At 73.0% G+C, this 57,671-nt stretch carries 40 protein-coding genes (1 of these 40 running past the window's edge); 14 read left to right on the forward strand and 26 right to left on the reverse strand.

The window, feature by feature from the left end; all coding sequences use genetic code 11:
* Positions 1-89: 89 nt before the first annotated feature.
* Positions 90-887 (forward strand): peroxide stress protein YaaA, encoded by a 798-nt coding sequence (gene yaaA, locus ACFOVU_RS24700; RefSeq protein ID WP_378537402.1) that lies wholly within the window; start codon positions 90-92, stop codon positions 885-887.
* A gap of 344 nt (positions 888-1,231) precedes the next feature.
* On the opposite strand, the gene ACFOVU_RS24705 is transcribed toward yaaA, so the two are convergent.
* Both ACFOVU_RS24705 and ACFOVU_RS24710 read right to left on the reverse strand, forming a co-directional pair.
* Complete coding sequence (locus ACFOVU_RS24705) at positions 1,232-2,893, reverse strand: RNA polymerase sigma factor (protein WP_378538203.1); 1,662 nt, start codon at positions 2,891-2,893, stop codon at positions 1,232-1,234.
* Between the two features lie 354 nt (positions 2,894-3,247).
* Complete coding sequence (locus ACFOVU_RS24710; RefSeq protein ID WP_378537404.1) at positions 3,248-5,299, reverse strand: SpoIIE family protein phosphatase; 2,052 nt, start codon at positions 5,297-5,299, stop codon at positions 3,248-3,250.
* 753 nt (positions 5,300-6,052) lie between these two features.
* On the opposite strand from ACFOVU_RS24710, the gene ACFOVU_RS24715 reads away from it, so the two are divergent.
* The gene (locus ACFOVU_RS24715; RefSeq protein ID WP_378538204.1) at positions 6,053-7,672 is read left to right on the forward strand and encodes a hypothetical protein; all 1,620 of its coding nucleotides are present in this window, start codon (positions 6,053-6,055) and stop codon (positions 7,670-7,672) included.
* A gap of 46 nt (positions 7,673-7,718) precedes the next feature.
* Here ACFOVU_RS24715 and ACFOVU_RS24720 read toward each other — a convergent pair whose 3' ends face one another.
* The 3 genes from ACFOVU_RS24720 to ACFOVU_RS24730 all read right to left on the reverse strand — a co-directional run bounded on the left by ACFOVU_RS24720 (position 7,719) and on the right by ACFOVU_RS24730 (position 12,027).
* Positions 7,719-8,447, reverse strand: coding sequence for a nucleotidyltransferase family protein (locus ACFOVU_RS24720; RefSeq protein ID WP_378537405.1), 729 nt, complete (start codon positions 8,445-8,447; stop codon positions 7,719-7,721).
* Between the two features lie 207 nt (positions 8,448-8,654).
* Entirely contained in the window at positions 8,655-11,090 is a 2,436-nt protein-coding gene (locus ACFOVU_RS24725) for an AAA family ATPase (protein ID WP_378537406.1), read from the reverse strand.
* Positions 11,091-11,340: 250 nt separating this feature from the next.
* Positions 11,341-12,027: a ribonuclease HII gene (locus ACFOVU_RS24730; RefSeq protein ID WP_378537408.1), complete on the reverse strand. Its 687-nt coding sequence runs from the start codon at positions 12,025-12,027 to the stop codon at positions 11,341-11,343.
* 332 nt (positions 12,028-12,359) lie between these two features.
* Between ACFOVU_RS24730 and ACFOVU_RS24735 the strand changes: the two genes are divergently transcribed.
* The 3 genes from ACFOVU_RS24735 to ACFOVU_RS24745 all read left to right on the forward strand — a co-directional run bounded on the left by ACFOVU_RS24735 (position 12,360) and on the right by ACFOVU_RS24745 (position 13,910).
* Entirely contained in the window at positions 12,360-12,890 is a 531-nt protein-coding gene (locus tag ACFOVU_RS24735; protein WP_378537410.1) for a histidine kinase, read from the forward strand.
* A 72-nt stretch (positions 12,891-12,962) separates the two neighbouring features.
* The gene (locus tag ACFOVU_RS24740; protein ID WP_378537412.1) at positions 12,963-13,604 is read left to right on the forward strand and encodes a hypothetical protein; all 642 of its coding nucleotides are present in this window, start codon (positions 12,963-12,965) and stop codon (positions 13,602-13,604) included.
* A 114-nt stretch (positions 13,605-13,718) separates the two neighbouring features.
* Entirely contained in the window at positions 13,719-13,910 is a 192-nt protein-coding gene (locus ACFOVU_RS24745; protein ID WP_378537414.1) for a hypothetical protein, read from the forward strand.
* Between the two features lie 202 nt (positions 13,911-14,112).
* Here ACFOVU_RS24745 and ACFOVU_RS24750 read toward each other — a convergent pair whose 3' ends face one another.
* From ACFOVU_RS24750 to ACFOVU_RS24770, 5 genes are all read right to left on the reverse strand, one after another.
* Entirely contained in the window at positions 14,113-15,564 is a 1,452-nt protein-coding gene (locus tag ACFOVU_RS24750; protein WP_378537415.1) for an SPFH domain-containing protein, read from the reverse strand.
* Entirely contained in the window at positions 15,561-17,291 is a 1,731-nt protein-coding gene (locus tag ACFOVU_RS24755) for an SPFH domain-containing protein (protein WP_378537416.1), read from the reverse strand. Before ACFOVU_RS24755 ends, ACFOVU_RS24750 begins: the two co-directional genes overlap by 4 nt.
* Positions 17,292-17,875: 584 nt before the next feature.
* Entirely contained in the window at positions 17,876-20,749 is a 2,874-nt protein-coding gene (locus ACFOVU_RS24760; protein WP_378537418.1) for a vitamin B12-dependent ribonucleotide reductase, read from the reverse strand.
* A gap of 108 nt (positions 20,750-20,857) precedes the next feature.
* A complete protein-coding gene (gene nrdR / locus ACFOVU_RS24765) occupies positions 20,858-21,337 on the reverse strand; it encodes a transcriptional regulator NrdR (protein WP_378537420.1) in 480 nt (159 codons plus the stop codon).
* Positions 21,338-21,790: 453 nt separating this feature from the next.
* Positions 21,791-22,306 (reverse strand): LysM peptidoglycan-binding domain-containing protein, encoded by a 516-nt coding sequence (locus ACFOVU_RS24770; RefSeq protein WP_378537421.1) that lies wholly within the window; start codon positions 22,304-22,306, stop codon positions 21,791-21,793.
* A 262-nt stretch (positions 22,307-22,568) separates the two neighbouring features.
* On the opposite strand from ACFOVU_RS24770, the gene lexA reads away from it, so the two are divergent.
* Both lexA and ACFOVU_RS24780 read left to right on the forward strand, forming a co-directional pair.
* A complete protein-coding gene (gene lexA / locus ACFOVU_RS24775; protein ID WP_378537423.1) occupies positions 22,569-23,339 on the forward strand; it encodes a transcriptional repressor LexA in 771 nt (256 codons plus the stop codon).
* Positions 23,340-23,525: 186 nt separating this feature from the next.
* The gene (locus tag ACFOVU_RS24780) at positions 23,526-24,602 is read left to right on the forward strand and encodes an alpha/beta hydrolase (protein ID WP_378537425.1); all 1,077 of its coding nucleotides are present in this window, start codon (positions 23,526-23,528) and stop codon (positions 24,600-24,602) included.
* 44 nt (positions 24,603-24,646) lie between these two features.
* On the opposite strand, the gene ACFOVU_RS24785 is transcribed toward ACFOVU_RS24780, so the two are convergent.
* Positions 24,647-26,857: an MMPL family transporter gene (locus ACFOVU_RS24785; protein WP_378537426.1), complete on the reverse strand. Its 2,211-nt coding sequence runs from the start codon at positions 26,855-26,857 to the stop codon at positions 24,647-24,649.
* 253 nt (positions 26,858-27,110) lie between these two features.
* Here ACFOVU_RS24785 and ACFOVU_RS24790 point away from each other — a divergent pair, with 253 nt between their 5' ends.
* On the forward strand, positions 27,111-34,589 hold the full coding sequence (locus tag ACFOVU_RS24790) for an SDR family NAD(P)-dependent oxidoreductase (RefSeq protein WP_378537428.1): 7,479 nt from the start codon (positions 27,111-27,113) through the stop codon (positions 34,587-34,589).
* Between the two features lie 54 nt (positions 34,590-34,643).
* Here the strand turns inward: ACFOVU_RS24790 and ACFOVU_RS24795 are convergent, their stop codons facing one another.
* The 4 genes from ACFOVU_RS24795 to ACFOVU_RS24810 all read right to left on the reverse strand — a co-directional run bounded on the left by ACFOVU_RS24795 (position 34,644) and on the right by ACFOVU_RS24810 (position 39,209).
* Complete coding sequence (locus ACFOVU_RS24795) at positions 34,644-35,492, reverse strand: hypothetical protein (RefSeq protein ID WP_378537429.1); 849 nt, start codon at positions 35,490-35,492, stop codon at positions 34,644-34,646.
* A 131-nt stretch (positions 35,493-35,623) separates the two neighbouring features.
* Positions 35,624-36,271 carry a hypothetical protein gene (locus ACFOVU_RS24800; RefSeq protein WP_378537431.1) on the reverse strand — a complete coding sequence of 216 codons (648 nt, stop codon included), beginning with the start codon at positions 36,269-36,271 and terminating at the stop codon, positions 35,624-35,626.
* A gap of 3 nt (positions 36,272-36,274) precedes the next feature.
* On the reverse strand, positions 36,275-38,773 hold the full coding sequence (gene leuS, locus ACFOVU_RS24805; RefSeq protein ID WP_378537433.1) for a leucine--tRNA ligase: 2,499 nt from the start codon (positions 38,771-38,773) through the stop codon (positions 36,275-36,277).
* 154 nt (positions 38,774-38,927) lie between these two features.
* Positions 38,928-39,209, reverse strand: a complete 282-nt coding sequence (locus ACFOVU_RS24810) for a hypothetical protein (protein ID WP_378537434.1) — start codon at positions 39,207-39,209, stop codon at positions 38,928-38,930.
* 224 nt (positions 39,210-39,433) lie between these two features.
* Here ACFOVU_RS24810 and ACFOVU_RS24815 point away from each other — a divergent pair, with 224 nt between their 5' ends.
* Positions 39,434-39,856, forward strand: coding sequence for a DUF6406 domain-containing protein (locus tag ACFOVU_RS24815; RefSeq protein WP_378537436.1), 423 nt, complete (start codon positions 39,434-39,436; stop codon positions 39,854-39,856).
* Between the two features lie 85 nt (positions 39,857-39,941).
* Positions 39,942-41,489: a long-chain-fatty-acid--CoA ligase gene (locus ACFOVU_RS24820; RefSeq protein WP_378538206.1), complete on the forward strand. Its 1,548-nt coding sequence runs from the start codon at positions 39,942-39,944 to the stop codon at positions 41,487-41,489.
* Positions 41,490-41,525: 36 nt separating this feature from the next.
* On the opposite strand, the gene ACFOVU_RS24825 is transcribed toward ACFOVU_RS24820, so the two are convergent.
* The 9 genes from ACFOVU_RS24825 to ACFOVU_RS24865 all read right to left on the reverse strand — a co-directional run bounded on the left by ACFOVU_RS24825 (position 41,526) and on the right by ACFOVU_RS24865 (position 50,770).
* Positions 41,526-41,753, reverse strand: a complete 228-nt coding sequence (locus ACFOVU_RS24825; protein WP_378537438.1) for a hypothetical protein — start codon at positions 41,751-41,753, stop codon at positions 41,526-41,528.
* A gap of 68 nt (positions 41,754-41,821) precedes the next feature.
* Positions 41,822-42,859: a glycoside hydrolase family 3 N-terminal domain-containing protein gene (locus ACFOVU_RS24830; RefSeq protein WP_378537440.1), complete on the reverse strand. Its 1,038-nt coding sequence runs from the start codon at positions 42,857-42,859 to the stop codon at positions 41,822-41,824.
* Positions 42,856-43,752: a carbohydrate ABC transporter permease gene (locus ACFOVU_RS24835; RefSeq protein ID WP_378537441.1), complete on the reverse strand. Its 897-nt coding sequence runs from the start codon at positions 43,750-43,752 to the stop codon at positions 42,856-42,858. Before ACFOVU_RS24835 ends, ACFOVU_RS24830 begins: the two co-directional genes overlap by 4 nt.
* The gene (locus ACFOVU_RS24840; protein ID WP_378537443.1) at positions 43,749-44,723 is read right to left on the reverse strand and encodes a carbohydrate ABC transporter permease; all 975 of its coding nucleotides are present in this window, start codon (positions 44,721-44,723) and stop codon (positions 43,749-43,751) included. The genes ACFOVU_RS24835 and ACFOVU_RS24840 overlap by 4 nt, the downstream gene beginning before the upstream one ends.
* Positions 44,724-44,726: 3 nt before the next feature.
* Positions 44,727-45,995, reverse strand: a complete 1,269-nt coding sequence (locus ACFOVU_RS24845) for a sugar ABC transporter substrate-binding protein (RefSeq protein ID WP_378537445.1) — start codon at positions 45,993-45,995, stop codon at positions 44,727-44,729.
* A 149-nt stretch (positions 45,996-46,144) separates the two neighbouring features.
* Positions 46,145-47,416: a cytochrome P450 gene (locus ACFOVU_RS24850; protein ID WP_378537447.1), complete on the reverse strand. Its 1,272-nt coding sequence runs from the start codon at positions 47,414-47,416 to the stop codon at positions 46,145-46,147.
* Between the two features lie 104 nt (positions 47,417-47,520).
* Positions 47,521-47,970, reverse strand: coding sequence for a hypothetical protein (locus tag ACFOVU_RS24855; protein WP_378537449.1), 450 nt, complete (start codon positions 47,968-47,970; stop codon positions 47,521-47,523).
* Between the two features lie 64 nt (positions 47,971-48,034).
* Positions 48,035-49,294 (reverse strand): class I SAM-dependent methyltransferase, encoded by a 1,260-nt coding sequence (locus ACFOVU_RS24860; RefSeq protein ID WP_378537450.1) that lies wholly within the window; start codon positions 49,292-49,294, stop codon positions 48,035-48,037.
* A gap of 51 nt (positions 49,295-49,345) precedes the next feature.
* Entirely contained in the window at positions 49,346-50,770 is a 1,425-nt protein-coding gene (locus tag ACFOVU_RS24865; protein ID WP_378537452.1) for an FAD-binding oxidoreductase, read from the reverse strand.
* 247 nt (positions 50,771-51,017) lie between these two features.
* On the opposite strand from ACFOVU_RS24865, the gene ACFOVU_RS24870 reads away from it, so the two are divergent.
* Complete coding sequence (locus tag ACFOVU_RS24870) at positions 51,018-51,782, forward strand: glutamate racemase (protein ID WP_378537454.1); 765 nt, start codon at positions 51,018-51,020, stop codon at positions 51,780-51,782.
* Positions 51,783-51,819: 37 nt separating this feature from the next.
* Here the strand turns inward: ACFOVU_RS24870 and ACFOVU_RS24875 are convergent, their stop codons facing one another.
* A complete protein-coding gene (locus tag ACFOVU_RS24875) occupies positions 51,820-53,283 on the reverse strand; it encodes a hypothetical protein (protein WP_378537456.1) in 1,464 nt (487 codons plus the stop codon).
* 191 nt (positions 53,284-53,474) lie between these two features.
* On the opposite strand from ACFOVU_RS24875, the gene ACFOVU_RS24880 reads away from it, so the two are divergent.
* The 3 genes from ACFOVU_RS24880 to ACFOVU_RS24890 all read left to right on the forward strand — a co-directional run bounded on the left by ACFOVU_RS24880 (position 53,475) and on the right by ACFOVU_RS24890 (position 55,933).
* Entirely contained in the window at positions 53,475-53,822 is a 348-nt protein-coding gene (locus ACFOVU_RS24880; protein ID WP_378537458.1) for a hypothetical protein, read from the forward strand.
* A gap of 199 nt (positions 53,823-54,021) precedes the next feature.
* Positions 54,022-55,215, forward strand: a complete 1,194-nt coding sequence (locus ACFOVU_RS24885; protein ID WP_378537459.1) for an AI-2E family transporter — start codon at positions 54,022-54,024, stop codon at positions 55,213-55,215.
* A gap of 193 nt (positions 55,216-55,408) precedes the next feature.
* Positions 55,409-55,933: a DUF6315 family protein gene (locus tag ACFOVU_RS24890; RefSeq protein WP_378537461.1), complete on the forward strand. Its 525-nt coding sequence runs from the start codon at positions 55,409-55,411 to the stop codon at positions 55,931-55,933.
* 61 nt (positions 55,934-55,994) lie between these two features.
* Here ACFOVU_RS24890 and ACFOVU_RS24895 read toward each other — a convergent pair whose 3' ends face one another.
* On the reverse strand, positions 55,995-57,671 hold the 3' portion of the coding sequence (locus tag ACFOVU_RS24895) for an ATP-dependent DNA helicase (protein ID WP_378537463.1). The gene runs 360 nt beyond the window's last position; the window shows 1,677 of its 2,037 coding nt (coding positions 361-2,037); its start codon lies off the right edge, out of view; its stop codon occupies positions 55,995-55,997.

The following is a 57,671-nucleotide window of genomic DNA, read 5'->3' on the forward strand; positions in this document are numbered from 1 at the left end:
CATTCCTGGCCCGGCGTCCCGCGCGCCCGGGACGTCCGGTCCGTGTCCGTGGCCTTTGGTCCCCGCCCCTTGCTCCCGGGAGACGACCCATGCTGATCCTGCTGCCGCCCTCCGAAGGCAAGGCCTCCGGGGGCGACGGCCCGCCACTGGACCTCGGTGCGCTGTCCCTGCCCGAGGTCACATCGGCGCGCCAGGCGGTGCTCGACGCGCTGGACGCCCTGTGCTCCGGGCCCGACGAGGCGGCGCGCACCGTATTGGGGCTGTCGCCCGGCCAGCAGGACGCCGTTGAGCGCGACCGCGCCCTGCGGGACGCGCCCACCCTGCCCGCGGCCGGGCTCTACACCGGGGTCCTTTACGACCACTTGAGGCTGCCGGCGCTGCTGGACGGCGCCACGGCGGCGGCCGCGGCCTCGTCGGTGCTGATCTTCTCCGGGCTGTGGGGGGTCGTCGGCCCCACCGATCCGCTGCCGCCCTACCGGCTGTCCATGGGCGTGCGGCTACCGCCGCTGGGTCCGCTCGGCGCATTCTGGCGCGGCCACCTGACCGACCTGCTCAGCAAGCGCGCCGACGGCGAGCTCGTAGTGGACTGCCGCTCGGCGACCTACGCGGCGGCGTTCAAGCCCGCGGGCGCGGTGGCCGAACGCACGGTATCCGTCCGGGTCGTACGCGAGACCACCGACGGCGCAACGGTCCGGCGCACCGTGGTCAGCCACATGGCCAAGGCCACCCGGGGCGCAATGGCCCACACCCTGCTCGCCACGGGCGCCTCCCCCACGACCCCGGCAGAGCTGGCGGAAGCCCTCAAGGACCTCGGCCACCCGGCCGAACTCACGCCACCCACGGCGAGGAACCGGCCCTACACCCTGACCGTGGTCGAGCGCTCCTGAGCCACACGGCCGGAAGGGCGTGCGGGGCAGCCGATCGGGGGCCGGTCCCCAGCCCCGTTAAGCGGGCCGACCGGCATAACGGCCCGGTCTCAGTGTTTTATCTCGGTCATACACAGGGGGCGGCATCATCGGTCGTGTCGGATGAACGATGTACGGAGCGACACACCGCCGCGGTGGTCCGCACGGGCTTCGCCACACTCGTGGGGGCGGCCGCGGTCGGCCGGTGACGTTGAGATGGGCCGGGCCGGCCTCCCTGGCACGTCGGTGGGACATGCCGGGCGACCGGCCCGGAAGCTCCGGACCGTGCGCGGACGGCGCCGCGCCGGACCGGGTTGGTACGGGTGTCAGTCCAGGTAGTCCCGGAGCACCTGCGAGCGCGACGGGTGCCGGAGTTTCGACATCGTCTTGCTCTCTATCTGGCGGATCCGTTCGCGGGTCACACCGTAGACCTTGCCGATCTCGTCCAGGGTCTTCGGCTGGCCGTCGGTGAGGCCGAACCGCATCGACACCACACCGGCCTCGCGCTCCGACAACGTGTCGAGCACCGAGTGCAGCTGCTCCTGGAGCAGGGTGAAGCTGACCGCCTCGCCCGGCTGGATCGCCTCGGAGTCCTCGATGAGGTCGCCGAACTCGCTGTCGCCGTCCTCGCCCAGCGGGGTGTGCAGGGAGATCGGCTCGCGGCCGTACTTCTGCACCTCGACGACCTTCTCAGGGGTCATGTCGAGTTCGCGGGCCAGCTCCTCCGGGGTGGGCTCGCGGCCCAGGTCCTGGAGCATCTGCCGCTGGACCCGCGCGAGCTTGTTGATCACCTCGACCATGTGCACCGGGATGCGGATGGTCCGCGCCTGGTCGGCCATGGCCCGGGTGATCGCCTGCCGGATCCACCAGGTGGCGTAGGTCGAGAACTTGAAGCCCTTGGTGTAGTCGAACTTCTCCACGGCGCGGATCAGACCGAGGTTGCCCTCCTGGATGAGGTCCAGGAACAGCATGCCGCGGCCGGTGTAGCGCTTGGCCAGCGACACCACCAGGCGCAGGTTGGCTTCGAGCAGGTGCTTCTTGGCGCGCCCGCCGTCCTCGGCGATCCACTCCAGCTCGTCGCGGAACTCCAGGGTGAGGGTGTCGCCGTCGTCGGCCAGCTTCTCCTCGGCGAACAGGCCGGCCTCGATCCGCTTGGCGAGCTCGACCTCCTGCTCGGCGTTGAGCAGCGCGACGTTGCCGATCTGCTTGAGGTAGTCCTTGACCGGGTCGGCGGTGGCGCCGGCGGCGACGACCTGGGCGGCCGGGGCGTCGTCGTCATCGTCGTAGAGGACGAACGCCTCGTCCTCGGAGGTGTTGGCGGCGGCCTTCTCGGGGACCCCCACGACCTCGGGCTTGACGCCGGAGCCGGCGATGGGGCCCTCGGGGACCGACGGCTTTTCGTCGGTGTCCTCGACCAGCTCCAGCTCGACACCGGGGTCTTCGAGGTCGTCGGGCGCCTCGACGAGGTCAAGGTCGGGCTCGTCGGCGGCCTCAAGGGCGGGGCCGTCCTGGTCGGGCACCTTCTCGACGGCCTTGCCGGCCTTCTTCTTGGTGGTCGCGGCGGCCTTCTTGGCCGCCTTGCGGGGGGCGGCGGGCTCCGCATTCGCGGGCGCGTCGTCGGCGGCGCGCCGCTGGGCGGTGGCGCCGCGCTTCTTCGTGGCGCTCCCGGCGGCGGCCGGGGCGGAGGCGACGACCGCGGTCACGGTGTCGGGCTGCTCCTGGGCGGCCGCGGCGGCGCGCTTGACCCGGGTCGTGGTGGTGGTCGCGGCGGCGGCCTTCTTCGGGGCCGCCGTCTTGCGGCGCGCGGACTTGCGGCGCGCGGGAGCGGACTCCTCGGCCCCCACCACAAGGGTCACGCCTTCCTTGGTCAGGCTGCGGAGCACTGCCTGGGCCTGCGACATCGGGATGTCGGCCTCTTCGAAGGCACGGCGCACGTCCTCGGGCTCAAGGTACCCCTGGGACCGCCCACGCTCGATCAGCTGCTGGATGACAGGCTCTTGCAGCGACTCCGGCTGCTTAGAGCGGGTCGAACTGGCAGGTGACACAAACACCTCTCGAACGGACGTGTGGCGAGATTGCTGGACCCGGCGGCCCGAAGAGCCACGAGGGAGAGCACCGCGCTCCCCTCGCTCCTGCCCGGGGCCATCCCCACCTGGACGGGGAAGCCGTTTTTTATTCAGCGTATGCGCCCTCTCTAGCGTGTGGGCACATCCGCCCAGTAAGATTTTCTCCGCGGGCCGCGCGGATCCAACCCCACCGTCGGGTCCTCGAATCCACCCCCCGCGTGCGCGGGGTTGATGGCTCCTCCACCTTAGGCAAAGTGTCGGACTTCTTCGTACGGGCTACTGCTCCGGTGCGGCCTCGGTCACCGGAAGATGGACGGCGAGCAGTGTGACATCGTCATCCTGCTCATACCCCTTGAGCATGCTCCCAACAAGGTACTTGAGCATGTGCTGTGGATCGCCCACCACCTCCGGCGACGCCTGTGACGCTACGGTGACCAACTCGTCGAGCCCCGAGGCGACGGCGCGCTTCCGGTTCTCAACAAGTCCATCGGAATACAGCACGACGGTGTTACCGGGTTGCACGAAAAATTTGTGGTGGCCCCGCTCCGACCGCACGCCCAGGGGCGTGTCGGGGTCGGTCTCCAGCAGCCAGGGCGCCGCGTTCTCCGAGACCACCAGGGGCGGCAGGTGCCCGGCGTTGCTCAGGTCGACCTGCCCGGTCTCGGGGTCGAGCACGAAATAGACCAGGGTGGTCACCTGGTCGGCACCCTCGGTGGCGTCGAACATGCGGTCGAGGCCGGTGAGGACATCGGCGGGCTCGGGCATGCTGAACGCGAGGGCGCGCAGGGCATTGCGCACCCGGCTCATCCCAGTGGCGGCCTTGATGCCCTTGCCCATGACGTCGCCGAGAACCCCGGCCACGCGGCCGTCGGGCAGCGGGAACGCGTCGTACCAGTCGCCGCCCACCTGCACGTTCTGGGTGCCCGAACGGTAGAACGCGCGCATCCGGATGCCCTTGACCTCGGGCAGGTCCTCGGGGAGCAGGCTCTTCTGGAGCGATTCGGCGGTGCGGTGCTCGCGCTCGAACAGCTTGGCGCGTTCGAGGGCGAGCGCGCACTGGCCGGCGAGGGCCTCCAGGAAGACCTTCTCCTCGTCGGAGATGTCGCGCGGCGAGGCGAAGGAGAACCGCAGCGCGCCGATCGGCAGCCCGGCGCTCAGCAGCGGCAGCGCCACCCACGCCTGTTCGTCGGTGTGCTTGAGGAACGTGACGACCTGCGGATCGTCGTCGAGGAGGGCCCGCAGCTCGAACGGGCTGCCGGCGATGAACGGCTTGCGCTCGCGCACCGCCATGGACATGGAGCTGGGGAAGTCCAGCCCGGACTCGGCCGGCTGCGCGCCGGGGACGCCCGACCCGCCGTCGTCGCCGAGCATGCGCAGGCGCAGGCGCTCGCGGTCGAGCTCGCCCAGCGCGGTGCGGTCGGCCCCGACGGCGGACTGGCCGATCTCCCACATGGCCTGCACGACTTCGTCGACGGTCAGCGCCTCGGCGAGGTCGGAGGTGGCCTTCTGCAACCGCACGGTGCGCAGCGCGGCCTCGCCCAGCTGCTGGGTGAGGCGCTGGCGCATGTCGTCGGCCTCGTGCTGGGTGGTGACGTCGGTGTGCGCGCCGACCCATTCGACGAGCTCGTCGCCGCGCATGATCGGGACGGCGCGCGACCGGTAGTAGCGGAAGTCACCCGACTGGGTGCGCACGCGGAAGACCTCGTCGAAGGCCGTGCGGTCGGCGACGGCGTCGGTCCAGGAGCGGGTGACCAGCTCCTGGTCGTCGGGGTGGGCGGCGGCCAGCCAGCCCAGGCCCAGGTACTGCTCGGTGGTCTGGCCGGTGATGGCGCGCCATTCGGGGCAGTCCTCGGAGACCGAGCCGTCGGCGCCGGCCGCCCAGACGATCTGGTTGGTGGCTGCGAGCAGGGACCGGTAGCGCTCTTCACTGCGCCGCAACGCCACCTCCGCCGTGTGTCTGTCGCTCAGGTCGATCGCGATGAGGGCCACGCCGTCGGCTCCGTCGCCTCGCGCCGGGAACCATGAGACGACCCAGTGGGCCGACTGCGGGCAGGAGGTGGGCAGGCTGACCAGGCGGCCCCCGGAGACCACGGTCTCGCCCCCGAGGACGGCCGCGATCGCCGCCTCGTGCGCCGCGGCGTCGTCGCACCCCAGCAGTTCAGCGGGGGTGCGCCCCCGGCATTCGTCCTCGGTGCGCCCGTAGACCGCGGCCAGGGTGCGGTTGATGCGCTGGAAGCGCGAGTGGGAATCGAGGAACGCGAACCCGATCGGTGCTTCCTTGAGGAGGGCCTCCAGCAGTGCGGAGTCCATGGAACCGAGTCCGGACATGCGAGGGAGCGGAACGGACGTCTCGGTGCTCAACAATGACACCTCCGGGGTCCTTTCCCCCGTTCGAGGGGGCTCGCTCGCGCGAGCGCCAGAAGCTTAACCAACATGGACCAGGGGGAATGGGAACCAGGGGGTTCCCCTTCCTGGCCCACCGTCGGCGATCGCACCAGTCGACTCCCTCGTGCCCGCGACGTGCTCGCCGCGTTCGGAGCCGGCGGAGGGCCTATGTGGCAACGGGGTCGGCCGTCGCCACCGCATCAGCATAGGCCACAACCGATCGGTCACGCCGAGTCGGTCGCAGCAGAAAGTCAGCGGCCATAGCGGAAGGTAAATACTACGACTTCACCCGCCCCCGCGGGGATACCCGAGCGCATTTCGGGTGCCCCTTTACCAAGATGTTGGACATCCCTCCGCCGAAATCCCGCGGGGCAGGCAACGCCTGTGCGTTACGGCCAATGTCCGGAAATGCGAACGCGTGGATCGAGCGCCGCATTTCCGCTGTTCATAGAGGTACGGTGTGATTTTCCTGCGGAGTTCCGGTCACGCTCCGCGATCGCCGCCCCGGCCGGGGCGGCCCGCGGTGCCGTCGGCCCGTAGGCGGCACGGCGCCGTCCGGCCTGCGCCACGATGACCGGGATGGCCGCGATCCGCCCTGGTTCGGGGGGCGGGTGCCTTAGGCTCTGTCGGGTGTCGGAACCTCCCCTCCCCCGGCGGCCGGACCCCACAGCCCTGCCGGACGCCGTGTTCACCGAGATGCTCCGCGCCACCCGCGCGCTGCTCGCCACGCGCAATCCCCTCGACGCCGAGCTCGGCGTCAGCGAGATGCTGGGGTCGTGGTGGGGGCGGCGCATGCCGGGCATGGACATCGAGCAGCGCCTCGCCGAAGGCCTCATCGCCCGCGCCGCCGGCGCGGGAACCCCGGCCGGGCTGGCCCTCCTCGCCGGGATCCGGATTCTGGGCATCTCCGAACGCCAGCGCGCACTGGCCGAAACAGGGGTGCATGAGCTCACGGAACGGGGCGTCCGCCGCCCCGCCTGGGCCGACTCCCTGGGCAGGGTCCACCCGGTCGCCGCCTACGTCTCCGGCAGCGGGTTCGCCGACACCGACGACATCATCTGTGTCTTCCGCTACACCGGCGGCGAGGACGACGGGGAAGGCGAAGGAGAAGAGGACGAGGACGGCACCGAGCACGCCCTCATCGCGGTGGTCGACCACAACAGCGGCGGGATCCTGCGCGACGCCTGGGTGACCACCAAGGTCGACCGGCTGCTGGAGCACTGCCGCAGCGCGGCCGCGGGCGGCGACCCCATGGCCACCTTCACCCCCTTGCGCCCGGCGCGCGCCCGCGGGCTCCTGGAGGACGCGCTGCGCCGCACCGACCTGGCACTCGACGGGGCCGGGGAACGGCCCTCGGCCGCCGGGCCGGACAGCCCCGGCCTGATCAGCGGTTCCCTCGCCGCCCACCACGCCCTGCTGCGCGCCCGGGTGCGGGCCCTGCCGCGCCCCTCCACCCGCGCCCCGCTGCGCCCGGTGTGGCGCCGCGACCGCCGGGCCACGCTGGCCGCCAGGTTCCTGGCCTCCGACGCCGCCGCGGAGCTGTCGGACTCCTACGCCGCGAGCCGCTGCGTGGACCACATCATCGCCTACGGCTGCGACGTCGACGGCGGGCGCCCGATGCGGGTCAGCCCGCGCAAGGTCGAGGCGTTCCTGCTGACCTGGCTGCCGCGCCGGCTGATCCTGCTGCCCGAGGAGCAGGAGGCCATGCCGCACGTCCTGGCCGCCTGGATCCGCTGGGCCGGTCCCCGCACGGGGCTGCCGGAGGTCGCCGTGGGCGCCACGCTCGACGCGCTCTGGGAGGCGACGTCGGCGTTCACCACCTCCTACCTGGACCTCGCCGCGTCGTTCGGGCTGCGCCAGGAGGTGATCCGGCGGCTGCTGCCCGACGGCGACCTGTCGGCGCTGCCCCGGCGCATGTTCGCGTTCCCGCTGCTCACCAGCGACCTGCTGGAGGAGTCGGCCGCGGAGTTCGACCCCGGCACGCCCGAAGGCCGGCGCGCGCTGCTGCGGCTGGACCACTTCGGCGAGTACGACGCGCCCGTGACCCACCGCGGCAAGCACTCCGCACAGCAGGACGCCCCCGACGCCGACCCCGACGCCCGCGCCGACGACCCGGCCGCCGAAGAGGAGCTGGCCGCCCACGAGCGCCTGGCCGAGCGGCTGTGGCACGGCGACCCGCCCGCCCTGTGGAGCGCGGCCGAGCGGTTGCTCGACCGCGGCCACAGCCGCCCTGAGGTACTGCGGATCCTGCTCGACACCGTCGCCGCCGCCGAATCCGGCGGCGATGAGCCTGAGAAGCGCCTCGAAGGCCTGTGACCCCCGCGGCGGGGCCGGCCGGCCCCGCGCCCCCGCCCCCTGCGTCTCAGGCGGTGCGGGCGCGGGCGCGCAGGGCCGGGATCTGCTCGCTCGCCTCCTTGACGTCCTTGACCGTGTCGACCCCGCGCCAGAAGCCGTCGATCCGGTAGCCGAACAGCCGGCCCTCGGCGGCGAGGTCGGGGAAGGTGCTGGACTCGTGGTCGCCCTTGACCGGCAGCAGCTCGGTGGCGGCCCGTTCGAAGATGTAGACGCCCGCGTTGATCCAGAACGGGAGCATCGGGCTCTGCGTGAACCCCTCGATCGTGCCGTCGTCGGTGACGTCGACGATCCCCCAGCTGGTCTGGTACTGGGCCAGCGCGAGGGTGACCAGGCCGCCCTTCTCGCGGTGGTAGGCGGCGAACTCGTCCAGCGGGAACCAGGTGAGCACGTCGCCGTTGAGCGCGAAGTAGGGGTCGCCGGAGGGGCGCAGCCCCGATGCCGCGTAGCGCAGCGCGCCGCCCCGCCCCAGGGGCTCGTCCTCGACCAGCAGGGTGATCTCGGGCCCGTCGCCGCGCGCCGCGATGTGGTCGCGCAGTACCTCCGCCTTGTAGCCGCAGGAGACCACGACGTGGTCGACCCCGTGCCCGGCGAGCCATTCGAGCTGGTAGTCGATGATCGGCCGGTCGGCGACCTCGACCATCGCCTTGGGCCGGGTGTCGGTGTAGGGGCGCAGCCGGGTCGCCTGGCCTCCGGCCAGGATGACGGCCTGGCGGATGGGGGCGTTGGATCCACTCATGCGCCGGACATTAGCAGGGCGCGGCGGGAGCACGAAGGGGCGTGGCCGCGCCAGGGGGCGCGGGGGAACACGGCGCGGCGAGCCGACGAACGAGCGCAGGCGGCGCCGCCCCCGGCCGCAGGCCCTCACGCGGGGCCGTCGGAGCAGAGAGAGGAGGAGAGCGCGCCCAATGTCACAGCCCGTGTCGGCCGGGTTGGCCCGGGCCGCTCAGCGCTGGGTGACCTCGGAGTAGGCCTGGCGGACGTCGTCGCTGGTGACCACGGTCAGCTCGGCCGCTGTGGCGGCCTCGCCCAGCTCCTCGGCCACCCGCAGGTCGCGGTAGGAGCACGCCTTCTCGAAGAGCGACCGGGCGAAGCGGCCGTTGCCCAGCTCGTCGATCCAGCCCGCCTCGCACACGTAGCCGAAGATGCGGGTGAGGTCCTCGCGGGCGGTGGGGTCGAACGCGTCGCCCGTGCGCCCGGCCACCACCTCGGCGATCTCGGTCAGCTGGCCGGGCGTGTAGCTGGGGAACCCCACCCGGACGTTGAAGCGCGACGACAGGCCGGCGTTGCTCGACAGGAAGCGCTCCATCTCGGCGGGGTAGCCGGCGAGCACGATCACCAGCCGGGAGCGGTCGTCCTCGGCGCGCTTGAGCAGGGTCTGGATGGCCTCGGCGCCGAACGCGTCGCCGCCGCTGTAGCCCGGGTTGGCCAGGGCGTAGGCCTCGTCGATGAAGAGCACCCCGCCCAGGGCGCGGTCGACCAGCTTGCCGGTCTTGATCGCGGTCGCGCCCAGGTGTTCGCCCACGAGGTCCGAGCGCTGCGCCTCGACCACCTCGGACCGGTTGAGCAGCCCCAGGGCGGCGAAGACCCGGCCGAGGATCCGCGCCACCGACGTCTTGCCCGTGCCGGGCGGGCCGGAGAAGACGAAGTGGCGCATCGGGGGCTGATTGCGCAGCCCCTGCTCCTCGCGCAGCTTGGCCACCTGTAACTGGGCCACGATCGAGCGCACCTGGCGTTTGACGGGTTCCAGCCCGATCAGCGCGTCGAGCTCGGCCAGGGCCTCGTCGACATCGGGGGTCTCGCCGAAGCCGGGCAGGCGCGCGGTGAGCCCGTCGTAGGCGGTGGCGATGTCGGCGGTGCGGACCGTGATCAGGTCCTCGGCGCCGGGGGGCCGCCCCGCCTCGCCGGTGGTCACCACGCGCACGTCGCGGGACTCGGCGGCCTTCTCGACCAGCGAGCGCGCGAAGCGGCCGTTGCCCAGGTCGTCGATGACCCCCCGCTGCACGGCCTGGTCCAGGCGGCGGCGCAGCGCGGGCCGCGCCTCGGGGTCGAGGAGGTCGCCGCGCTGCTCGAAGAGCGATTCCGCGATGCGCAGCAGCTCGTCGGCGGTGTAACTGGGGAAGGTGACCCGGGTGGCGAACCGCGAGGCCAGGCCGGGGTTGGAGGCGAGGAAGCGGTCCATCTCGCCTTCGTAGCCGGCCAGGATGACCACCAGCCGGTCGCGGTCGTCCTCGGCGCGCTTGAGCAGGGTCTGCACGGCTTCGTTGCCGAAGCGGTCGGGCTGGCCGTCGCCCTCGTTGACCAGGGAGTACGCCTCGTCGATGAAGAGCACCCCGCCCAGGGCGCGGTCGACCAGCTCGTTGGTCTTGATCGCGGTCGCGCCCAGGTACTCGCCCACCAGGTCGGCGCGCTGGGCCTCGACCACGCGCGGGGTGGGCAGCAGGCCGAAGGAGTGGAAGATCGTCGCCAGGGTGCGGGCCACGCTGGTCTTGCCGGTCCCGGGCGGGCCGGAGAACACCAGGTGGCGCAGCGGCTTGTCGACCGAGTAGCCGGCGTCGGCGCGCAGCCGGGCCGCCTCGATCGACGCCGCGATGGCGCGGACCTGCTGCTTGACCGGGTCGAGCCCGATCATGTCCTCCAGGCCGGCCAGCGCTTCGTCGACGGGGATGGGCGGGGTGTCGTCGGTGTCGGCGGGCGCCGCCGGGCGCGGACCGGTGCCGCCCTCGGTGGCGCGCCGCCCGGCGCGCGCGGCTGCGGGGGCGGGGCGTCCGGAGTGGCCGGAGCGGCCGGGCGGGGGCGCCCCGATCTCCTGGAGGCTGCGGCGCAGCCGGTAGCCGGCCACATAGCGCCAGCCCAGCGCCGCTGCGGCGCCCAGCGCACAGCAGGTGATGCCCAGCGCGGGCGGGGCCGACCCGGTGAGCATCCCGGCGAGCGCGACGGCCAGGCCGACGATGAGCCCCACCAGCAGGGCGAGCAGGGTGGTGTGCCAGACGGGGAAGTCGGGGATGCGCGACGCGGCCAGCGCGACGAGCAGCGGCAGCAGGGGCAGGAACAGCAGGACGGAGAAGTCGGCGACCGCCAGCGGGATCTGGAAGAGGGTGTAGGCGAGGATCAGCCAGACGATGCCGACCAGGGTGGTGGCCACGGCGTCGGAGGAGCGCATGAGCGCGGCGAAGACCGCGAGAACGGCGACCGTGACGGCCACCGCGGGCAGGACCGGCGTGCCGGCGATCCACGCGGCCGCGGCCACGAGGGTGACGGCGCCGACCCCGGCCAGCAGGCGGCTACGCGCCGGCTGGGCGTGGTAGACGGCGCGTACCCGGGTGAGCGCCGGGGTGCCCTCAGGTCTGCCGGTGATCCGGGACCGGTCGTCGCGCGGCATCCCAGCCCCTTCCGTGTCGTCCCCAGTCGTCCGGCTCCGATGGTGGTGCGGCCACGATCGCCTGCACTCCTTTGTACCGCCGGGTGCCGCGACCTAAGCGGGCCGCGGCGGAGATCCCATGTTCCGCCGGGTGCCGCGACCCGAGCGGGCCGCGGCGGAGATCCTATATTGCCGCCAATCCGGCGGCTTTCCTACGCCGTTGTGCCCGCAATGGGCGCGCGTGTCGCCCGCCGGCGGGGCGGTCCGCGGCCTAGATCAGGGGCAGCTGGCCGCCCGGGTGCGGGCGCGGGCGCCGCAAATGCCGCCATTTGGGCAGGTCGTCCAGGTAGGACCAGGTCATCCGGTGGTGCGGGGTGGGCCCGTGCTGCGCGAGTGCCGCACGGTGCACGGGCGACGGGTAGCCGGCACCGGTGTCGAACCCGTATCCGGGGAACTCCGGGTCGAGTCCGGCCATGTAGGCGTCGCGGTGCACCTTCGCCAGCACCGACGCCGCGGCAACGGTCACACACGACAGGTCGGCCTGGACCTGGGTGCGCACCCGCCAGGGCCGGCCGAGGTAGTCGTGCTTGCCGTCGAGGATGACGGCGTCGGGGCGGGCGCTCAGCCCCGCCAGAGCGCGTCCGGCAGCCCGCCGCAGCGCCTCGGTCATGCCGTGCTCGTCGATCTCCGCGGGCCCGGCCTCGCCGAAGGCGTGGTCGCGCACCCAGGGGCGGAGCAGGTCGCCCATCGCCACGCGGCGCGTGGGGGTGAGCTTCTTGGAGTCGGTCAGGCCCTCGGGGGGTTCGGAGCCGTCGGTGACGGCGGCGCAGACCACGACGGGCCCGGCCCAGGCACCCCGGCCGACCTCGTCGACCCCTGCGATGAGGGACGCGCCGGCCGCGGACAGCTCGTGCTCCAGCTCGTAGCTGGGCGGTGTGATGGAGGGGGAGACGGCCACGCCCACAGCTTAGGGCGTCGCCGCCACGCGACCGGCTCCCGCCCGGCCAGCCGCACGGCGCCGGTCCGCGGAAACGCCGCCCCGGACCGCCCCACCAGGCCGTTTTCGGACGTCCGGACCGTGTTTTCCGACCGCTCCCCGTGTGGCACACCGCCCCGCCATGTCACATTCGGTAGTTTCCGCATGACTCCACGGCGCGGGTCGGCGGAGATCGGACCCCCGTCCGGCCGAAGCGGGGATTCCGGGCACACGCCGGCCTCACCGCTCGCCAGGGGTCCGGTTCCTCCCTGGCCGGACGGCCCGGGCATCTCGGATGGGAAAGGTGGTCACAGGTGAAGCGGCGCTGGGACACCGCTCGCGGAGGCCTGTACGACCTGGCGGCGCTCGCGGTGCGGCTCGGGGTGGGCTGGCTGTTCACCGAGCACGCCTGGCGGATCCTGCGCGGCGGGGCGCCCGCACCGCCCGCGGCGGGCCCCGTCACGCCCGAGGTCTGGGCCTGCGCCGAGGCGGCCGGGGCGGCGGCCTTCGCCCTCGGGTTCTTCGGCCCCGCAGCGGGGGCGCTGCTCGCGTTCATGGCCCTGGGCGGCGCCGGTCCGGCCGCGGCCGATGCCCCGGCGGCGCTCACCGGCGGCTCCCCCGCACTCCTCGCGGTGGTGGTCGCGGCGTGCCTCGCGGCCGCCGTGCGACCGGGCCGGCTGGCGCTGGACCGCGTGGTGCCGCACCGGCGCCCGGCCGCCCGGGGGGAGCGCGCCCGCATCCGGGTTCCGGAAAGGGCCGACACATCCCCGCGACGGCCCGAAGAAGCGCCGCCACTCCCCTATCCTGAAGGCCGGGCCGCGTTCGAGCGCCCGTCGCATACTTAACGCCGCCGCCAACGGACCTGGTTCCACCGCCGGCTGCGCCTTTCATCTCAATACAGTGGGGGAGACACTGGCATGTCCGCCGCCGAGGACAATTCGGTCGCGAAACTGATCGAGATCGCGCACCGGCCCACCATGGGGCAGCGGATGATCTCCTGGGCGTCGCGGCCACCCGGGCGCCTCTACATCCCGGCCTGCACGGTCGTGGGCCTGATCCTGCTCTATGAGGACAGCGTCCCAGGCGGCCACCTGCCGAGCCTGCTGCTGGGCGTGGGCGGCGGCGGGCTGCTGGCCGCCATGGGGGCGCTGCGGCTGGGGATCGCGCTGTCGATCGCCCGGCCCATGATCCGCTACTACTGGCTGCGCTGGGTCTCGGCGCCCCTCATCGCCCTCACCGCCATCGTGCTGTCGGTGGCCGACACCCCGCTCCAGACCCGGGTCGACGCTTCCACCGACGCCCTGCTGGAGGTCCGCGGCGCCGCGGCACGGTCCGCCACCGTCCGGATGGACGGCGCGTGGGCGGGGCTGTACCCGCTGGAGGCGGTGTCGGTGTCCGAGGGCATCACCCGCTACACGGTGCGGGGCGCGGGGCTGTTCAACCACTCGGGGCTGGCCTACAGCGCCGAACCGCTGCCCACCGACGAGTTCCTGGCCGGGCACGGCGGCGTGGTCTACGAGCACATCTCGGGCGACTGGTACTCCTGGAGCGAGTACTAGCCCGCCCGCCTTTCCCCCGAGGAACTTTCCCCTAACCCCGCCTTTATCCGGGGCGGGTAGACAGAGTGCGTGGCGGCATTCCACGACCTCTCCCTCGATGAACGGGAACCGGATATGAGTGAGTTCATGACCACGCTGCACCTGCGCATCTACGATGCCGTGCGCGCCCTGCGCCGCGCGCACGCGCGCGGCGACGAGGACCTCTGCCTGGTGCAGGCCGGGGAGATCGGGGACCTGGTCGAGATCGCCGCCCGGCACGGGGTCGACCTCGACAGCGGATACCGGGAGCTCGTGCACGCCGCGTGAGCGCGAACAGTCGCGCGGGGCACGGCGCGCGCCCTTGCCCCCTCCCCCGGATTTCCGGGCGGGACCGGGTCCGCTTTCCCACCCCGTGACCGATTCGGTCCGAGTCAGAACGAATCGGACGGGACGGCGGAAACACCAGCCGCACACCACGCAAAAGAAGGGGGAGGCCACCCGGCCTCCCCCTTCTCATTTCCGCGAAGCGTCAGCGACGCCCGTAGCCCTCGCCCTGCTGGAACTGGCGGCGCATCTCCTCCTGCTGCTCCTGTGCGAACTGCTCGGCCATCTGCTGCTGGCGCCCGGCCGCCGCGGCGACCGACCCCTGCGCCTGCTGGAACGCGCCGCCGACGGCCTCCGCCACCTGCTCGCCCGCCGCGACCGCGCCCAGTGGCGACCGGCCGCCCCCGGAGCGCCGCCCGATCTCGGGCAGCAGCTGGGCGAGCAGCAGCGTCGACAGCGCCGAGGAGTCGCCGCCGCCCTCGGTGCGCACGACCACCGGCTGCGGCGCGCGCTCGGCGAGCGTGGCGCCCACGTCCAGCCGCCTGCGGGCCAGCTCGTACTGGAGCACGGCCCGGTTGTCGCGGTAGGAGGTGGCCAGCCGGCGCTGCGCCTTGGCCTCGTTCTGCGCCGCCACCAGGTCGGCCCGGCCCCGGGTCTCGATCTCGTAGCGGACGCGCTGGGCCTCGGTCTCCTGCTCCTCCAGCATCTGCGCGACGTCCTTGCGGGCCTTGTTCAGCGCGGCGTTGACCTCAACGATCTTGGCGTCGCGGGTCTTCTTCGACCGCTCGATGTCCATGAGCAGCGTGTCGATGCGCCGCTTGCGGGTCAGCTCCCACTCCTGCTCGTAGGCGACGAGCTCCTTGGCGACGCGCTCGCGGGTGGCCAGGTGCTGCTGGTACTGGTTGGGCAGCTGGACGTCGGGGATGTTGCACCCCATGATCCGCACACCGTAGCGGCTGAGCTGGCGGTTGAGGAGGTCCTGCATGTCGGCCACATCGGATCCGCGCAGGTCATAGGCGCTCTCGGTGCGCACCCGCCGGCTGCGCTGGCGGATGGCGTCCTGCACCGCGTTGGACAGCACCAGGTCGAAGTTGCTGGCGCCGATCGTGCGGACGAACGCGATCGCGTCGGTGATCCGGAACTTCAGGAAGAACTCGATCGACTTCAGCGGCACGTTCTCGTGCGTGGGGCAGGCCAGGACGGGTGCGGTGTAGGGGATCTCGGTCGATATGTCGACGACGAAGTCCACCCGCGACCACGGGTGCCACAGGTAGTGGCGGCCGGGGTCGAGCTGGCCGACGACCGCCCCGTACTTGGTGAGCACCCCGACCGTGCCCTGCTCGATCTCCACGATGGAGGAGCGCCACCACCACAGCAGGCCCAGGAGCAGCGACACCAGCGCGAGGAGGAGGACGGGCAGAGCGGCCCAGCCCAGGTAGACGGCGTCTCCCGCGATGGCCAGGATCAGCGCGGTGGTGAGGCAGTAGACGGCGAACCAGACCGGGAAGGTCCACTTCAGGCCGCGGCTGTCGCGGGGGATGACCACGGGGACCAGGGCCCCCTGGTCGCCGCCGCGCAGCAGGCGCGCGATGTCGTTCCAGGAGGAGACCGCCTCCTTGATGCTGGACCCGTTGCGGCCCCGCTCGGGCGTGCTCACTGCTGACCTCCCTCATACGGAGCGGACGGGCCGGTGCCGCCGGGGGAACCCCAGGGCGGCGCCGGCGGCGCGGGCTGTGCGGGCGCGGGGGCCGGGGGCTCCTCTGCGGCGGAGGCCTCCAGGCGGTGGCCGACGGCCTCGTCGGCGACCGACCGGCGGATCTCCTCGACCCGGTCGGCGCCGGGGACCTCCTGGTCGGCGGGGTCCGGCGCCTCGACCGTGCTCTGCTCCTCGGTGAGCAGGTCGCTGATCTCGGCCTCGCGCTCGGCGATGCGGGCGGCGATGTCCTGGAGCCGGGTGCGGATGGCCGCCATGTCGTCGTCGGAGAACAGCACGGCTTCGGTCTCGCCGATGATGCCCTGCGCGATGCGCAGGAAGTTCACGCTGCTCTCGTCGGCGCCGCCGATGTGCAGCACCTGCGGCAGGCTCTCGGCCACGCCCTCCAGCTTGTCCAGCAGGTCCTGCTGGTAGCGGTAGTTGAGGATCTCGGGCGCCTCGGCCGCGCTGACAGCGCGGATGTCCAGGGCCTGGGCCTCCAGCAGCGCCGCGTTGGCGTTGGCGGTGCTCTCGGCCTCGACGAACCGCTGCCGGGCCAGGGCGCGGGCGCGGTTGGTCTCGCGCTCCAGTGCGGTGTCCATCTGGGCCTGGTACTGGGCGATATCGGCCTGGATCGCCGACAGCGTCTCGTTGAGCGAGGCGAGCTCCTTGTTCAGGTCGCCCTCGTTCTGCTCCTTGCGGAGCTGGAGCTCGTACTCGTAGGTGTAGGCCTCCTTGGCGACCCGCACCATCTCCGGCGCCGCCAGGTCCATCCGGTACTCCTGGCTGGAGGGCTCGGCGTGGGTGATGTTGGCGTTGGTCAGCCGCACCGCCGGCAGGAACTGCTGGTTGAGCTGCTCCAGCAGGCGGGCGGTGTTCTCGCCCACCATGTCGTAGATCTCCGACGCCTGCTGGTCGTAGATGAGGCTGCGGGTGGTCTCGCTGATGGCGTTGTTCAGCTTCTCCTGGAAGCCCTGGACGGCGCCGAGGACGAAGATGAACTGCTCCGGGTCCTCGATCTTGAACTGCACGAACAGGTCGATGGACGCCTTGACCCCGCTCTTGGTCGGCGCCTCGCGGATGGGCGCGTTGAACGGGTACTCGCGCTGGGTGTTGACGATGTAGGAGACCCGCTTCCAGGGGTTGAAGAGGGTGACCCGGCCGGGGCCGACGATCTGCTCCAGCTTGCCGAACTTGGTGATCAGGGCGGCGCAGCCGTCGGGCACCATCACCAGGCCCTGGCGCCACCACATGAACGCCGCGACGCCGATGACGATGATCCAGTAGTGCACGCCGAAGAACGGGTTGAGCAGCGCGCCGGTGAAGGCGGACAGCGGCAGGGTGACCAGCTGTCCGACCACGCCGAGGACCACGAGGGCGATCACCGGGAGCATGGCCCCGAACGTGCGCCCGCGGGGGATCACCATCGGGCAGATGACGTGGACCGGGCCGCTCTTGCTCCGCTCGAAGGAGCTGCTGTTCAGCGCCTCGCCCGCGTTGCTGAGCGACGACGTCTGCTGCTCGATGCGGGTACCGACCGAGGAGCCCTGGTCACGGGCGGCCAGGAAGTCGCCCGGATCGAGGCCGGCGCCTTCCACGGCCTCACCGAGCGCGTTGGACACGGCCTCCCGTGGATCGCCCCCTTGGGCGATCGAGCCGGCGGCCCCGCGCACCGTCTGCGCGAAGGACATAGGGAATCGACTCCTTGCTGGTCGCGGTGATCGCGGAATGCGAATACGACGCGAACGCGCCCCGCGCGGTTCCGTCGATCCTGGTCAGAAGTGGTCGCATCTTCCCACACCAGGACACATCAACCGGGAACAGGAGACGACCCCCACCCATCGATCCAGCGGCCGGACCACCACCCGGCCAGGGCGTGGCGGCACGACCCCCGACGTCTCGGATACCCGCGCTGAACTGCGAATCCACGCGCCACCGCGCGCACAGGCCAAGCCCGGCGCAGCCCCACCGGCCGTACCCGGCCAGAGGCCCGGGCAGGCCACTGGCCGGATCGTGCCACAGCACCGTCACCCATCGATGGGAGCCCCTCTTCCACGGGGTTTCACCGGAACACGGGGCGATCCGACGGCGCCGCCTGGGCGGCGCGGAAATGTCTGCCCCTCCGCATAGGTTGCGGACACGGTCGGTGGGCGGGTGATGGCGTAGGGCAGGGGGTGTGATCGTGTCGGGTGGGGCCGGGGCATGCGGAAAGGCGGTGGCTCCGCTCTTCGCGGGGCCACCGCCCTGCCTTCTCTCGCCGGGCCGCCCTACCGGCTCAGCTGCATCCGCTGGTGGCGCCGCAGCCCTCGCAGGCGTAGCAGCTGCCCGACGGGCGCATCTTGGTGCCGCAGGTGACGCAGAGCGGGGCGTCGGCGACGAAGCCCTGCTTCAGCTCCAGCAGCTCGGTCGTGGTGTGCGGCTGGGCCCGGCCGGTCTCCTCCCGCGCAGGGGCCTCGGCCTTCTCGGCCTTGGCCGCCGTCTCCGCCTTCTGCTCAGCGGGGGTCAGCGGGGCCGACTGGGCGTAGGACTCCACCTGGGCGGCGTAGTGCGCCGGGTCCTCCCCCGCGACCTGGGCGCGGCGCTCCTCCGCCGAGAGCACGCCGAGCGCGGCGCGCTCGTCGTAGGGCAGGTAGTCCAGGGCCAGGCGGCGGAAGATGTAGTCCACCACCGACTGCGCCATGCGGATGTCGGGGTCGTCGGTCATGCCGGCGGGCTCGAACCGCATGTTCGTGAACTTCTCGACGTAGGTCTCCAGCGGCACCCCGTACTGGAGCGCGATGGAGATCGCGATGGAGAAGGCGTCCATGACCCCGGCCAGGGTCGACCCCTGCTTGCCGAGCTTCATGAAGACCTCGCCCAGGCCGTCGTCCGGGTAGGAGCCGGCGGTGATGTAGCCCTCGGCGCCGCCGACCGAGAACGACACGGTCTGGCTGGGGCGCTTCTTAGGCAGCCGGCGCCGGATCGGCCGGTTGACCTCGATGACCTCGGGCTCGGGGGCCTCCTGGGCGGTGCTCGCGGCGGCGCCCTTGCCCTCGGACGCCGAGGTCGACAGCGGCTGGCCGACCTTGCAGTTGTCGCGGTAGACCGCGAGCGCCTTGAGGCCGAGCTTCCAGCCCTGGTAGTAGATGTGCTCGAAGTCCTCGACGGTGGCCTCCTCGGGCACGTTCACCGTCTTGGAGATCGCACCGGAGAGGAACGGCTGCACGGCCGCCATCATCTCCACGTGGCCCATGGGCTTGATGTAGCGCTTGCCCATGGCGCAGTCGAACACCTCGTAGTGCTCCGGGCGCAGCCCGGGTGCGTCCACGACGTGGCCGTTCTCGGCGATGTACTCGACGATCGCCTCGACCTGCTCCTCCTGGTAGCCGAGGTTGCGCAGGGCCCGCGGGATCGCCTGGTTGACGATCTGCATGGAGCCGCCGCCGACCAGCTTCTTGAACTTGACCAGCGAGAAGTCCGGCTCGATGCCGGTGGTGTCGCAGTCCATCATGAAGCCGATGGTGCCGGTGGGCGCCAGCAGGCTGGCCTGCGCGTTGCGCCAGCCGTTCTTGTCGCCGACCTTGAGGCACTCCTGCCAGGCCGCGGTGGCCGCGGAGGCGATCTCGGCGTCCATCGAGCCGATCGTGCGCAGGTCGTCGTTCGCGGCGGCGTGCTTGCGCATGACCCGCTTGTGGGCGTCGGCGTTCTTGGCGTAGCCGTCGTAGGGGCCGACGATCCCGGCCAGCTCGGCGCTGCGCTTGTAGGCGGTGCCGGTCATCAGCGAGGTGATCGCGCCGGCGACGGCGCGCCCGCCCGGGGAGTCGTAGGCGTGGCCGGTCGCCATGAGCAGGGCGCCCAGGTTGGCGTAGCCGATGCCGAGCTGGCGGAAGGCGCGGGTGGTCTCGCCGATCTTCTCGGTCGGGAAGTCGGCGAAGGTGATGGAGATGTCCATCGCCGTGATGATCAGCTCGGTGAGCCGGGCGAACCGCTCGACGTCGAAGGTGTCGTCCTCGCCCAGGAACTTCAGGAGGTTGATCGACGCCAGGTTGCAGGAGGAGTTGTCCAGGTGGACGTACTCCGAGCAGGGGTTGCTGGCGCTGATCCGGCCGCTCTCGGGCGCGGTGTGCCAGTCGTTGATGGTGTCGTCGTATTGCAGGCCGGGGTCGGCGCACTCCCAGGCGGCCTTGGCCATCTTGCGGAAGAGGTCCTGGGCGTCGACGGTGCCGATGACCTCGCCGGTGGTGCGCGAGGTCAGGCCGAAGGAGGAGCCGGTGTCGACCGCGCGCATGAAGGCGTCGGAGACCCGCACGGAGTTGTTGGCGTTCTGGTACTGGACGCTGACGATGTCGGAGCCGCCGAGGTCGACGTCGAAGCCGGCGTCGCGCAGCGCGCGGATCTTGTCCTCCTCGCGCGCCTTGGTCTGGACGAACTCCTCGATGTCGGGGTGGTCCACGTCGAGGACGACCATCTTGGCCGCGCGGCGGGTGGCGCCGCCGGACTTGATGGTGCCCGCCGAGGCGTCGGCGCCGCGCATGAAGGACACCGGGCCCGATGCGGTGCCGCCGGAGGAGAGCAGCTCCTTGCTGGAGCGGATGCGCGACAGGTTGACCCCCGCGCCGGATCCGCCCTTGAAGATGATCCCCTCCTCCTTGTACCAGTCGAGGATCGACTCCATGGTGTCGTCGACCGACAGGATGAAGCAGGCCGAGACCTGCTGGCGGGAGGTGGTGCCGACGTTGAACCAGACCGGGGAGTTGAAGCTGAAGAGCTGGTTGACCAGGGCGTGCTTCAGCTCGTGGTCGAAGATCTCGGCGTCCTCGTCGGAGGCGAAGTAGCCGTTGGCCCGGCCGGTCTCGGTGTACATGCCGGCCACGCGGTCGACGAGCTGCTTGAGGCTCCACTCGCGCCCGGGGGTGCCGTGCGCGCCGCGGAAGTACTTGCTGGCGACGATCTGGGTGGCGTTCATCGACCACGACGCGGGGAACTCGACGCCCCGCTGCTCGAAGTTGACCGAGCCGTCGCGCCAGTTCGTCATGACCACGTCGCGGCGCTCCCACTCGAGCGCGTCATACGGGTGCACGCCCGGAGTGGTGAAGATCCGCGCCACTTTCAGGCCCTTGCGCCGGCCCCTGCCCTTGCGCTGATCCGACGCCCCGGTTGTCTCCGTCATGTCGCTCCCCCTGTACTCGTCACATACCCAACACACGCCCCCGCTTTCACACGTAACGGGTGGCGGTTCATTCCTCATCGCGCCACGGGCCTCTCGACCGGCCCGGCGCTACCCCTGTGGAGCGTCCCCCTGGGCGACACCGGCCCGGTCGGCCCGGAGGGTGGCGATCTCGTTCTCGAAGTCCGCAAGCGACTCGAACCCGCGGTAGACCGAGGCGAAGTGGAGGTAGGCCACCTCGTCGAGGTCGCGCAGCGGCCCCAGGATCGCCAGCCCGATCTCATGGGCGGGGATCTCGGCCATCCCGCGGCACCGGATCTCCTCCTCGACCTGCTGGCCCAGCTTGGCGAGCGCGTCCTCGGTGACCGGGCGCCCCTGGCAGGCGCGCCGCACCCCGGCGACGATCTTGGTGCGGGAGAACGGCTCGGTCACGCCGGAGCGCTTGGCGACCATGAGCAGCACGGTCTCCTGGGTGGTGAACCGGCGTCCGCATTCGGCGCAGGTCCGGCGGCGGCGGATCGCGGCTCCGTCCTCGGTGGACCGGCTGTCGATGACGCGGGTGTCAGGATGACGGCAGAACGGACAGTGCATGTCGGCGCGCCCTCCCCAGGATCTGCATCTTCGGCATCGGTCGCCATCTCCGCGCAGCGGTCTCGGGCCTGCCCGTGGTCATCCGGGCAGCCCTGGTCATGTCCTCGCACCCCCACCGGACCGGTGGTACCGGGGGATCCGGAAGCACGGCAAGAACGGATACCTACTAAAGCACAAGTTCTGGGCCGCTTGTTCCGGGCGAGCACTAGATGTTGTGGTCAACTTATGACCGTCGCGATGGGGTGCGCAAGTCCCGCCACACGTGACACGGACCTCCACCCAGGTCACACGGGCCAAACCCGGATCAGGACCGGGCGTGTCGCGCACAGGCGGGCCGCCGACGCGAACGGGACCGCAGGCCCCCCGCCATGCGACACGCCGGGCGCGACGGATCGCGGTCCCGGCGTGGGCAGGTACGACCTGCGGGAATGTGCGCCTCGGCGCGGTGTGGGATCAGGGGAGGACGAGCTCCTGCCCGGGCTCCAGCTCTGGGCTCGACAGCTCGTTGATCCGCACGATCTCGTGCACGGTCCGACGGGGATCGTCACCGGGCCGGACCCGCTCGGCGATCCCCCACAGCGTATCGCCATCGCGGACGACGACGGTCGAGGACGAGGCGGGCAGGAAGGCGGATTGCGTGGGCGCGCCGGAGGCGGAGGCCCCGGCCGCGACGGCTGTCAGGAAGAAGACGGAGAGCACACCGGTTGCGGTGGCGGATGCGGTGGAGACGAGGACCACACGGCCGCGGCGGGTGAGGCGGGTCCACCCGCGTCTGACGACCGCGGGCAGGATCCCCGGCGCGACGGCGCAGTCGAGGTCGGGCAGATCGGGCGGGCCGGCCGCCATGCGCGCGCCGGCGGCCGCCGGACGGGCGGCGAACTTCACGGGTGCGGTGCGCCACTCGGGAATCTCCTGCGCCCAGTCGAACAGGACGGGACCCCGGGGCCGCAACACGGACGGTTCGGACATGACCCCCACTTTCGAACGCCGGTGCTTTCGAACCGGCGTTCGACTATTACCGCATCTCGGCGATTTTTTCATCACCGTCTCGAACGTTTGTTTGATATTGCCCAGCGTAGGCACTACCGTTGGACATGTTTCACTGCGGTATCGGCGACAGGCCGCTACCGCTGTCAGACGGGTCGACGGGGCGACCCCGCGGGCGCGGGGATCATCCTGACGATGCTCGAACACCCCACGCCCAGAACACCGACCGCCGAGGAGGCCGGCCGTGCCGGAGGAGAACCACGGAACGCAGGAACCTCACGCGGGCGGGACATCCGTCGCCGCGCTCCGGTCCGCCACCACGCAGTCTCCAGGTGCGGGGGATCCCGCGGCCGCTACGGACAATGGTGCGCCGAAATTGACGGCCCGTCAGCAGAGCGTGCTGAACTGCATCCACCGTTTCGTGCGGCAGCGGGGGTACCCACCGTCCATCCGGGAAATCGGCGACGCGGTGGGCCTGTCGAGCCCCTCCAGTGTCGCGCACCAACTGAAGGTGTTGCAACGCAAGGGCTATCTTCACCGCGATCCGAATCGCCCACGAGCGGTCGAAATTCGCATACCCGGACAGCCCACGGTGCGCTCCTGGGACCACCTCGACGACCAGCCCCGGGCCGACGGCACCCGCGCCACCGACGTCCCCGTCGTGGGCCGCATCGCAGCGGGCGGCCCGATCCTGGCCGAGGAGGCCATCGAGGACGTCCTGACCCTGCCCAAGCAGCTCGTCGGCGAGGGCCGGCTGTTCATGCTGAACGTGGTCGGCGACTCCATGATCGACGCCGCCATCACCGACGGTGACCTGGTCGTCGTCCGCCAGCAGCCCGAGGCCAACAACGGCGACATCGTCGCGGCCCTGCTCGACGACGAGGCCACCGTGAAGGCGTTCAAGCGCGACGGCGACCACGTGTGGCTGCTCCCGCGCAACGACGCCTACGAGCCCATCAACGGCGACGAAGCCACCATCCTGGGCAAAGTGGTCGCCGTTCTCCGGCGCATCTGAGGTCTAACGTCCTGCGCGATAACGACTTCACCACGCTTTGGAACGGGCCCGTGATCTTCATTGAAGATCACGGGCCTTTTCCCGTTTCGACGCCGAACGGTTATCGGTGATGACGACGCTCCGCTGAATGGGCTCCGCCTGAAAGTGTCCGGAGGCCTGGCCCGAATCACCCCCTACGGTAGGACCATGCCCTTCGCCCCCGCCGCTGTGCGCGCCGCCGCCCTGTCCGCCGCCGTGGTCCTGGCCGCCTCGGCGTGCTCCGGGCAGCGGCAGGAACCCGCCGGGCCTCCGGAGCGCCCGGGCGTCACCCCCGCAGAGCGCGACGTGAGCTTCGACAGCGGCCCCGACACCGTCCACGGGACCTTCGCCCTGCCGCCCGGAGCCCAGGGCCGGGTGCCCGGGGCCCTGATCATCTCCGGCAGCGGACCCACCGACCGCGACGGCGACAACCCCGCTCGCCCCGATGCCGGCACCAACGAGAACTTCGCCCGCCTGCTCGCCGACGCCGGCGTGGCCTCGCTGCGCTACGACAAGCTCGGCAGCGGCGAGACCGGCATGGGCGCGCGCGACGAGGACGACCCGGTGGGCTATGACGTCTTCGAGGCGGAGATGGCCGACGCCTACGCCCACCTCGCCGCGCAGCCGGAGGTGGACCCCGGCCGGCTGCTGGTGCTGGGCCACAGCGAGGGCGCGCTGTTCGCCCTGCGCGCCCCGGGCGCCGTCCGCGACCACCCCCCGGTGGCGCTGGTGCTCGCCGCCCCGCCCGGCGGCCGCTACCTCGACACGGTCGACCGCCAGCTGACCGACCAGATCCGGCTCCAGGAGGGCGCGGGCGCGCTGGAGGCGGCCGATGCCACCCGGGTGCTCTCCAATGCCCGGTCCGCGATCGCGCTGATCCGTGCGGGCGAGCGGCCCGATCAGGACCCCGTCCCCGAGCTGGGCGGCCTGTTCGACCCCTCCGTCGCCCCGTTCCTGCACCGGATCGACGCGATGGACCCGGTCGACCTGGCCGGAGACCTCCCCCGCGGCGTCGAGACGCTCGTCCTGTGGGGCACGGCCGACTCCCAGATCGCACGCGACGACGTGGACCGCCTCATGACCGGGCTGCCCGGCGCCGAGCGGGCCGACATCGAGGGCGCCGACCACGTGTTCCGCGCCTATGACGACGCCCCCGGAGCCGAGGTCCTGGACTCCCAGCGCGCGTTCTCCCCCGAGGTCGGGCCGGCCCTCTCCGCGTTCCTGGACTCCGCCGTGCGCCCCTAGCGCTCCCGGTCCCCGCGCCGTCCCGCCGCGCGGCGGGACGGCGCTCAGGCGGGCGTGGGGGTGCGCCCGGCCTCCTCGGCGGTGCGGGCGTCCTCCTCCGGGCCCGCCGAGGGCTCGACGACGTCGATCCGGCGGTGCAGAGCCGCGAGCGGGCCGGGCAGCCACCAGTTGGCGGTGCCCATGAGCCGCATGGCCGCCGGGACGAGCACGGCCCGCACCAGGGTGGCGTCGATGACGACGGCCGCCAGCAGGCCGATGCCCACGGTTGCGACCAGCAGCACGTCCGCGGTGGCCATGGCGCCCATGACCACCACCAGCAGCAGCGCCGCCCGGGTGATGAGGCCGGAGGTGCGCTGCATCCCCGCCGCGACGGCGGCCCGGTTGTCGCCCCGGCGCAGCCACTCCTCGCGGACCCGCCCCAGCAGGAACACCTCGTAGTCCATCGACAGCCCGAAGGCGATGGCCGCGATGAGGATCACCACAGCGGGGTCGGTCCCGGGCGGCGGGGTGAAACCCAGGACCCCGGCGAGGTTGCCGTCCTGGACGGCCCACACCACCACGCCGAAGCACGCCGTCAGCGACACCGCCCCGACCACCAGCGCCTTGAGGGGCAGCAGCACGGAGCCGAACGCGGCGAAGAGCAGGGCCAGGGTCACCGCGGCGACCACGCCGGCCATCACGGGCAGGTCGGCGCGCAGCGAGGCGAGGGTGTCGACGAGCTCGGCCGTCTGCCCGCCGACCAGGGTGCGGGTGCCGTCGGGCGGGGGCAGGGCGCGCAGCCGCTGGACGAGGTCGCGCGCCTCCTCGGACTTGGGCGCGGCGTCGGAGTCGACGACGATGGCGGCCTGGTGGCGGTCGCGCCCCAGCACCCCGGCCTCCGACACCCCCGGGACGTCGCCGACCCGGGCGGCGAAGTCCGCGGCGACGGTGTCCGCGGCCGGCCCGGGCTCCAGGCCGGTGACGACCACGGTCGCCAACGGGCGCTGCGCCCCGGGGAAGTCCCGGTCCAGGGACTCGGCGACCTGGCGCGCCTCGGCGTGCTCCGGCAGCACCTCCGGCCCCGAGGTGGTGAAGTGCACGTGCAGGAACGGCGCGCCGAGCAGGGCCAGCACAGCGGCGCTCGCGGTCAGGCAGCGCGCCGGGCGGGCCATGACGGCGCCGGCCAGCCGCGCCCACGGCCCGGTGGCCGTCGTCGCGGCGGCGCGCCCCCCGCGGCGCCCCACGGAGAAGCGGTCGACCCCTTTGCCGAGGACCGCCAGCAGCGCCGGCAGCACCGTCAGGGCGGCGGTCATGGCGAGGAAGGTGGCGGCGATGCCGCCGAGCCCGATCGAGCGCAGCGCACCGAGGTCGAAGACGAGCAGCCCGCTGAAGGAGATCCCGATGATGAGCCCGGAGACCGCGACGGTGCGGCCCGCTGTACGGAGGGTGGCGGCCAGGGCGGCGGGCCCGGCCCGGCCGGCGCCGAGTTCCTCGCGGAAGCGGCTCACCATGAACAGCGCGTAGTCGACCGCGAGGCCGAGCCCGATCATGGTGACCACGTTGAGCGCGAACGTGGACACCTCGGTGAACAGCGCCATCACGCGCAGCGCCGCGACGGAGCCGGCCACCGCGACCGCGCCGACGGCCAGCGGCAGCGCCGCCGCGGTGACGCTGCCGAACACCCACACCAGGACGGCCAGCAGCAGCGGGAAGGCGATGAGCTCGGCGCGCACCAGGTCGTGCATCGCCTGCTCCCGGAACTGCGCGCGCAGGGTGGTCTCGCCGCTGATGGCCACGTCCACCCCGGCCGCCGCCAGCTCCGGGACGTCTGCGGCGGCGGTGACGGCCTCCAGCGACGCCGACTTCTCGTCCTCGGTGGCGCCGCCGAGCCGCACGGGGACCAGGACGGCGTCGCGCTCCCGCGACACCAGCGCCTCGGCCGACTGCGGGTCGGCGGCGCTCCACGGGTCCATCGAGGTGCGCACGGCGTCCTCGGGCAGGGCCCGCAGGCTGGCCCGCACGGCGTCGTCGAAGGCGGGGTCGCCGTACCCGCCGCCGCCCCGGTAGAGCAGGACGACATCGCGCACCGCCGCCAGCTGCTGGGCGGTGAGGTCGGCCACCTGCGCGGACTCGGTCCCCGACGGGCTCAGGCCGCCGTCGGACAGCTCGCCGGCCACTCCGGCCCCCCACAGCCCGGCGGGCACCGCCACGGCGAGGGTGAGGGCGATGACGGCCCAGCGGAGGCGGTGGATCAGGGCGCTCCACGCGGTGAACATCAGACGGCCCTTCCTGTACGAGTGGTCTCGGCACGCGGCGGCACCACGGGGATGCGAACGGGGTCGCGCCCGGCGGCGGACGGCGCCGGGGCCGCCTCCTCCGCGCCCGATCGGTCCGGGGCCGCGGCGCCACGCCCGGCCGGAGGCGGACATGACCGGTCCGACGGCGCGACCCGCGAAAATGCGCCCCGCACCGCGCAGTCAATGCGTAACCTCATCATCACACAAAGTGATCCTATGGAGTGGGGCTGACATGGCAGCGGCGGTGAACGGGTTCGGCGACCGGGCGGTGGCGGTGGTCGGGGTGGGGTGCCGGCTGCCCGGCGGCATCGCCGACCTGGACGGGCTGTGGTCGGCGCTGGACGAGGGCCGCGACCTCGTGGGGGAGGTGCCGGCCGACCGGTTCGACCCGGAGCGGTTCGTCGACCGGACGCGGCCGCGTCCGGGCAAGAGCTACACCGCCGCCGGCGGCTTCCTCGACGACATCGCCTCCTTCGACGCCGACTACTTCGGCATCTCGCCGAAGGAGGCGGCGCAGATGGACCCGCAGCACCGGCTGCTGCTGGAGCTGACCGCCGAGGCACTCGACGACGCCGGCATCGACCCCGCGCGCCTGGCCGGCACGCCCGCCGGCGTGTTCGTCGGCATCTCCGACGCCTCCTACGGCGCGCTACAGATGATGTCGCCGACCGCCGTCAACGCCTACACCGCGTCGGGCGCGGCGTCCTCCATCGCCGCCAACCGCCTCTCGCACGCCTTCGACCTGCGCGGCCCCAGCGTGGCCATGGACACCGCCTGCTCATCGTCGCTGGTGGCCCTGGAACGCGCCTGCGAGCAGGTCGCCGCCCACGGCGGGGTGATGCTGGCGGGCGGGGCGAACGTGCTGGTCGGCCCCTACGTCTACATCGCGTTCTCCCAGGCGTCGATGCTGTCGGCAGCGGGGCGGTGCGCGGCGTTCTCCGCCGGGGCCGACGGCTTCGTCCGGGCCGAGGGCGGCGGCATGGTGGTCCTCAAGCGGCTGGCCGACGCCGTGGCCGACGGCGACCGGATCCACGGCGTCCTCGCCGGGTGGGGGTCCAACAGCGACGGGCGCACCGCCGGCCTGGCCCTGCCCAGCGCCGCCGCCCAGGAGGGGCTGCTGCGCGAGGTCTACGCCGCGGCCGGGGCGGACCCCGACGAACTGGTGTACGTGGAGGCGCACGGCACCGGCACCCCGGTGGGCGACCCCGCGGAGTGCACCGCCATCGGCCGCGCCCTGGCGCAGCGGCGGTCCCGGCCGCTGCCGTTGGGGTCGGTGAAGTCCAACCTGGGCCACCTGGAGCCCGCCTCCGGGATGGCCGGGCTGTTCAAGGCGCTCCTGGTGCTGCGCCACGGCCGCATCCCCGTCTCCCTGCACGCGGCCCCGCTGAACCCGCGCATCGACTTCGACGGCCTGAACCTCACGCCGGCCGTCGCCCCCGCCGCCGTCGAGCCGCCCGCCCGGGGGCGGCGGCTGGCGGGGGTGAACTCCTTCGGATTCGGCGGCACGAACGCCCACGTCATCGTGGCCGCCCCGCCCGAACCCTCCCCCGCTGCCGCCGCCCCGGCGGCCGCACCCGCCGCCCTCCCGGTGGTGGTGTCCGCGCGCACGCCCGAGGCCCTGGAGTCGGCCGCCGCGCGCCTCGCCCACCGGCTGGCCGGCGCCGATCCCGCGGAGTTCCGCGACCTCGCGTTCACCTCCTGCGCGCGCCGCGGAGCCCACCCCCTCCGCCGCGCGGTGCTGGCCGCCGACCCGCAGAACGCCGCCCGGCAGCTGGCACAGCCGCCCCTGGAGCCGATCGCCCCCGCCGCATCGGACGGCCGGGTCGCGTTCGTCTACTGCGGCAACGGATCACAGTGGGCCGGGATGGGCGCCGACCTGCTGGCCGGCGACCCGGTGTTCGCGGGGGCGGTGGCCGAGGCCGACGCCGCCCTCGAACCGCACCTGGGCTGGTCGGTGGTGCAGGAGATGGCGCAGCCGCCGGCGCAGTGGCGCCTGGAACGCACCGAGGTCGCCCAGCCGCTGCTGTTCGCCGTGCAGGTCGGCGTGACCCGGATGCTCCAGGCCCGCGGCATCACCCCGGCCGCGGTGGCCGGGCACAGCGTGGGCGAGGCCGCGGCGGCGTGGGCGGCCGGCATGGTCTCGCTGGACCAGGCCGCACGCATCGTGGCCGCCCGCGGCAGCGCCCAGGCCCCCACGGCCGGCAGCGGGCGGATGGCCGCCGCTGCGATCTCCCCCGATGAGGCCGAGAAGCTGCTGGCGCGCCACCCCGGGGTCGAGATCGCCGGGATCAACAGCGACCACGACGTCACCCTCGCCGGCTCCCAGCTCCAGCTGGAGGCGATCGCCGAGGAGCTGGGCCAGCGCGGCGTGTTCTTCCGGTTCCTCGGCCTCGACTACGCCTTCCACAGCTCGGCGATGGACCCCGTCCGCGGCCCCCTGCTCCGGGCGCTGGAGGGCCTCGCCCCCACACCCGGGCGCATCCCGCTGGCGTCCACCGCCACCGGCGGCCTCGTCGACGGTGAGCGGCTCGATGCCGAGCACTGGTGGCAGGGCATCCGCCGCCCCGTCCTGTTCGCCCCGGCCATCGCGGCGCTACGCGATTCCGGCATCGGGGTCTTCGCCGAGATCGGCCCGCACCCGGTCCTGCGCACCTACCTACGACGCATCCTGGCGGCCGCCCCCGAGCGCCGCTGCATCACCACCGCGACCCTGCGCCGCGACACCGGCGGGCGCGCGGCGATGGCCGCCGCGGTCACGTCGCTGATCGGCGCGGGCGCCGACATCGACTGGACGGCGTCCTTCCCCGAGGCCGGGCGGGTGGCCTCGCTGCCCGCCTACCCTTGGCAGCGCGAACACCACTGGCAGGGGCACCCCGACGACTGGGCGCGCTCGGCGGCGGGGCCTGTCGTCCACCCGCTGCTCGGGGAGCGCCTGCCCACCGCCACCCCGTCCTGGCAGGGTGCCGTCGAACCGGCCATGGCACCGTGGCTGGCCGAGCACCGGCTGGCCGGCTCGGTGGTGTTCCCCGCGGCCGGGTACGTGGAGATGGGCCTCGCGGCCGCTCGCGAGGTCGTGGAGGGGCCGGTGGAGACCACCGGCTGGGAGTTCGTCCGCCCCCTCGTCATCCCCTGGGAGGACGCGGGCGGCGTGCACATCCAGGCGTCGCTCTCGCCCCGCGACGGCGTCCTCGACATCACCGGCACCGACCGTCCGAGCGCCCGGCCCCGCCCCCACGCACGGGGCCGCGTCCGTCGCCTCCTCGGCACGGCTCCCGCGCCACTGGACCCGGCCGTGGTGCGGGAGCGCTGCCCGCGCCACATGGGCCGCGCGCAGTGCTACGACCTGTTCGACCGCGCAGGGCTGGGGTACGGGCCCGCCTTCCGGCAGATCCGCGACCTGTGGGCCGGCGACGGCGAGGCCCTGGCCGCCTACCGCAGCGACGCCGTCGACGACCGCCTCCATGTGCACCCCGCGCTGCTGGACGGCGCGCTCCAGACCGGTCTGCCCCTCGTTCCGGGCTTCGTCGCCGGGGAGCAGGCCTACCTTCCGGCCGCGATCGGGTCGGTGAAGGTCTGGCGCGCCCCCGCGGCGACGGGCTGGTTCCACGTGCGCGACCGCTCCCGCCTGTCCGGCGAGCTGTGCTGGGACGTCACGGTCACCGATGACGAGGGCGGCGTCTGCATCGAGCTGCACGGGGTCCGGATGCGGCGGCTGGCGGGGCAGGAGAAGGGGCCCGTCGAACTCCGGCACACCGTGCTGCGCGCGGCCCCTCTCCCTGAATCGCCCGCAGGCCCGTCCCCGCTGCCGGCACCGGAACAGATCGCCGCACGGGCCGCCGGCCGGATCGGACGGGTGCGGGAGGCGGTGCGCAGCCGCGACTACGAGCGGTTCGCGCGGCGGCTGCGCCGGATCACCGCCCACTACGTGGCCGCGGCGATCGCCGGCACCCTGCCGCACGCCGCCACGCGCTTCACCCTGGAGGACCTGGAGGGCCTCGGCGGCCCCGGCCACCACACGCGGACGGCCGCGCTGCTGCTCCCGTGGTGCGAGGCCGAGGGCCTGGTGCAGCCCGTGCCCGGAGGTGGGCTGCGGCTGACCACCACCGACTTCCGCGGCCCCGAACTGGTGCGGGGCATGCTGCACACCCTGCCCGCCTACGGCAACGACGTGACACTGCTCAACTACCTGGCGCGGCGCCTGCCCGCGTTCCTGCGCGGCGAGGCCGTCCCGCAGGAACTGATCACCGACGACGGCCCGGCCGAACTGCTGCGCTGCTTCTATGCCGCCTCACCGCAGCTGCGCCCGTGCTACCGGGTGGCGCAGGCGTTCTTGGCGGAGATGGTCGACGAATGGCCGCAGGACCGCCCGCTGCGCGTCCTGGAGGTGGGGGCCGGCACCGCCGGGCTCACCCGGGCGCTGCTGCCGCTGCTGCCGGCAGATCGGACCCACTACACCTTCACCGACATCTCGCCCTTCTTCCTCACATGGGCGCAGAAGCGCCTGGCCGACACCGATTTCCTCGAGTACCGCACCCTCGACCTGGACGCCGCCCCCGAGGGCCAGGGCTTCCCGGTCGGCGGATACGACCTGGTCGTGGCCGCGAACGCGCTGCACACCGCGGCGGACCTGGAGGCCGCGCTGCGCCGCGTCTCCGGGCTACTCGCGCCGGGTGGCCGGCTCCTCGCGGTCGAAACCCACAATGCCCGCGCCGCGGCGTCGGCGTTCGGGACGCTGGACGACTTCTGGGCGCCCACCGACACCGGGCTGCGGCCCGACGGCGCCTTCCTGGGCCGTGAGCAGTGGCCGCCGCTGCTGCGCCGCAGCGGGTTCGAGCACGTGGTGCAGACCGGCGGCGACCGCGCGCCGCACGCCGACGACTTCTCGGTCCTCCTGGCGGCCACGCCGGCCGAAGCGGACCGGGCCGCCCCGGCCCTCACCGCCGAGGCCGCGGCCGCCCAGGTCACCGGGGCCGGCGTCCACCACCTCGTCATCGCCGAGACCTCACGGGAGGTGCCGCTGGCCGACGCCACGGCCGCAGCGGCCGGCGGGGCCTCCGCCCGCGCCGCCATAGCCCCGCACGACGCAGCGGCCTGGGCGGGCCTGCTCGCCGGGCTGCCGTCCGGCGAGGACGACCACGTGGCGATCACGCTCATCCTCGCCGAACCGGAGGAGGAGCACCCCGACCCCGTGGGGCTCACCACCCGGCGGGCCGCGCTGCTGCGCGGCCTCGCCGCGGCCTGCCCCGGCCGCGGCGACGGCGGCCCCTCGCGGTCGCTGACGCTGGTCACCCGGCCCACCGGGATCCTGCCCGCACCGGAGAAACCCGAAGCGCCCGCCGACGCCGCCGTGTGGGGGCTGGCCCGGACCCTGGCCAACGAGCGCCCCGACCTGCCCATCACCCGCATCAGCCTGGAACGCGGCCCCGCCATCGCGGCCGACGCCGAGCGGATCGCCGCCGAGCTGCGCGCCCACTCCCCCGAGGACGAAATCGTCCTCACCCCGGGCGGCCGGTTCGTCCCGCGCGAGGTCCCCCACACCCCCACGGTCACCGCCGCCGACGTCGCCGCCTTCACCCTGCGGCCGGAGTCTCCGGGGCTCAACTACCGGCTGCGCTGGGCCGAGACCGACACACCGGAACCGGGACCCGGCACGGTCTCCATCGCCGTCCGGGCGGCGGCGCTGAACTACCGCGACGTCATGCAGGTCACGGGGCTGCTCCCGGCCGAAGCCATCGAGGGATCGCTCAGCGAGAACGGCCTGGGGCTGGAGTGCTCCGGCGTCATCGACGCCGTCGGCCCCGGCGTGACCGACCTGCGGGTCGGCGACCGGGTCTTCGCCCTGGCGCCCGCCTGCCTGGCCTCCCACGCGGTCACCGGCGCCCAGGCGGTCGGCCTCATCCCCGACTCCATGGGCTTCGCCGAAGCCGCCACCCTCCCCGTGGTCTTCGCCACCGTGCAGTACGCCCTAGGGCATCTGGCCCGCCTGGGCGCCGGCGAGACCGTGCTCGTGCACGGCGGCGCCGGCGGCGTCGGGCTGGCCGCGCTCCAGTACGCGCGGTCGTGCGGGGCGCGGGTGATCGCCACCGCCGGCAGCGAGGTCAAGCGCGACCTGCTGCGCACGCTGGGCGTGCACGACGTCCTGGACTCCCGCAGCCTGGACTTCGCCCCGCAGGTCATGGAGGCCACCGGCGGGCGCGGGGTGGACGTCGTCCTCAACTCCCTGGCCGGCGAGGCCATCGGCCGCGGGCTGGAGCTGCTCCGCCCCGGCGGCCGGTTCGTGGAACTGGGCAAGCGCGACATCATGGAGGACAACCCGCTGCCGCTGCGGCCCTTCCACAACAACATCGGGTTCTTCAGCGTCGACCTCAACGTCCTGCTGGACCGCCCTGAAGAGGCCGCCGACATCTGGCGCCGCGTCACCGAGCGCGTCCACGCCGGCGACTACCGCCCCCTGCCGCACACCCTCTTCCCCGCGGCCCGCGTGCAGGACGCCTTCGAGCTGCTCCAGCACTCCCGCCACATCGGCAAGGTGGTGGTCGCCTTCGACGACCTCGACGAACCCGTCCCCGTCCACCCGCGGCCCGCCCCGCTGCGCCTGGACCCCGACGGCACCTACCTGGTCACCGGAGGGCTCGGCGGGTTCGGCGCCGCCACCGCCCGCCACCTCGCCGACAACGGGGCCCGCCACCTCGCCCTGGCCTCGCGCCGCGGCGCCGACGCCCCCGAGGCGGCGGCCCTGCTGGCCGACCTCGCCACGAAGGGGGTGCGGGCCACCGCCCACGCCGTCGACTGCGCCGACGCCGACGCCCTGGCCGGGCTGGTCCGCGACATCGACGCGGGCGGGCACCGGCTGTGCGGCGTGGTGCACGCGGCCGCGCTCTTCGACGATGCCGACCTCGCCGAGCTCACCGACGAGCGCTTCGCCGCCGTCCTGGCCCCCAAGATGGGCGGGCTGCACCACCTCGACCGCCTCACCCGCGGCCGCGACCTGTCACTGTTCTGCACCTACTCGTCCATCACGGCCGCCTTCGGCAACCTGCGCCAGGCCAACTACGTGGCGGCCAACGCCTACACCGAGGCCCTCATCCGGCGGCGCCGCCGCGACGGGGACACCGGGCTGGCGGTCGCGTGGGGCCACATCGGCGACGTCGGCTACGTCGCCCGCAACGGCCTGGCCTCGTTCGTCACGGCGTCCGGCTTCGCACCCATGACCCCCGGCGAGGCCTTCGCCGCCGTGGGGCGGCTCCACCCGGGCGGCGGCACCGGCGTGGTCGGCGTGACCCGGTCCGGCCTGGCGCGCAGCGGGCATGCCCTGCCCGCCAGCGCCGCATCCCCGCGCCTGCGGCTGCTCTTCGGCGATCTGCCGGCCGACGACGCGGCCGAGCGCGGCGACCTGATCGCCAGGATCACCGCGCTGCCGTGGGACCAGGCGCGGGAGGCGCTGGCCGGCCACCTCACGAACGTGCTGGCCGGGATCCTGCACACGGACCCGGAACGGCTGGACACCCACCGGCGCCTGGAGGAGTTCGGCGTGGACTCGCTGATGGGCGCGGAGCTCCTCATGGCCGTCAACCGCAATTACGGCCTCGACATGCCGCCGATGGAGCTGATGCGCGGGGGCGGAACCATCGCCGACGTGTCCCAGACCATCCTGCTGCGCCTGGGGCTGCGGCCCGCCGCCGACCGCGCCGAGGGGCACGCCAGCGTCTGACGGGGAGTCGGGGATCGGGGGCGGCGGTGCCGCGCCCCGGTCCCCGAGGGGCGGCTAGTAGTCGCCGTCCTCGATCGCGGCCACGGTCTCGCGGGCCAGTTCCTCGGCGGCGGTCAGCGCCTCGTCCTCGGGGATGGCGCCGCTGACCTGGTAGTCGATGGAGGCCGTGTAGCAGGAGACGGTGGCCAGGTTGGCCAGCCGCACGCCGACGCACCCCCAGGGGAAGCCCTGGCTGGACTCGTTCCAGGAGATGGCCTCGTCGCCGAGGTCGGCGACCTCTTCGACGTCGTTCTCGCGGGCCGAGGCGCGCAGCGCCTCGCCGGCGCCCTGCTCGCCGTCGGTGGCGCCCCGGTCGCCGAAGCGGACCAGGATCAGGCGGGCGGTCGCGGGCACCGCCACGGCGTCGGAGGGCGTGCCCCACCGGCACTCGTAGCCGTCGCGCCAGCTGTCCTCCATGCCCTGGAGGGGCTGGGCGACCTCTTCCCGGTAGCCGGGGACCTTCTCCTCGAGCGCGGCGGTCTCGCCGACCGCGCAGTCGGGCGCGCTCTGGTAGTCGCCGCCGCCCCCGGCGAGCGACACGATCGCCCAGACGCCGAGGACGACGAGGACCAGCGCGATCACCGCCAGGACGGAGATCGCGGCGACGGCGCACCCGCGGCTCTGCTGCGGCGCCGCCTGCACCGGCGGGGCCTCGGGCCCGGGGCCCTGCGGCGGCCCCTGCGGCGGTCCTTGCGGAGGTCCCTGCTGGAAGCCCTGGGTCGCGCCGGGATGGCCCCCCGGGGCGGGCCGCGCCGGTTCCGGCGGCCGCGGGGCGCCCTGCCCGTGGGGCGGCTGCGCGGACGGCGACCCGCCGAACGGTCCGGACGGCCCTTCGCCGGGGCCGCCGGAAGGTGGCTGGGTCATTGACGCCTCCCCGTGGTCAGGTGTGTCCGTCGCGCCATCGGCGATCGCCTAACGCTACCGGTCTCCGACAGCGGGGCGGTCCCGCCGCCGGAGCGGGCGGGCGGCCGCAGGCACGGCCGGAGGCGGCCGCCTCACAGCGAGTCCGCCACCTGCTCCCCCAGCGCCACGGCGCCGTCGCGGGCGTCCTCGTAGGACAGCGGGGTGCCCCCGGTCCCTTCGTCGCCGCCGTAGGCCAGCCGCACCACCAGGTTGTCGCGGCGGAACGCGACCTCGGCCCCGGTCCCCCCGGAGTCGCCCGGCCACACCAGCGCCCCGCCGCCCAGAGCGGGCACCGGCGCGGCGCCTTCGAGGTCGGCGACCGGGGAGAGCCCTTCGAGCTGCCCGGCCGCGGCCTGGGACCCGCTGGGCTCACCCGACCTGTCGGTGTAGTACGCGGTGAGGTCGACGTGCAGGAACCGCGGCGCGGCGTCTCCCGCGGCGACCGACGTCCACACGCAGGTGGCGCTGTCGGCGCCGTCGAGCCGGCCGTGCTCGGCGGTCTCCAGCTCGGCCCCGTCGAGCAGCGATTCGACCGCTTCGGGATCGACGTGGTCGCACCCCGGAGCGGTCGCGTAGGTGTCGTCCCCTCCGGCCTGGACCGCCGGGCCCTCGGCGCCCAGCACGAGCCCGGTGGCGATCGCGACGCCCGCGATCACCACGACCCCGCCGGCGGCCAGCGCCCACCGGCGGGCGGGGGTCGCGGTCGCCTCACTGATCAGCCGTTCGACGCGGGCGTCCACGGCTCAGCCCACCACGATGTTGACGAGCTTGGGGGCGCGCACCACGACCCGGCGGATCTGCTTGCCGCCGATGAAGCCCTGGACCTTCTCGGAGGCCAGGGCCAGGCGTTCCAGCTCCTCCTCGGAGATGTCGGGGGCCACGTCGAGCTTGTCGCGGACCTTGCTGGCGACCTGGACCACGCACGTGACGGACTCGGTGACCAGCAGCTCGGGGTCGGCGGTGCGCCAGTTTCCGACGGCCACCGAACCCGTGTGCCCCAGCAGCTCCCAGCCCTCCTCGGCGAGGTAGGGCGCGACCAGCGACAGCGTGACGGCGATGGTCTCGGCGGCCTCGCGCACCGCGGGGTCGGCCGCCCCCGGCCCGGAGTCGATGGTCCGCCGCGTGGCGCTCACCAGCTCCATGACCCGGGCGATGGCGACGTTGAAGCGGTGCGCCTCGACGGCCGCGGTCACCTTGTCGATGGTCCGGTGGGTGGCCTTGCGCAGCTCGGGGTCGCCGCCCGCGGGGTCGGTCCCGGGGACCGACGCGGCGCCGGCCTGCGCCATGACGCGGTACGCGCGGTTCAGGAACTTCAGCGACGCCGCCGGGGAGACGTCGGCCCAGTCGATGTCGTCCTCGGGCGGCCCGGCGAAGATCATGGTGAGCCGGACGGCGTCGACGCCGTAGCGGTCGATCTCGGCCCCGAGGTCGACGCCGTTGCCCAGCGACTTCGACATCGCCTTGCCGCCGTTGATGACCTGGCCCTGGTTGAGCAGGCGGGAGAACGGCTCGGTGAAGCCGACCATGCCCATGTCGTAAAGAACCTTGGTGACGAACCGGGAGTAGAGCAGGTGGAGGGTGGCGTGCTCCTTGCCGCCGATGTACTGGTCGACCGGGCCCCACATGGCGACCTTGTCGGGGTCGAACGGCGCGGAGTCGAAGTGCGGCGAGCAGTAGCGCAGGAAGTACCACGAGGAGTCGACGAAGGTGTCCATCGTGTCGGTGTCGCGGGTGGCGGGCCCGCCGCACTTCGGGCAGTCGACGTTCACCCATTCGGTGGCCGCCGCCAGCGGGGAGACCCCCTTGGGCGCGAGGTCGGCGCCCTTCATGTCGTCGGGCAGCCGCACCGGCAGCTGGTCGTCGGGGACGGCGACCTCGCCGCACTCGGGGCAGTGGATGATGGGGATCGGCGTGCCCCAGAAGCGCTGGCGGGACAGCAGCCAGTCGCGCAGGCGGTAGTTGACCGTGCCCTCGCCGGTGCCGCGCCCGGCCAGGATCTCGATGATCCGGGGGATCGCGTCGCCCTTGGTCAGGCCGTCGAGGGGCCCGGAGTTGACCAGGACGCCCTCGCCCGCGGTGGCCACCCCGCTCTGGGCCGGGTCGGCCTCGCCGGTCTCGACGACCACCCGCACCGGCAGCCCGAACGCGCGGGCGAAGTCCAGGTCGCGCTGGTCGTGGGCGGGCACAGCCATGATCGCGCCGTGGCCGTAGTCGGCCAGGACGTAGTCGGCCGCCCACACCGGGATGCGCTCGCCGTTGACCGGGTTGATCGCGTGGCGGCCCAGGAAGACGCCGGTCTTGGGCCGCTCGGTGGACTGCCGCTCGATGTCGCTGAGCTTGGCGACCTCCGACCGGTAGGCCTCGAACTCCGCCCGCTGCTCCGGCGCGCACAGCTCGTCGGCCAGCACGGCGTCGGCCGCGACCACGAAGAACGTGGCGCCGTAGAGGGTGTCGGGGCGGGTGGTGAAGACGGTGACGGGTTCGTCGCGGCCCTCGATGGCGAACCGGACGTCGGCGCCCTGGGAGCGGCCGATCCAGTTGCGCTGCATGGTCAGGATCTCGTCGGGCCAGCGGCCGCCGTCGATCTGCGCCATGTCGTCGAGCAGCCGCTCGGCGTAGTCGGTGATCCGGAAGTACCACTGGTTGAGGGTCCGGCGCACGACCTCGGTGTGGCAGCGCTCACACCGGCCCTGGACCACCTGCTCGTTGGCGAGCACGGTCTGGTCCTTGGGGCACCAGTTGACCAGGCCGTCCTTGCGGTAGGCCAGGCCGCGGTCGAAGAAGCGCAGGAACAGCCACTGGTTCCAGCGGTAGTACTCGGGGTCGCTGGTGTGCAGCCGACGCGACCAGTCGACCGAGATGCCATAGCGCCGGAACGACTCCGCCTGGGTCTCGATGTTGGCGTAGGTCCAGGCGGCGGGGTGGCTGTCGTTGCGGATGGCGGCGTTCTCGGCGGGGAGCCCGAAGGAGTCCCAGCCGATGGGGTGCAGGACGTTGTCGCCCTGCTGGAAGCGGTAGCGCGCGATGACGTCGCCGATGGCGTAGACCTCGGCGTGGCCCATGTGGAGGTCGCCGGAGGGGTAGGCGAACATGTCGACGACGTAGCTGCGCGCACGGCCGTCGGCCGGGTCCTCGCTCGCGACGAAGGGGTTCTCCTTCGCCCACCGCGCCTGCCACTTCTCCTGGAGGGCGCGGGCGTCATAGGACTCGCTCGTCGCCTGGTCTCCATCTACCGCTGTCATCGCTGGGTCGTCCTCTACCGGGTCGCACAAGGGCACATTGCGGCTGGGAGTGCTGGTGGCCGCTACCCCTGCGCGAACGGCACGGGGTGCGGCGGCTCCGGCAGCCGGGTGTCTGGGCTTCCAGGTTAGCGCGGACCCCGCTCGCGACGGACGTTCATTTCCTCCGGTAGGAGGAGCGTTTCACCGCCCTCGCCGCGTCCTTCCGGCGCGCCGAGCCGTCGCGGTCGCGCTTGGGGCGGCGCCGGTAGCGCACCTGATACCCCTCGACCAAGGGGGTGCGCTGTGCCCTGTCCTTGAGCTCGGGATCGGCGTCAGGGCCGGCGAGGCCGTCCCGGAAGTAGGTCGGCGGCTTCTCGGTCAGGCGCACCAAGCGCCAGATGATGAAGAGGCCCACGGCCAGGATGAGTACGGCTCCGGCCCAGATCCACCACGGCATGGACGGCCTCCTTGTGTCGGGGGGTGCGGCCCGTCCGGTGCGCCCGGGCGGGCCCGTCGGTGTCGTCATTCCCACCCGGCGGGCATCCACGCGGGCGCGGGCGCCCCGGTGCATGCGGGACTCGGGCGGGTGCGCCGGTGGGACAATGCAGCGGGGCGCGCGCCGCCTGTGCGCGGTGCTGTGCCCCTCCCCCCTACCCCCCTGTGATGGAGATTCGCTCACACATGACGACGTTCGATGGTGCCCGCCGTATCGCCCGGGTGGTGTCCCTCGCCACCCTGGGGCTCGTCCTCGCGTTCGGCTCCGCCGCGTGCGGCGGCGGGACGGAGCCCGACGCCGCGCAGAGCGCCGCGCCGGCACCGGTACTGGGGCCCGACGACGACCGCCTCCAGCTGACCGAGGGGGTCCCGGTCGAGGTGGGCGCCGGCACGGACCATGCCACGACCCTGCGGATGGCGGGCCACCAGGACGGCGACGACCCGGCCGTGGTCATCAGCGTCGGCGAGGGGGGCGGCGGCACCGAGCACACCCTCAGCCTGGGCGAGACCCTCGACATCGCCGGGGAGCCCTGGCGCGTCTCCGAGATCGGCATCAGCGACTCCGCGTCCCGGCCCGGCAGCGTCACCCTGACTCGCGGCGACGGGTAGCCCGGCGGCCCACCCCGTTCCCGCCCGGTTGTTACCGTGCGGTAGAACAGTGACCTGGACCACTGCCACCGCCGCGGGAGGCGCGATGCTGAACCTGTCCGTTCTGCTGGAGGACGGCGCCCGGACCACCCCCGAGCGCGACTGCCTCGTCTTCGGGGACCTGCGCCTCAGCTACGCGCTGACCGACATGATCGCGAACCAGGTCGCCAACCTGCTGGTGGAGCGCGGCGTGCGCCCGGGCGACCGGGTCGCGCTGGCCAGCCCGAACGTGCCCTACTTCCCGTTCGTGTACTTCGGCGCCCTCAAGGCGGGCGCGGTCGTGGTGCCCCTGAACATCCTGCTGACCGCGCGCGAGATCGCCTTCCACCTGGAGGACTCCGGGGCGACCGCGCTGTTCGCGTTCACCGGCACCCCCGACCTCCCCCTGGGCGAGCGCGCCCACGCCGCCTTCACACAGGTCGACTCCTGCCGGACCTACATCGACCTGCCCGCCACAGCGGGCGCAACCGAGTCGGCGATCGAGGGCGCCGAGACCCTGTGGGCGGCGCTCGACGGCCTGCCCGGCGCCTTCTCCCCGGTGCGCACCGAGGCCGACGACACCGCGGTCGTCATCTACACCAGCGGCACCACCGGCACCCCCAAGGGCGCCGAGCTGAGCCACAACAACCTGCTGTTCAACGCCGTCGCCTGCGACACCCTCTTCGACCGCTCCCCCGCCGGCCACGACGTGTTCCTCAACGTCCTGCCCCTGTTCCACATCTTCGGCCAGACCACGATGATGAACCTCGGCCTGTACCGCCACGCGACCCTCGTCCTGCAACCGCGCTTCGACGCCGACGAGACGCTGCGGCTCATGGAGCAGGAGCACGTGACCCTCTTCGCCGGGGTCCCCACCATGTACTGGGGGCTGCTCGGCGCCAAGGGCGCGCACGACATCGACGCCATCACCGCCCACCTGGTCACCGCGGTCTCCGGCGGCTCGGCTCTGCCCGCGGAGCTGGCCCGCAACGTCCACGAGCGGTTCGGCGTGGAGATCCTGGAGGGCTACGGGCTCTCCGAGACCTCGCCGGTGGTGGCCTTCAACAACCCCAAGGTCAAGGCCAAGACCGGCTCGATCGGCGGGCCGATCTGGGGGGTCGAGATGAAGCTCGTCGACGCCGACTTCACCGACATCGAGGGCGAGGGCCCGGGCGAGATCGCGGTGCGCGGCCACTGCGTGATGAAGGGCTACCACGGCCGCCCCGACGCCACGGCGCAGGTGATCCGCGACGGCTGGTTCCGCACCGGCGACATCGCCCGGCGCGACGACGAGGGCTTCTACTTCATCGTCGACCGCTCCAAGGACCTGATCATCCGCGGCGGCTACAACGTGTACCCGCGGGAGCTGGAGGAGGTGCTGATGACCCACCCCGATGTCAGCCTGGCGGCCGTGGTGGGCGTCCCGCACGACACCCACGGCGAGGAGATCACGGCCTTCGTCATCCGGGAGGAGGGCTCCTCGCTCACCGAGGAGGAGCTCGTGGCCTGGGGCAAGGAGCGGCTGGCCGCCTACAAGTACCCGCGCCGGGTGGAGTTCCGCGACGCGCTGCCGATGACCGCGACCGGCAAGATCCTCAAGCGCGAGCTGCGCTGACCAGGGGCCGGCGGCGGGCGGCCCGCCCGCCGCCGGTCACGACAGCGGGCGCCACTGGGAGTCGCAGGCGGTGCACCGGAACTCGATCCGCTTGCCGCAGGTCTTGCAGTGCGGGCCGGGGCTGTAGTCGTCGAGGTGGTCGGCGTGCCGGTCGGCGAAGAACCGCAGGTCCATGCAGGCGTTGCAGCGGATGGCGACGGTGGTCGGGCTCCGCGGCCAGGGGGCGTCGGGCTCGATGGGGTGCTCTTCGGACTCCGGCGTCATCTCGCCCCTCCCCCGGTCGGTGCGGGCGTCGGCTCGCGGGGCCACCCTCCCCGTCCCGGGGCCGGCGGTCAAGTCCGGGTGCGCGCCGCGAGCAGCCGCTCGACCCGGGCTGCCGCCTCGGCGAGGCGCGCCACGGGGACCGAGCCCTTTTCCACCCCTTCGAGCACCCGGTCGCGCACGGCGGTGAACATCGCCTCGTCGTCCACGGCCGCCGTATAGGGGTTGCCCAGGCACAGCAGGTCGGCGCCTGCCGCGAGCGCGGCCACCGCCCCCCGCGCGGCGCCCTCGATCACGGTGGCGGCCCCGGTGTGGCGGGCCAGCCCGCGCATGTCCAGGGCGTCGGTGAGGGCCACCCCGCCGAAGCCCAGCTCGTCGCGGAGCAGCGCGTAGGCGCGCGGGGACACGCTGGCCGGCGCGGAGTCGAGCGCGGGGATGCGGATGTGGCCGGCCATCACCATGTCGACGCCGGCGTCGACGGCCGCGGCGAAGGGCACCAGCTCGCGTGCGCGCAGGGTCGCGGTGCCGATGTCGATGACGGGCAGGTCGATGTGGGAGTCGGTGCGGGTGTCGCCGTGCCCGGGGAAGTGCTTGGCGGCCGAGGCCACGCCCGCCGCGCGCAGGCCGGCGATGAAGGCGGCGCCGTGGGCGGCGACGTCCGCGGGCACGGCGCCGAAGGCCCGCGGCCCGATCACCGGGTTGGCGGGGTCGACGTTGACGTCCACGACCGGCGCGATGGCGGCGTCGATGCCCGCCGCCCGCAGGTCGCGGCCCATGGCCTCGGCGGTGTCGCGGGTGCGCGCGAGGTCGCCGGCCGCCCCCAGTTCGCCGTGCGCGGGGTAGGGCGAGCCGGTGGCGGCGTGCAGCCGGGTGACGCGGCCGCCCTCTTCGTCGGAGGCCACGAGCAGGTCCGGGCGCAGAGCGTGCAGCCGCGCGGAGAGCCCCGCCGGGTCGTCGGCGAGGTTGGGGGCGAAGTACAGCACCGAGCCCAGGCCGTCGTCGGCGATGGCGCGCTCCAGCCACGGCGGGACGCCGGTCCCGCGGAAGCCGGGCATGAGCACGGTGTGCGCCATGCGCCGGACGGCGGGGTCGCGCCGCGCCGCGCTCACCCCTTCACCGCCCCGTGGACCAGCCCCGAGACCAGCCCGCGCTGCACGAGCAGGAAGAACACCATGACCGGCAGGGTGATGATCGTGGACGCCGCCATGACCGAGGGCCAGTCGGTGGTGTACTGGCCGTAGAACTGGCGCAGGCCCACCGCCACGGTGTACTTCTCGCCCTCGTTCAGGAAGGTCAGGGCGAGGATGAACTCGTTCCACGCCGTGATGAACGAGAAGATGCCGGTGGCCACCAGGCCCGGCGCCGTCAGCGGCAGCAGCACCGACCAGAACATCCGCGGCCAGGACGCGCCGTCGATGTAGGCGGCCTCCTCGACCTCCTGGGGGATGGCCGCGACGAACCCGCGCAGCATCCACACGGCGAACGGCAGCGCCAGCGCGATGTAGACGATGCTCAGGCCCAGCAGCGTGTTGAGCATCTGGAGGTCGCGCACCTGGAGGAACAGCGGGATGACCAGCGCCTCCAGCGGGACCATCTGCACGATGAGCAGCATCACCAGCATCGTGGTGCGCAGCCGGAACCGGAACCGGGCCACCGCCACCGCCGCGAGCAGCGCCACCAGGCTGCTGCCCACCACGGTCACCAGCGCCACCACCAGCGAATTGCCCAGGTAGGTGAGGAACCCGGCCTCGACCAGGACGTAGCGGAAGTTCTCCAGGGTCACCGACGCGGGCAGCAGCGACTCGCTGCCGGTGGTGGTCTCGCCGGAGAACGCGGTGACGAGCATGAAGTAGGCGGGGAACAGCGTGAACACGAGCACCCCGGCGACCGCCGCCGCCCGGGCCAGCGCCGCCGGGCGCCACCGGCGCCCCCCGCCCCGTCGCGGAGCGGCCGGGGACGGGGCCGCGGCCGGGGCCCGCTCGGTCGCCGGCGTCGCGCTCACTTGAGCTCCTCATCGCGGAACAGGGCCCGCAGGTAGACGATGGTGATGGCGATGAGCATGAGGGTCAGCAGGACCGCGATGGCCGACCCCATCCCGTACTCCTGGCGCCCGAAGGAGCGCACGTAGGACCACACGCCGAAGTTGAGCAGGTCCGGGTTGGACCCCGACCCGCCGGGCATCAGGTAGACCTGCGCGAACACCTTGAAGTCCCAGATGGTCGACAGGATGGTGACCACGGCGAACACCGGGCGCAGGGTCGGCACCGTGACGTTCCAGAACCGGTGCCAGGCGCCCGCGCCGTCGATCATCGCGGCCTCGTAGAGTTCCCGGGGCACCGTGAGCAGCCCCGCGAGGACCGTCACGGTCACGAAGGGGAACCCGTGGTGGATGACGTTGAGCGCCACGATCCCGTAGAACGGCAGCCGCTCGGTGAACCAGTTGAACCCCTCGGGCCCGATCGCACCGAGGGCCTGGAGCCCCTCGCGGACGATGCCGCGGTCGACGTCGAAGATCCACACCCACACGTAGGTCCCGGTGACGGCGGGCATCGCCCAGGCGACCAGGATGCACCCGGCCACCGCGGCCCGCGTCAGCGGCCGGAGCGTGCGCAGCAGCAGCGCGACCAGCGTGCCGAACACGACCGTGCCGCCGACCGCCACGACCGCGAAGAACACGGTGTTGGGCAGCGCGACCCGCCACAGGTAGCCGTCGGCGAACAGCCGGGCATAGTTGTCGAGCCCCGTGTAGTTCGATTCGCCGGAGACGACGTTGCGCAGCCCGTAGTCCTGGAACGACAGCAGGACGACCCGCAACAGCGGGTACAGCAGCAGGACGCCGATGACCAGCAGCGCCGGGGCCAGCAGCACCCACGGAAGCAGCCGGCGGCGCCCGGCCGCGGTGAGGCGGCGACGGCGGGTGGGCGGGCGGCCGGCCACCGGAGTGGCCGGCCGCGTGAGAACGGAACCGCTCACGTGCTAGGTGTCCTCGTTCAGGATCGACTCGATGTCCTCGGCCGCGGTCGTGGTGGCGTCGTCGACCGAGGCCCTTTCGTTCAGGATGGCCTGCACCATGGTCTGCACCACCATCTCGCCCTGGACGCGGCCGTAGTTCTGGCTGGCCGGGACGCCCTTGCCGGCCTCGCTCATCTGCACCGCGAACGGCTGCACCAGCGGGTCGTCGGACTCGGTATAGGGCTGGATCTGCTCCTGGCGGCCGGGGAAGTAGGTGGTCTCCTCCGACCAGCGGGCGGCGTTCTCGGTGCTGGTGAGGGTCTCCAGGTAGCTCCACGCGAGGTCTTCGTCCGGGGTCCCGGTGAACACCGCCAGGTGCGAGCCGCCGAGGAACGAGGGGCTGTAGCCGCCGTCGGGCCCGGGGATCGGGACGGCGGCGATGTTGCCCTCAAGGTCCGGCGCCTCCTCGAGGATCGCCTTGGGGGTCCAGCTCCCGGCGATCGTCATGGCGACGTTGCCGGCGATGAACTCCTCTTGGAGGTTGGTCTCCTTCCAGGTGGTCGCGCCCGTCGAGGAGACGTCGTCCTCCAGCGCGAGGTCGGTGTAGAAGGAGATGCCCTCGCGCGCCTCGGCGCTGTCGAGCCCGGAGGTCCAGGTGCCGTCGGCGCCCTGCTCGGCGATCTCGCCGCCGGCGCCCCACACGAACGGCAGCACCGAGTACTCGGCGTCGCCCGCCACGGGGAACGCGATCAGGTCGTCGCGCTCCTCGGAGATGGTGACGGCCGCGTCGCGCAGCTCCTCCCAGGTGGTGGGCGGTTCGAGGCCGAGCTCCTCGAACACGTCGGTGCGGTAGAGGATCGACCGCACCCCGGCGTACCAGGGCAGGCCGTACAGGGCGCCGTCGACGGTGCCGGCCTCGGCGAGCCCGGCGGCGTAGGCCTCGGTGTCGCCCACGCGCTCGGTGAGGTCGACCAGCCCGCCGGCGTCGGCGAACTCCGGCGTCCAGGTGGTGCCGACTTCGGCGACGTCGGGCGCGGTGCCGCCGGCCATGGCGGTCACGAACCGCTCATGGGCGTCGGCCCACGGCACGAACTCGACGTTGACGTCCACCCCGGTCTCCTGGGTGAACTGCTCGCCGATGTCGTCGAAGTACGCCGTGGCGTCGGGGTTGGTGCCCTCCATGATCCAGACTTCGAGGGCGTCGCCCTCGCCGGCGCCGCTGCCACAGGAGGTGGCGACCAGAGTAAGGGTCGCGACCAGCGCGGCGACGGGCAGGGGCTGCGTGCGTGCCATCGGCGTTCTCCCGTCCATTCACGATCCCCGGGGGGTAGGTAAGAAACTTACGCAAAAACCGGTTGACTGTGAAGTAAACCGCAGCAGTGTCCTGCGGATCGCCGCGATTCCGCCGCCGACCGTCACGCTACCGATGCGCGAGGTCGCCGTCAGAAGGCACACGGCATCGATTTGATTCCGTTCACAAAGTTCGAGAGCAGGCGCTCGGGCGAGGCCGTGGAGCGGATCCCGGGCACCCGCCGGTGGAGCTCGCGGAACATCACCCGGATCTCGCGGCGGGCCAGGTGCGCGCCCAGGCAGAAGTGCGGGCCGGGCCCGCCGAACCCCAGGTGCGGGTTGGGGCTGCGGGTGATGTCGAAGGCGCCGGGATCGGCGAAGACGGCTTCGTCGCGGTTGGCGGAGGCGTAGTACAGCACGGCCTTGTCCCCGGCGCGGTAGTGGTGGCCGTTCATCACGTGGTCGCGGGTGAGGGTGCGCCGCATCCAGATCACCGGCGAGGAGTGGCGGACGATCTCCTCGACCGCGGTGCCGGCGTGCGCCTCGAAGTCCGACCACCATAGGTCGCGCTGTTCGGGGTGGCGGGTCAGCAGCTCCAGGCCGTGGCTGATGGCGTTGCGCGTGGTCTCGCTCCCGGCGACCGTCAGCAGGATGAAGAACGACCCCAGTTCGCGGTCGGTGAGCGACTCGCCGTCGAGGTCGGCGGCGACCAGCGCGGAGGTGAGGTCGGCGGTGGGGGCCGCCCGCCGCTCAGCGGCGAGCTCGCCCAGCAGCGCGGCGAGGTCGCCGCCCGCCGTGAGCAGCCGGGTGAGCGCGGCGTCGATGTCGTGGCCGAGGTAGTCGGGGTCGCTGCCGGCCAGGATCACCGACGCGTTCTCGAAGACCATGGCGCGCCGGTCGGCGGGGACGCCCATCATCTCGCAGATGACGTCGAGCGGGAGCCGGGCCGCGACCTCGGCGACGAAGTCGCAGGGCCCGGTGCGCACGAGGTCGTCGACGATCTGCTCGGCCAGCCGCTGGACGTCGTCTTCGAGCTTGGCCAGCATGCGGGGGGTGAAGCCGCGGGACACGATCCGGCGCAGCCGCGCGTGGCGGGGGTCGTCGAGCCCGATCATCGAGCCGAAGAACTCGCCGAACTCCTCGGGCATGTCGGGGATGGAGATCGCGGTGGGGCGGGAGGAGAACACCTGCGGGGTGCGGCTGGCCTCCACCACGTCGGCGTGGCGGACCAGGGCGTGGAAGCCCGGGCCCGCGGGGATCGGGCCGATGTCGGCCTCGGCGAAGAACACCGGCGGTCGGCGGCGCAGCCGGGCGAAGGCCGCGTGACGCTCCTGGGGCGGCCGGGCCCAGAACGCGGTGTCGGCGAGGTCGATGCCGGCGAGGTCATCGGCGTCGCCGGCGCCGGCGGGTGTGGAGGCGGCCATGAGGGGAGCCCCTTCCGTCGCGTGGGTGCTGCCCCTCCACTCTTTACAGGTACGTCGGACAGGTCAAGGAAGCGGTCACGGTCTGTGGATACGGCGTCACGTTCTCAGTCGGCCAGCCCCGTGGCGATGCGCAGCGTGACGATCAGCTCCGCCGGCTTGTAGACCGCCGTGCCGATGGCGGCGCAGAACGCCGCGAGCATGTGCACCCGGACCATGGGGTCGCCGTTGGTGTAGTGCTCGGCGATCTCCTCCTCGCCCACGGAGTACGCCTCCCACGCCGTGACCACCGCGAACTCCACCTCCGGCGGGAGCAGGTCGGCGACCGCGGCGGCCACGGCCTCGCGGGAGTCGGCGGGCTTCCACACCACCCCGGTCTCCTGCACGCGGCGGGTCAGGAAGGAGGCGAAGACCTTCAGCTCGGAGGCGACCGGGTCGATGTCGCCGCCGATCGCGTCGGCCTCATGGGCGAGGGCGTCGGCGTCCTTGCGCACATAGGCGTCGACGAGCGAGATGGCGCGCTGCTTGACGTGCTCGTTGTCTGCGGTTCCAGGCATGCCCCCATCATGCCCGGGGTGGGGCGCGACCGGCGATCGGATTGCGGCCGCGCCCCGGGTCGATTCAGCCGAAGTCGGGGCGCAGGGGCATATGGGAGTCGGTGCCGTCGAGCTTGACCCCGAGGATCTGGTGGAGCTGGACGACGTTCATCTCGAACCCGAGCACGCAGCCGGCCATGTAGAGCCGCCACACGCGGGCGGTCCCCTCGCCGACCTCGGCGACCGCGGCGTCCCAGTTGGCGTCGAGGTTGGCGCACCAGTGCCGGAGGGTCAGCGCGTAGTGCTCGCGCAGGTTCTCCTGGTGGCGGATCTCGAAGCCCGCGTCGTTCATCTCGGTCTGGATGCGGCCGGGGCCCTCCAGCTCGCCGTCGGGGAAGACGTAGCGGTAGATGACCCCGCGCGGGTTGAGCGGCGGCAGGTCGTTGCGCGGCCGGGTGATGCAGTGGTTGAGGAGTCTGCCGCCCGGCTTGAGCTTGGCGTGCAGCCCGCTGAAGTAGCCGGCCAGGTTGCGCGCCCCGATGTGCTCTGTCAGCCCGATGGAGCTGATCCGGTCGTAGATGCCGTCGGGGACGTCGCGGTAGTCCATGTGCCGGACCTCGGCGAGGCCGGTCAGCCCCTCCTGGGCGATGCGCTTGCTCGCCCATTCCGCCTGCTCCTTGGAGAGCGTGACCCCGAGGGCCTTGACGCCGTACTCGCGTGCGGCGTGGCGGACCATCCCGCCCCACCCGCAGCCGACGTCCAGCAGCCGCATGCCCGGGCGCAGGTCGAGCTTGCGGGCGATCAGGTCGTACTTGTCGGCCTGGGCCTGCTCCAGGTCGGTGTCCTGCTCGGCGAAGACCGCGCAGGTGTAGGTCATCGACGGCCCCAGGACCATCTCGTAGAAGGCGTTGGAGACGTCGTAGTGGTGGTGGATCGCCTCGGCGTCGCGCCCCTTGGAGTGGCGTGTTCCCAGGCCCAGCATCCGGCCGCGGCGCACCTCCTGCGGGGGCGGCGGGACGCGGTTGACGAACTTCACCCAGCCGATGCCCTTGGCGATGCGGGCGAGGTCCAGGGCGGAGGGCCGCACCCTGTCGCCCAGGGCGAACTGCGACATCGCCTTGAGCGCGGTGTACATGTCGCCTTCGAGGTCGATGTGCCCGGAGACGTAGGCCCGGGTCAGCCCCATCTCGTTGGGCGACTGGGCCAAATAGTTGAGCGCCACGGGGGTCCGGACGACGATCGTGGTGTCGCTGCCCGGATCCCCTGCGGTGCTCCCGTCATAGGCGCGGAACCGAACGGGGGCGTCGCTGCCGACGACGCGTTCGAAGATCTCCGCTAGCCGCATGGTCGTTCCCTTCTCGCCGCACGTCGCCCACTGCCCCGGTGGGCCGGCGTGTCACCTGTTGCCAACGCATTTGGCGTAAAGGTCGAGGAGCCGCCCCTGGGGGTCGTAGGCGTGCTTGAGCCGCCGGTAGCCCTCGCCGTTGTACAGCCGCCAGAACTCCTCCTCCGTGTAGAAGGCGTCGGAGTACAGCGACTTGTGGCCCTCCAGCCGGGAGACCTCCTCCTCGACCAGCCGGTTGTGGTGGGCCCTCCGCTGCCCCGGGACCATGGGGACCCGGCCCCAGAACCCGAAGTTCACGTAGAGCCGGTCCTGCTCCAGCGGGTAGAGCGGCCACACGTGGCCCGCTCCCGGCTCGCCCTTCTCGCGCAGCCGCAGCGGGCACATCCACACCGGGCTCATCCGGATCTCGGAGTGGAAGAAGTCGAGGAACTCCGCCCCCCGGTCGACGCCGACCTCGATGTCCTGGATGAGCGGTTCCTGCTGGGGGCGGCCCCGGTAGTGGTCGAGCAGCCGGCTGAAATCGGTGCGGCGGTCCAGCGCGACGAGCTTGCGGTAGACGTCGGAGCGCTTCAGGGAGCGGGGCCACAGGCGGCGCACCGCGGGGTGCTGCACGCCGAAGGCGCTCGAGCACCAGAACCAGTCGGTGTCCCAGCGCCACAGGTAGTCGTGGATCGTCAGGTAGTCGCCCGGGCCGGTGCCCGCGTAGCGGGGGATCGACCGGTAGTAGACGTCGTTGCCCGTGTAGTCGCTGGTCCAGGGGGCGGAGTCGACGAAGGAGGCCAGGGTGACGTACAGCTCGCCGGGCCCGAACGCGACGCCGTCGACGAAGTCCACCCGCTCCCCATCGTGCTCGCCGTCGGCGCAGATCCGGGAGAAGGCGTCCATGGCCTCGACGCCGGAGCCGAAGCGCAGGTGGCGCAGGTGCACGTAGGGCGTGACCGGCTCCAGTTCGATGCGCAGCCGCAGGCTGTAGCCAAGGGTGCCGTAGGAGTTGGGGAACCCGTGGAAGAGGTCGCTGTGCTCGTTGTCGCGGCGGGCCACGACGGTCTCGCCGGAGCCGGTGAGGATCTCGATCTCCTGAACGGACTCGTGCGGCAGCCCGTTGCGGAAGGAGGAGGACTCGATGCCCAGCCCGGTGACGGCGCCGCCGAGGGTGATGGTGCGCAGCTGGGGCACCACCAGCGGCATCAGGCCGTGCGCCAGCGTGGCGGCGACCAGGTCCTCATAGGTGGTCATGCCGCCGACCTCGGCGACCCGTTCGACGGGGTCGACCGCCAGCACCGACGCGAACGCGCTCACGTCCAGCCGGGGGGCGCCGGAGGGCTCGCGGAACCGGAACAGGTTGGAGGTCGGTTTGGCCAGGCGCACCGGGGCGTCCGCGGGAAGCGCGGCGTAGTCCCGCCGCAGCCGCTGGACGGCCCCGACGTGCTCGGCGAAGTCTCGCTGGGAAGGCTGACGGCTCACGTTCACCCGCATCTCACCCGCTCCGGCGCCGTGGCGCCATCGTTCGTCCCGCCGGCCCGGACCCCACCGGGCACGGCCGTCGCACAGCCTATTCCTACTTGCCGGTAATACCCACCGGCGCATCCCCGTTTCGGGTGTTCCGCATATCACCCGGCCGGGCGGGAATCCCGTCCGTGCACGCGGCGGGTCCCATTCTCGTCCCGACACGGCCGGGTAGCCATGGCTTTTCGCGGCGCAAACCGGCATAGGATCGGCTGACGTGCGCATAGCCCTCGTCGACTCCGGGATCGGGATGCTGTCCACCGCCGCGGCGCTGCGCGCCGCGCGCCCCGACGCCGACCTGATCCTGTCCATGGACCCCGACCACATGCCGTGGGGTCCCCGCGCCCCCGAGGACGTCATCGGGCGCGCCCTGGCCGGGGCCAGGGCCGCAGCCGCCACCCGCGGGCCCGGTGTCGACGCCGTCGTGGTGCCCTGCAACACCGCCTCCGTCCACGGCCTCACCGCGCTGCGCGCGGAGTTCGAGCCGGCGATCCCGGTCGTCGGCACGGTCCCCCCCATCAAGCCGGCGGCGGCCGGCGGCGGGCCGGTCGCGGTGTGGTCCACCGCCGCCACCACCCGCAGCCGCTACCAGCGCGACCTGGTCGAACGCTTCGCCCCGGACGTCGCGGTGGCCCAGGTCGCCTGTGTGGGCATGGCCGAGGCCGTGGAGTCGGCCGATCCCGGCGCCGTCGCCGCGGCGGTCGCCTATGCGGTGGAGCGCACCCCCGCCGATGTGACGGCGGTGGTCCTGGGCTGCACCCACTACGACCTGATCGGCGACGAGATCTCGGCCGCTCTGGGCCACCGCGCGGAACTGTTCACTGCCGCCGGCGCGGTGGCCGCGCAGGCGCTGCGCCGGATGGGCATCGACCCGGCCCCGGGCCTGGCGCGGACCGGCACACTGACGGTCCTGGCCAGCGGCCGCCCCGCCGACCTGCCCAAAGCCGCACTCACCTACCCCGCGGGCACCGCCCTGCTCTAGCCGGAACGGCACCGGCACGCTCCCAGCCGTTGGCGCACTAGTGCACCCGCGCGGGTTCGGGCGTGATCAGGGCGGCGTCGGTGAGGGTGCGGACCAGGGTCCGCACCCCGGCGGTGTCGTTGTCGTAGAGCAGCGTCTCCAGCAGCGACAGCGCCGCCTTCTGGTCGCCGGGCATCCGGCGCACGTGCCGCCACTGCGGCTCGGCGGCGACGTCGGTGAGCATCAGCGTGCGGCCCACCTGGCCCAGCGCGTTGAGCAGCGAGGCGTCGTCGGGCCGGTACGGCAGCGCGGCGACCACGAGGTCGGCCTGCCGTTCGGGGTCGACCTGTTCGGGCGGCTCGGTGCGCAGGAGCGCGAGGAGGTCGGCCGCCGGGACCGGGAGGACCACCGGCGGCACCGCCCGCACCGCCGCGCGGGCCTCGGCGAGGTCGCCCGCGGGGTCGTCGACCCGGCGGACCCGGGTCAGCGCGCGCTCGGCGCGCAGCACGGCGCTCTCGGCCACCCAGCGGGCGCCGCGGGCGGCGGCCAGCCGGGCCGCGCTCAGCGAGATCTCCAGGCAGGGCCGGTGCGCGCCGACGCGTTCGCAGTAGCGCGACCAGGTGGTCAGCGTGACGCCGAGCCGCCAGTCGTTGCGCAGCGCCCCCTGCGCGGCCAGGTGCTCGGCCGCCTCGACCCAGGCCGGGCGCAGCGCGGGGTGGGCGTCGGCGTCGCGCAGGTCGGGCAGGGCGTCGACGGCGTCGACGACCGGGCACCGCCCCGTGCGGGAGAGCCAGGCGAGCAGCCGGGCGCGCTCGGCGCGGATCCGGCGCAGCGCCGCCGAGCGGACCGGGCCGGAGGGCCAGGGCGCCGTTCCGGCGGCCTCGATCCGGCCGAGCGCGTCGAGCGCATCGGCGTGGCGGTCCTGGTGCCGCAGGGCGCGCACGTAGCCGAAGGCGTAGTCGATGCCCACCCGGCCGCCGGCGGCGCGGACGTCGGCGGCGCGGGCGTCGAGTTCGGCCACGGCTTCGTCGGGACGGTCGTCGTCGACGAGGGTGTCGGCGTGGGCGAGTGCGAGGGCGGGAAACGCCGGGTGGCCGGGGCGCGTGTGCGCCCGGGCAATGGTCAGCAGGGCGGCGCGGTCGACGACGTAGCCGGGGCCGTCGATCGTGGCGTAGCAGGCGAGCGCGTTCTCGGCCGCGCACACCGCGGGCGGGCATCCGGCGTGGCCGGAATCGGGGTGGGCGTTGTCGAGCTGGGCCAGCGCATCGGGGAGCGCGATGGTCCCCTCGGCGCGGTCGCCCACCCGCGCGGCCACGGGCCAGTGGTCGAGGAAGGCCGGCAGCCAGGGCGGGGTTCCGGCGTCGCGGGCCGCGCGGCGGGCGATCGGGAGCAGGGTGGCGATGCGGGCGGCGTCGCCGTCGGCGGCGAGCTGAGGCAGGCGCGCGACGGCGTCGGCGAGCTCGGCGTGCCCGCATTCGCGCAGGTCCCGGGTTGTCTCGGCCAGCCACGTCCACACACTCATCAGCTATCCCCCTCGTCGGTGCGCACTGAAAGTAGCAGAGCGATCACTCTGGCGTGACCGAAATCCGAAAAGTCCCGTGTCCGCGCGGGCCGATAGACTTGTTTCAGGGGGACCGGCACACGTTCACGACCACGATCCGAGACGGCACGGGCGCGGCGGCACCGGTCGGCACTGACGGGAGCACGACACCTATGGGATGGAGAGACCGGTTCGGCCTGCGCAAGGCCAAGCGGCGCGGCAAGGCGCGCTTCGACCGCGCGGCCGAGGACTCCGACCTCAAGGCCCTTATCGACTTCACCAAGAGCAGGATCGGCGTGGAGTTCTTCGTCGAACCCGAGACCTTCGCCACCAGCACCACCGCGGTCGCCGTGGCCACCGACGGCGAGTGGATCCGGCGCCGGGTGGGCTCGCCCGACGTCATCCGCCGGGTCGCCCGCGACCTCCGGGCGCCGGTGTACGACGTCCAGATCGTGGGCTACCCCAAGCGCATGCGCGAATGGACCGCGCGCAACAAGCGTGGCCTGTCCCTCGACGACTGAGGGTGCTTCCCGCTCGGCCGCCGGTCTCCTCGAGGCGGCGCCCCTCGTCGCGGCTTACCTTCGTGCCCCCCGACCGGCTATACAGTCGCAATGACGCATTGAACGCAACGGGAGCGCTACCGCCCCGATGGCGAACAAACCGAGGACACGGGCGGAAGGGAAGTCGCGACCTCGTATGAGCGCGCCCAGCAGGAACGGCATGCCGGCATGGCTCCCCAAGGCGATGTTGCTCGCCGTGTGGACGGTGATCGCCTTCGGCGTGGCCGGGTGGCTGTTCCTCCAGCTGCGCAGCCTGCTCGTGCTCCTGCTGATCTCCCTGTTCCTGGCGCTGGCCCTGGAGCCGGCCGTCAACTGGCTGAACCAGCACCGGTGGCCGCGGGGCGTGGCCACCGGCACGGTGATGCTCACCGGGCTGGCCATCGTGGTGCTGTTCTTCTCGGTGCTGGGCTCGATGCTGGTCGGCCAGGTGCTGGAGTTCGTCAACCAGGTGCCGGCCATGAGCCGGGGGCTGCTGAGCTGGGTGAACTCAACGTTCCACACCCAGTTCTCCCCCAACACCCTGCTGAGCGAGATCACCGACGCCACGGGTCTGATCGACCAGTACGCCTCCAGCGTCGCCGAGAACGCCTGGGGTGCCGGGACCACCCTGCTTGTGCTGCTGTTCAACGGGCTGACCGTCGCGTTGTTCACCTACTACCTGACCGCCGACGGCCCGCGGTTCCGCCGCACCATCTGCTCGGTGCTGCCGCCCCGGACCCAGCGCGAGGTGCTGCGCGCCTGGGAGATCGCGATCAGCAAGACCGGCGGCTACATCTACTCGCGCGCCCTGCTGGCCCTCATCGCGACCGTGGCGCACTACGTGGCGCTGGCGGTTCTGGACGTCCACTACGCCTTCGCGCTGGCCCTGTGGGTGGGCGTGCTCTCGCAGTTCATCCCCACCGTAGGGACCTACATCGGCGGGGCGCTACCGGTCCTGGTGGCGCTCATGCAGGGCCCCTGGCCGGCCGTGTGGATGCTCATCTTCATCACGCTCTACCAGCAGTTCGAGAACTACCTGCTCCAGCCGCGCATCACCGCCCGCACCCTGGACATGCACCCGGCGGTGGCGTTCGGGTCGGTCATCGCCGGCGCGGCGATCCTCAACGCGCCCGGCGCCCTGCTGGCCCTGCCGGTGGGCGCGAGCCTCCAGGCGTTCCTGAGCGTCTACATCCGCCGCTACAAGGTGGCCGAGCACCCGCTGCTCGACGCCGCCGATGACGACGCCCTGCACCGCGAATCGCACGGTGCGCACACCGGCGCCGCCGGCCCGCCCGCCGCGCCCCCGGCGGACCCCGCTCCCCCGGCGGAGCCGCCGGGCCCCGCCGATCCGGCGCCCGCCACCGACGGACGGTGAGCCCCGGTTCCCTGGGAGGCGGGAGGGCAACCTACCCCACGCGGACGGCGGGTGGGAAGGTGCCGGAGGGCCCTGCGTACGGCGCGTTCGCGTTTTTGGCCATTGATGACGACAGTTTGTAGGAACTCCTTCGGCGAACCGGTTCCCTAACAGGGGGTCGCCATCGCATACTCGCCTGGGAGGGGGACTAAGGATGAAGCAGGATCTCACCGCTCTCTGCTGCGAGTGCGGCGCGAGCCGCAAGGTCAGCGCCTATCGCGGCGTGGGCGAGGCGCAATCGGCCTACGGGCTGGCGCGGTGCGTGGTGTGGCGGATGTGCCGCCCCTGCGGCCAGCGCACCTACCACGCCTACCTGCGCGCCGACCGCGACCGCGACGAGCTGGAGGACGCGCTCAAGCTCGACGACGCCCTGGCCTCCGAAGCCCTTGACGAGGAGATCGAGCAGCTGCGGCTGTGCGGGATCGACATCGGCCACGCACCGGTCCCCGCGGTCTGGGACGGCCAGCCCGTGGGCATGGTCACCCAGCGCCTCACCGACCACTCCTACGCGATCGTGCTCGACCCCGGTGCGTCGGTGGTGGCGCGGCTCAAGCTCATCGACCTGATGTGGAACGAGCTCTCGATCGGCGACCACGACGACCGCTGGTACATCCAGCCGTCGGACGACGACTCCCCCGGCTACGCGGTCCGGCTGTTCGGCTACCGGGTGCGCCGCTGAGCCGGCGCCCGACCCGTTCCTCTGGCCACGCTCCTCTAGCTCAAGCGCTCTCGGCCACGGCTCACCCCGCCACCGGCTCAGCCGGCGGTTCCGCGGAGGCCGACGCCGCGAGCCGGCGCAGCGCGGCTCGCGCGGTCTCGGGGTCGGTGGTGGCCCAGTAGGGCGGCAGCGACGACCGCAGGAACCCCCCGTAGCGGGCGGTGGCCAGCCGGGGATCGAGCACCGCGACCACACCGCGGTCGTCCATCGACCGCAGCAGCCGCCCCGTGCCCTGCGCCAAGAGCAGCGCCGCGTGCGTGGCCGCCACCGCCATGAAGCCGTTGCCGCCGTGCGCCCCCACCGCGCGCTGCCGCGCCGAGGCCAGGGGGTCGTCGGGCCGCGGAAACGGGATGCGGTCGACGATGACCAGCTGGAGCGAGGGCCCCGGGACGTCGACCCCCTGCCATAGCGACAGCGTGCCGAACAGGCACGCGGACTGGTCGTCGGTGAACTCGCCGACCAGCCGCCCGGTGGAGTCGTCGCCCTGGCACAGGATGGGCAGGTCGAGGCGGTCGCGCAGCTCCTCGGTGGCCTGGGTGGCGGCCCGCATGGACGAGAACAGGCCCAGCGTGCGCCCGCCGGCGGCCTCGATGAGCCCGGCGATCTCATCGAGGTAGCGGGGGTCGAGGCCGTCGCGGCCGGGGGTGGGCAGGTGCTTGGCGACGTAGAGGATGCCGCTGCGCGCGTGGTCGAACGGGGATCCGACGTCGAGGGCGCGCCAGCGGGGCTCGCCGTCGGAGGTGGGGTCGTCCTCGGTCTGCCCGGTGGTCTCGCGGCCCAGGCCCCACTGCACCGCCAGCGAGGTGAAGGAGCCGCCCAGCGACAGGGTGGCCGAGGTCAGCACCGCAGTGCGGTCGCCGAACAGCTTCTCGCGCAGCAGCCCGCCCACCCCCAGCGGGGCGACGTGCAGCGACGGCGGCTGCTTGGGCCCCTTGGCCAGCCACACGACATCGCGGCGGTCGCGCAGCGCCGGTTCGAACGACTCCAGGACGCGCACGGCGGTGTCGTGGACCTCTTCGAGCGCGGCCACGGCCAGCTTGCGGCCGGTGGCGGAGTCGGGATCGGCCTCGCCGCCACCGGTGGACTTCACGGCGGTGAGGCAGGCGTGGGCGGAGTCGCGGACCGCCGCGACCGCGGTGGCCAGGGGGTCGGGCAGGTGGTCGATGCGGCCGGGGTCGGCGTCGGTGAACATCAGCGCCAGGCCCTCGCCGGCCTCGGAGAGGCGTTCGGTCAGCCCGGCCTCGCACAGCCGCGAGGCGCGCTTGGCGGCGATGCCCACCGGGCGCTCGCCCAGCACCCCCGTGGCCACCGAGGTGACCCGGTCGACGAGCTCGTGGGCTTCGTCGACGACGAGGGTGCGGTGCTCGGGCAGCAGCTGGTAGCCCTGGAGCGCGCCGATGGCCAGCATGGCGTGGTTGGTGACGACGATGTCGGCCCCGCCGGAGTCGGCGCGCGCCAGCTCGGCGAAGCACTCCTGGCCGAAGGCGCACGCCGATGCGCCCACGCACTCGTTCGCCGAGACCGACACCTGCCGCCAGGCGAGGTCGCTCACCCCGGGGACGAGTTCGTCGCGGTCGCCCGTGACGGTGTCGTCGGCCCACTCGTGCAGCCGTTTGACCTGGCGCCCCAGTGAGGACAGCTGGCGGGGGTCGAACAGCTCGGCCTCATCGGGTTCGGAGTCGCCGGCGGTCTGCAACCG

It is taken from the genome of Nocardiopsis sediminis, assembly GCF_042650565.1.
Taxonomy (GTDB): Bacteria; Actinomycetota; Actinomycetes; order Streptosporangiales; family Streptosporangiaceae; genus Nocardiopsis_B; species Nocardiopsis_B sediminis.

Bases quoted from the DNA above. Each gene is read 5' to 3' on its own strand.
- ACFOVU_RS24885 (WP_378537459.1), top strand. From the start codon at position 54,022: ATGCCGGCATGGCTCCCCAAGGCGATGTTGCTCGCCGTGTGGACGGTG.
- ACFOVU_RS24850 (WP_378537447.1), bottom strand. From the start codon at position 47,416: ATGGCCGCCTCCACACCCGCCGGCGCCGGCGACGCCGATGACCTCGCC.
- ACFOVU_RS24815 (WP_378537436.1), top strand. From the start codon at position 39,434: ATGACGACGTTCGATGGTGCCCGCCGTATCGCCCGGGTGGTGTCCCTC.
- ACFOVU_RS24760 (WP_378537418.1), bottom strand. From the start codon at position 20,749: ATGACGGAGACAACCGGGGCGTCGGATCAGCGCAAGGGCAGGGGCCGG.
- ACFOVU_RS24785 (WP_378537426.1), bottom strand. From the start codon at position 26,857: ATGTTCACCGCGTGGAGCGCCCTGATCCACCGCCTCCGCTGGGCCGTC.
- ACFOVU_RS24845 (WP_378537445.1), bottom strand. From the start codon at position 45,995: ATGGCACGCACGCAGCCCCTGCCCGTCGCCGCGCTGGTCGCGACCCTT.
- ACFOVU_RS24880 (WP_378537458.1), top strand. From the start codon at position 53,475: ATGGGATGGAGAGACCGGTTCGGCCTGCGCAAGGCCAAGCGGCGCGGC.
- ACFOVU_RS24790 (WP_378537428.1), top strand. From the start codon at position 27,111: ATGGCAGCGGCGGTGAACGGGTTCGGCGACCGGGCGGTGGCGGTGGTC.
- ACFOVU_RS24715 (WP_378538204.1), top strand. From the start codon at position 6,053: ATGCTCCGCGCCACCCGCGCGCTGCTCGCCACGCGCAATCCCCTCGAC.
- ACFOVU_RS24890 (WP_378537461.1), top strand. From the start codon at position 55,409: ATGAAGCAGGATCTCACCGCTCTCTGCTGCGAGTGCGGCGCGAGCCGC.
- ACFOVU_RS24770 (WP_378537421.1), bottom strand. From the start codon at position 22,306: ATGTCCGAACCGTCCGTGTTGCGGCCCCGGGGTCCCGTCCTGTTCGAC.
- ACFOVU_RS24720 (WP_378537405.1), bottom strand. From the start codon at position 8,447: ATGAGTGGATCCAACGCCCCCATCCGCCAGGCCGTCATCCTGGCCGGA.
- ACFOVU_RS24755 (WP_378537416.1), bottom strand. From the start codon at position 17,291: ATGTCCTTCGCGCAGACGGTGCGCGGGGCCGCCGGCTCGATCGCCCAA.
- ACFOVU_RS24860 (WP_378537450.1), bottom strand. From the start codon at position 49,294: ATGCGGCTAGCGGAGATCTTCGAACGCGTCGTCGGCAGCGACGCCCCC.
- yaaA (WP_378537402.1), top strand. From the start codon at position 90: ATGCTGATCCTGCTGCCGCCCTCCGAAGGCAAGGCCTCCGGGGGCGAC.
- ACFOVU_RS24810 (WP_378537434.1), bottom strand. From the start codon at position 39,209: ATGCCGTGGTGGATCTGGGCCGGAGCCGTACTCATCCTGGCCGTGGGC.
- leuS (WP_378537433.1), bottom strand. From the start codon at position 38,773: ATGACAGCGGTAGATGGAGACCAGGCGACGAGCGAGTCCTATGACGCC.
- ACFOVU_RS24855 (WP_378537449.1), bottom strand. From the start codon at position 47,970: ATGCCTGGAACCGCAGACAACGAGCACGTCAAGCAGCGCGCCATCTCG.
- ACFOVU_RS24875 (WP_378537456.1), bottom strand. From the start codon at position 53,283: ATGAGTGTGTGGACGTGGCTGGCCGAGACAACCCGGGACCTGCGCGAA.
- ACFOVU_RS24725 (WP_378537406.1), bottom strand. From the start codon at position 11,090: ATGCCGCGCGACGACCGGTCCCGGATCACCGGCAGACCTGAGGGCACC.
- nrdR (WP_378537420.1), bottom strand. From the start codon at position 21,337: ATGCACTGTCCGTTCTGCCGTCATCCTGACACCCGCGTCATCGACAGC.
- ACFOVU_RS24795 (WP_378537429.1), bottom strand. From the start codon at position 35,492: ATGACCCAGCCACCTTCCGGCGGCCCCGGCGAAGGGCCGTCCGGACCG.
- ACFOVU_RS24825 (WP_378537438.1), bottom strand. From the start codon at position 41,753: ATGACGCCGGAGTCCGAAGAGCACCCCATCGAGCCCGACGCCCCCTGG.
- ACFOVU_RS24820 (WP_378538206.1), top strand. From the start codon at position 39,942: ATGCTGAACCTGTCCGTTCTGCTGGAGGACGGCGCCCGGACCACCCCC.
- ACFOVU_RS24745 (WP_378537414.1), top strand. From the start codon at position 13,719: ATGAGTGAGTTCATGACCACGCTGCACCTGCGCATCTACGATGCCGTG.
- ACFOVU_RS24740 (WP_378537412.1), top strand. From the start codon at position 12,963: ATGTCCGCCGCCGAGGACAATTCGGTCGCGAAACTGATCGAGATCGCG.
- ACFOVU_RS24710 (WP_378537404.1), bottom strand. From the start codon at position 5,299: ATGTCCGGACTCGGTTCCATGGACTCCGCACTGCTGGAGGCCCTCCTC.
- ACFOVU_RS24865 (WP_378537452.1), bottom strand. From the start codon at position 50,770: ATGCGGGTGAACGTGAGCCGTCAGCCTTCCCAGCGAGACTTCGCCGAG.
- ACFOVU_RS24780 (WP_378537425.1), top strand. From the start codon at position 23,526: ATGCCCTTCGCCCCCGCCGCTGTGCGCGCCGCCGCCCTGTCCGCCGCC.